The sequence below is a fragment of the Mycobacterium sp. 663a-19 genome, from assembly GCF_035616495.1.
Classification (GTDB): Bacteria; Actinomycetota; Actinomycetes; order Mycobacteriales; family Mycobacteriaceae; genus Mycobacterium.
Genome location: NZ_JAPJAV010000001.1, coordinates 743347 through 800466, shown reverse-complemented (window position 1 = coordinate 800466; position 57120 = coordinate 743347). Strand labels below are relative to the sequence as shown.

The window sequence follows — 57120 nt, the reverse complement described above, 5'->3', positions numbered from 1 at the left end:
CGGGTGGCCGTAGATCGGCTCGTCTTCTTCGAACCACCGCAACGGATCCCATTCGAACCGCACCGTGCCCGCCACCGCGGTCCCGCCGTCCGCGTCGAACACGCGGGCCGCCGATCGGTAGGTTTGGCCGGCGCCGACCAGCGAGTGCAGCCGCGACGGGCCCAGCTGCACCTGCTGCGGATGATCCTCGTCGCGCAGGCAGCCTTCCCGGACATCGGCCAATGGCACGTAATACGCTGGGTAGTAAGGCAATTCCCACACATAGCGCGCCGAGATGGTGTCGAAGACCAGTTCGTTGCCGAGGAAGCCGCGCACCCGGCGAGGGGCCGGCTCAACCCGTCCGCGCGTGGCGGCCATTTGGGGATAGTCGCGGTCACCGAGGTCGCTGGTCATGTCACACCTACTGATCCTTCGAGGCCAGTTTGGCCGGGGCGTGGGCGATCGCTTTTCGGATGGCGTCGGCCAACGCCAGCGCGCTCTCCTCGGTGAGTTCGAGCGCGACCCGCGCCGACGGGCCGAGCCGCGGGTTGATGACGTCGATGTTGACCGTGTGGCCGTAGGGCGCGTGCACGGGATGGTCGACGTAGACCGTCGCGGTGCTGGCGCCGAACCATCCCGTTGCGCCCTTGCCGCTGCCGTCGATCTCGACGTGTTCGGTGAGATATGTGCACATGCGTTCTGGCACCTAGCCTTTCAGGTGGGTCGCGAGGAACTCGTCGATGCGGCGCCAGCCGTCGACCGCCGCCTCCACCCGGTACGCCGGCCGGTCGACGGAGAAGAACGAGTGGCCGGCGCCCTCGTAGGAGTGAAACTCGTGCGGCTTGTCGAATTTGGTCAGCTCGTCGTCCAGCGTGGCCACCCCGGCCGGCGCCGGAAACCGGTCCTCGGCCCCGAACAGGCCCAACAGCGGACAGCTCAGGTTTGCGGCCAGGTGCAGGATCGGTTGCATGGCCTTGGGCATGCCCTCGGGCGGGTCCTCGACGATGAAGGCGCCGTAGCAGTCCACCGCGGCGTCGAACGGCAGCGAGCACGCCGCCAGGAAGGCGTGGCGCCCACCCGAGCAGTGCCCGATGACGCCGAACTTCCCGTTGGCTCCCGGCAGCGAGCGCAGGTGTTCCACCGCCCCGGCGACATCGCCGACCAGTCGCTCGTCGGGGACCCCGCCGGCCGCCCGCGCCGCCGCGGCGGCATCGTCGGGCGCAGCGCCCGGGGCCTCGCGGGAATACAGATTCGGGGCCACCGTGTGATAGCCGTTGACCGCGAGCCGCCGCACGAACTCCTTTGTCTCCCGGTCGTAGCCGGGCATGTGGTGGATCCAGACGACTCCGCCGCGCGACCCCTCGGCGAGCGGCTCACCAATTGGGCAAGCCCGGTAGGCCTCGATCTCGTCGCCGCCGTGGCCGGTGACTGTGATCGTCTCTGCGCGAATGGCATCTGGGCTGGGCGCATTCATCGCGTGCTCCTCGTTGGCGCAAGCGGGGCAGGTGCCCCGCGCCACCAACGTATCGGATTCGCGGCGGGCCGCGTCCGGTCGCGAATCGAGTACTGTCTACCCGTGGCGTTTCGACGGGAAAGCCCCATTCGCGGGCGGCGGTTGCGGCTCGATGAGGCGCTGTTCGAGCGCTTCGCGATGAGCCGCCCCGGCTACCTGTTCGGGTTGCACCTGGCGCCGCGCGTAGACAAGGTGCTCATCCCCCGGACAAACGGCCGCTTGAGCGCGATGGGCGTCGACAGGGTCGGGCTCGTCACCACGACCGGCGCCAAGTCCGGACAGCCCCGCACGCACCCGCTGGCCCTGCTCGACGACGGCGACGGGCTGCTGGCGATCGGGTCCAACTACGGGCGGCCAAGTCATCCCGCCTGGAGCGCCAACCTGCTGGCGCACCCCGAGTGCACCATCGAGTTCAAAGGTCCACCCAAGCGGTATCGGGCCGAGTTGCTCACCGGCGAGGCCCGCGCCGCGGCGTGGGCGAAGGCCGCCGACTTCTACGCCGGCTACGAGAGTTACCGGGCCAGCTGCGCGCCCCGCGAGATCAGGATCTTTCGCCTGCGGCCGCTCAGTTGACGGCGTGCTGCCGTGTTCAGCGCCGCTTGTCGCGCACCTTGTAGGTCGACGGCCACGACTTTCGCGACTCGTCTCCGGTCAGCGGGGTTCCCATGCCCCCGACCTTGACGTTGTAGGCCTCCTTGCCCGGGCCGACTTCGCGGTTGGCGTGTTCCTGGGCCAGGTAGTACAGCTCGTCGATGGTGGCTTCGTCGTAGGCGACGAACGAGGTTTCCCGCGCGACGTCGTCGATGCCGGCGAGCAGCCGGTCGGCCAGGTACCGCGACGCCAGGGCCGCGATGCCCAGCAGGGAGAATGGAATGACCCAGTAGCAGACGAACGACAGCGGGGTTTTGGTGTCGAGGATCGTGGCTTGTTCCCCACCGAGGCGCTGCACGATCGGCGGGATCGCCGACGACACCGTCATGCCGGCGAAGCCCACGATCCAAATCCAGGTCAGGACCGTGACGACCCGGCCGAACAGCTCGGTCTTGACGACGTCGGCGGGCTGCTCGGCCGCGGCGAAGTCACGCACGAACGGCTTGCCCACCAGTAGGCTGATCAGCGCCACCAGGAAGATCCCGGCGTTGCTCAGCGGCTGTATCCAGCCCTGCATGAAGGAGTCGCTCACCGTGAACGTGAGCACGGTCAGCACCAAAAACGTTGCGACAGCACCGATGTCGAGCGTGCGACCCGGCTTCCCGGTGGCGCGCCCGATGACCAACACGGCGACGGCGATCGCCAGCGCGACCAGCACCGCCGCCGCGAACGGGACGTTACCGACAAGCACCCAGTAGACGATCCACGGAGCGAATCCGAACAGCATGCCCACGAGGGGTCAGTGTATGGCCGCCGATTCGGGCCGCGGCGGCCGCCATGTGCCGGCCCCTCATCTCACCGCTGCGACGGCTGCCCATCCGAGAGCCCGAACAGCTCCGCGCACCGCCGGGCGGCGGCCGGGTCTCCCTCGAGGGTGAGGGTGCCGGCCTCGATGGCCGCCGCGGGCGTGATCCGGCCGCTGCCGAGCCCGGCGAAGGTTTGCGTGTCAGTGTGCATCACGACGCCGGGCCTGTCGGCCGGTCCCTGACGGACGTCGACCTTGCCGGCCTTGACCGTCACGGTGATCGCCTCGTCCGCGACGCGGAATTCGTACTCGTCGTCGATGTCGGCCGGGGGCGATTGCGCGTGGACGGCGGCTTGGACGGCGGGAAGCCAGTAGCTGGCCTTGACGGTGTCGTGCGCGCCCGGCGTGCCGATGACATCCAGCCCCCATTCGAAAAGTGCGCGCACCACCTGGCGCAGGCGGTCGCCGCGTTCGGTGAGTTCGTACACCGTCGACGCGGCCGGCGGGGGAAGGCGCCGCTTGCGGATCAAGCCGTTCGCCTCCATCGACTGCAAACGGGCGGCGAGCACGTTGGGACCGATCCCGGGAAGCCCGTCCTGCAGGTCGGTATAGCGCTTGGGCCCGAACAGAAGCTCCCGGACAATCAACAGGGTCCATCGCTCGCCGACCAGGTCCAGCGCCCGGGCCGTTGGGCAGAACTGCTGATAGCTGCGCACACGTTCATGCTAGCAATCAGAAAGCCAAAACTAAATTTCTAGTTGTTTATACTTATCTATTAGTAGTAGGCTCCTGCTATGCGGCACGACGATCTGGGCAAAGACACCGGCTCCGACCACCCGGCATCAGGGGCCGAGACTCCGCGGGTGATCGCACCCCCGCCGCTGATCTATCTCGCCGGCCTGGCGGGTGGATTTGTTCTCGACGCCGTGCTTCCGCCCGTCTCGATCCCGGCCGAATTCGCAGTCCCGGTGGGCTGCGCGCTGCTGGTGGCGGGTGGCGCCCTGGCCGCATCGTTCATTCGCGCTTTCGCGCGCGCCCGCACCACGATCAACCCGTACCAGCGGTCCAGCACGCTGGTGACGACCGGCCCCTACCGGTTCACCCGCAACCCGGGCTATCTGGGCATGGCGCTGGCTTGCGCCGGAATCGTCGTCCTCGCAAGCGCCCCTTGGGCATTCGTCGTCCTTGCCGGCGCCTTGATCGTGGTCGACCGCGGCGTCATCGCACGGGAGGAGCGGTGCCTGGAGGCGACGTTCGGCGAGCCCTATCGGCGCTACAAACGCCGGACCCGCAGATGGCTGTAGGCGTAGGTGCACCCTGCGCAAGCGACTTCCGTTACCGGATGCGACCGCCACTTGCCTGATCACCGGCGCGCCGTCGGAGGTGTCCGCGGCCCTTCTATCTGGGGCACCTGCGGCCGCTTGACCTGCGGTGCCTCAGATCAAGTGACAATCCCGCTGGGAATGTTTGTCATTTGACCTGAGGCAAACCGTGCTGTGGCGGTGGAATGCTTTGGCGGCGTTACCGATCCGGCTTATCGGGGGTTGGATTGAGGTGTTTAGGATTGTTTCCCTCTTAGGGTTTTTGCGTGCATCTGAGCTGATCTGGAACATCGAGTTATTGCGGTGTTCAAGATGATGGAAGCGCTGCGATGGTTGTCTTGTGTCGCCAGTTGGGAGTCGCCAACGGCGAGCAGCTGTTTCGCCGATTCGGTTCTGCTGGTTGGCTAGCATTCGCAGTTCTGGCCGCGCCAGGATTGGATGCCTTCCCAGACTGCGGCCGCAGCGATACCTAAGCCGATGACTGGGTCGAGCCACCAGCCGCCGGGCCAGCTGGCGGTGATCGCCAGGCCGGCCAGCACGGCGGCAGCCTGTGCGGCGCAGAGATAGCTTTGGGTTCCCTCGCCTGCGGTGGCGGCGGACTCCAGTTGCATGGCGAGTCTGTGTTTGGCGCGGCCGAGGATGGGCATGGCCAGGAGTGCGATGGTGGTGAGCGCGATGCCTATCACGCTGGTTTCTGCCTGGTACCCGCCGAGCAGGTGATGGAGAGATTCGGCGGCTATATAGGGGGCCAGTAGCCAAAACGACACGGCGACACCGCGTTGGGCTCGCCGTTCGGCGGTCTTGGAGAGGGTGCGTGCGCCGGTGAACCGCCAAATCACCATGACACTGGCCAGGCCTTCGACAGCGCTGCCCAGCGCCCATCCGGTCAGGGCTATCGAACCGACGTTCAACCCCTGCCAGAGCCCGAGGACACCTTCGGTGAGCATCCAGGCCAAGCTGATCCAGGACAGCCACCGCGCCGAACGGGCGGCGCGGCGCCACTGCGCGTCACGGATGAGCGGCCCCGACAGCGCAGCCCGGCCAGCATCGCAGCACGGGTGGCCGTCGATCATGGCGGGGGCCGCGGGGACGCCGCGGTCGGGGCTGCTCACCGAGGCTCCGCCTTGCTGCTGCCGATGCCATAGTTCGGGCATCGCGACACGGCTTGACCGGTGGCCTCCAACACCGCTTCAGCGGACGTGAGCACATCGATCAGCGCGGGCTGCGTTAGCCGGAACAAGGAGGACCGTCCCACCGGTTCGGAGGCCACCAGACCGCAGTCACGAAGGCAGGCAAGGTGTTTGGACACGGTGGATTGCGCCAACCCGACCGCCTCGACAAGGTCGACCACCCGCGCCGGGCCAGACACCAGGTGGTGCACGATGGCCAACCGCGTCGGGTCACCCAGTGAACGAAACAACGCCGCGGCCGGTGTCAGCCCCATCCGCACCACATCACCAGAGGTATCAATCATCGCCATACAGCGATGTTATCGCCCGCGATCCTAGTCGGTAAACGATGGACCGCCGCGGTGGCTCGACGCCGGGCCCAGAGAGGGTGGGCGTGCCCCTCGAACGGTTCACGCTTGGCGCCGCCGCGCAGTGCGGGCAAGAGTGAAAGTTTTTAGTGCCGTGATGAATTGGGCTGCGAAGGTTCACGCAATTGACGAGGCGGGCGATCTGCGCGACGCGAACGGGAAACTGTGGTGAGCAGTTCAGTGGCCCCGATGTGAAGAAGCCGAGGTGAACCACACCGGCTGTTACTATGGTCGTCCGCGGGGCCCCATCATGCCGCCTGGTCCCATCATTCCGCTCATCATGGTTTGCATCATTGCGGGCATTCCATCGCGTACGAACCCGCTGACTTCGCGGGCATGGTTGCGGATGACGTCGGTGAGGGCGGGATCGTCGGAGGTTTCCTCGGCGATGACGCCGCTGGGTGTGAGCGTGAGCTGGCGGCGGTAGCCGTCGGCGTGGCGGAATAGCGTTGGCAGGCTTTGGCTCATGCACATGACCTCAGAACCCTGGTCGAGGTGGGAGTACATGCTGGACACGTGTGCGTGCAGTTGTGCGGTGAGATCGGCAGCGTTTGATTGGGTGGTGGTACGTACGCCGCCGGGAATGTCCTCGACCGTGCGGGTGATCTCGTTGTGTCGGTTGAACATGTCCATGTAGAGGCTCATGTCGGCCGGACTCGCGCCCATCATGCTGCCGTCGGTGAGGCGGATGCGTAAGCCGGGTGAATCAAGGATTCCGCGCAGCGCGTACCCGATACCCATCACGGCGCTAGCACCGAGCGCAGCCAGTGCTGCTCGCCGAGTGAATCTCGCCATGCGGTGACCTCCAAGGCGCCGTGATCCTGTGTCTGCGGTGAATGAGCTTGGCGTTCAAGGCTGCCTGGGCAGTTACATCAACCGGCGGCCAAAGTCGTCGTCGCTCGCGCTTTCTGCAACGCGAGTTGAGACCGTGGCGTCGGGCCGCGGGTAGGTGGCGTGCGTCGGGACTGGTGGATCGTTTGGCTGCCTGGCGGCAATACGGATAGCCAGGACGATGGCGGTCACGAGGGCGGCCCATAACGCCACCATCATCGGAATGTTGACGAGCATGCTGCACCAGCCCCAGCCGTGTCCGCCGTACCAGGTCATCATTGCACTGCCTCCCATCGTTGGCGAGCGGTTGTTGTGTTATGTATCGGTGTGCACGGTCGCGACACCGAGGGGTGGTCTGCAGCATGGCCGAAGGCTGAAATGGCCTCTGCTGCACGCAAATCCATTGGTCGTTTTCGCTTTCTCCGATTCAGGGACGATTACTGCGCCGGTCCAAGACTATTGAGTCAATGCCGGTGCAGGCGCACGAGGCGGGGCCGGATCGGGTTGCTGTCCGGTGGTGCGGCCGAAGCGGCGTAGCCGCAGCGAGTTGGTCACCACGCTGACCGAGGAGAATCCCATCGCGGCGCCGGCGATGACGGGGTTGAGTAAGCCGAGTGCGGCCAGGGGGATGGCGGCGGTGTTGTAGCCGAAGGCCCAGCCGAGGTTTTGATAGATGGTGCGCAGGGTCTGCCGGGACAGTTCGATGGCCTGCACGACGCCGTCGAGGCGCCCGGACATCAGGGTGATGTCGGAGGCTTCGATGGCCACGTCGGTGCCTGTGCCGATCGCGATGCCCAGGTCGGCTTGCACCAACGCGGGGGCGTCGTTGACGCCATCGCCCACCATGGCGACCACCCGGCCCTCGTCTTGGAGGGCCCGGATCGCGGTGACCTTGTCTTCGGGTAACACCTCGGCCAGCACACGGTCGATGCCGACCTGCGCGGCGATCGCGGCAGCGGTGCGGGCGTTGTCGCCGGTGATCATGGCGACGTGTAGCCCCATGGCGTGTAGCTGGGCGACGACGTCGGCGGCGTCGTCTTTGACTGTGTCGGCCACCGCGAGCACACCCACAACGTGGTCGCCGCGGCCGACGAATACCGCTGTGCGGCCTTGGTTTTCGAGTTCGGCGGCGGCTGCGGCAAGGTGGTTGGGCAGGTCCAGGTTGTGCTCGTCGATGAGCTTGCGCCGCCCGACGAATACGGGGTGGCCGTCGATGTTGGCGCGCACTCCGTGGCCGGCCAGGCTGGCGAACGCGGTGGCGGCCGGGATCTTCAGTCCGTGCTCGTGTGCAGCGGCGACGATGGCCGCACCGATGGGGTGTTCGGAGCCCGACTCGACGGCGGCCGCGAGCCGCAGCACCAGATTAGGTTGGCGGCGCTTGCCGGCGATCACGTCGGTGAGCTGCATTTGGGCGCGGGTGAGGGTGCCGGTCTTGTCGAACACCACGGTGTCGATCTTTTTCGAGGCTTCCAGGACCTCGCCGCCCTTGACCAGGATCCCCATATCGGCACCCCGGCCGGTCCCGACCGTGATGGCCGTTGGGGTGGCCAGGCCCAGCGCGCAGGGGCAGGCGATGATCAGCACCGCGACCGCTGCGGTCATACCGGCGACTGGGTTGGCGGCCAGCAGTGTCCAGCCGGCAAACGTCGCGGCGGCAGCCGCGACGACGGCGGGCACGAAGACTGCGGAGACCCGGTCGGCCAACCGCTGCACCGGGGCCTTGCCGCCCTGGGCTTGCTCGACCAGGCGCACGATGTGGGCCAGTGCGGTGTCGGCGCCGACCGCGGTGGCGCGCACGGTCAGCACTCCGTCGGTGTTGACGGTGGCCCCGGCGACATGGTCCCCGACTGCTTTTTCGACCGGGACGGATTCGCCGGTCAGCATCGACTCATCGACGGCGGCGCGCCCCTCGGTGACCTGACCATCGACCGGGATCTTTTCGCCGGGCCGGACCCGCACCAGGTCTCCGACGTGCACCTGATCAACTGGCACGAGGAGTTCCTGGCCGTCGACGAGCAGGCAGGCTTCCTTGGCGCCCATCTCCAGCAGCTTGCTGATCGCCTCCGACGCCTTGCCCGTGGCCCTGGCCTCGAAATAGCGGCCCAGCACCACGAACGCGATGATCAGCGCTGCGGTGTCGAAAAACAGTGGCCCACCGGCGAATAACTCAAAGGTGGAATAGCCGAATGCGGTCAGCGTGCCCAGCGCGATCAACGTGTCCATATTCGCCGACCCTGCCCGCGCCTGCCGCACCGCCCCGGTGAGGAACGGCCACCCAGCCACGAACTGCACCGGGACCGTCGCCGCAAACGCCAACCACCCCGCCCACGGATAAGCACCGAACAACATGGGCGCAGCCATCGCCAGCAGCCCCAACGGCAGGGCCAGCCACAGCCGCCGCAACCACCTCCGGCGCTGACGCCGATTCATTTCGCGCGCCGAGGGCTGGCCGCAGGTGGCAGAACCCGACCCGCAGCCACCGCCACTGTCGACCTCCGGCGCGCGGGCTTGCACGTCACGGCGCAGGCCAAACAGCGCCAGCCCGATCCCGCTGGCAATTCTTCGCGCGACACCGATCCTGGGGATGTCAGCCGAGTGGGGGGCACGCGCGGGCACCAACTCCGCCGGGATGTGCTGGGCATCGGCGATCGCCGCGACAACGGCAGCGGTGTCGCAGCTTCCGGGTGAATACCAGATCACCACCGAAGCCGTACGCGGGTAGGCAGACACCGCGCGCACGCCGGTCACCGTGGCGACCGTGTCCTCGATCGCCACAGCCCGAACCGCATCGATACGAAACCCGGTGACGTGCACACGCATTCGCCCCGACGCGTCGGAGATGACGTTGACCCCGAGATCGCCGTCGGCGAGGGTGTTAGTGGTCATCGGCGTGGCCTGGGTCGGGAGCCGCTGCCAGTGTGACGTCGTCCCCGAGGCGTTCTTTGGCCTCGGCGATCACGTCGGCCGCGGTCAGGCGAGCCCGCTCAGCGCTCTCGCCGGCCTTGCGCTCGGCCTCACGGCCAACGCGGATGCCCCAGGCGGTCACGGTAACCGTCGCTGCGCGCAACGGTATCTTGGCCACCCCTTTGCGCAGGGCCTCATAGGCCGCCACCCCTACCGCGCCGGTGACCACGGTGGGCACCGCCTTGGCCATCAATCCATGCAACACCAACATTTTCCATGCTCCCTTGTCATCTTGTTCGCCCCGCTACGCGGTGGCGTCGTCAATAGCTACTGGCCGGCATCAAACATCGCGGGTTCGTTACTTGCGGCTGCCCGCAATGGCCGGTTTGTGCCCGTGAGGCTCACCGACCGCAGCACCGCCGATCTGAGCCTGCGGGCCGGTCAGCGCCGGGGTGAACTTGACAGCATCAACCAGCTCGTCGATGGCCGCTTGCCCACGGCCATCGAGCACCGCCGAGGAAAAACATGTCTCCAAGTGGTTGTGCAACATCACCCGGTTGGCCCGCTCCAGCGAGGACTGCACCGCGGAGATCTGCTTCATCACATCCACGCAATACGCGTCGGACTCCAGCATCCGGATGATGCCGTCGAGATGGCCCCGAGCCGTCTTGAGCCGATTCAGCGCCGCGTGCTTTTTCGCCGTCAATTCCTCACCCATAGCTGCCTCATCACTCCCGTCGACACCGGACTCGACCCTAGTCTAACCCACCCCACCCCGGGTGGGTAGTACTCAGGCGATGATCGTATTGTGGGCATCAAACGAAGGGAGACGCGTAAGTGGACGCCAGCCAAGGAAACGGGCGAGTGTGGGCCGATATTTGGTTGCCGGCAGTGCTGCTGGGTGTGGCAGGCCTGGGCTGGTGGTGGTCCGTGGTCAGTGCGGCGGGTATGCGCGGCGACGCGATGCCGATGGACACTTCGTCCACGATGTCGTTGGCCGCGTTCCTCTTGGCGTGGGTCGCCATGATGGCGGCGATGATGCTTCCCGCGGCCCTACCCATGGTGGGCCGGTACGCCCGCGCCGCGGCCGGCAACGCCGCTGCCGCGATCGTCTTCGTGACCGGATACCTGGCCGTGTGGACCGTGGTGGGCCTCCCGGCGTTTGTGGCATCGACTCACCTCAACCCGGTGCTCCACACCTGTCCGTGGGTCGGCCGGGTCGCCGGCGCAGTGGCAGTGGTTGCGGGGCTGCATCAGCTCACACCCCTCAAAGCGACGTGTCTGCGCCACTGCCGCCGGTCCACGTCGTTGTCCGGCGCGCCAGGCAACCACCCCCACAGTCCCGCCCGGGCGTTGCTTGCCGGAGGCCGCTACGGCATCTACTGTTTGGGTTCGTGTTGGATGCTGATGGTAGTCCTGATCGCTTTTGGCACAATGCAATTGGCGTGGATGCTGGCGCTCTCGGTTGTCATCTGGCTGGAAAAAGTCGCGCCGTTCGGCGATCAGCTCAGGCGCCTGACAGCGGCGGCACTCGCCGTCCTCGGCGTTGCGCTACTGGCGCACCCAACGTTTGTCACCCACCTCATCTCCTAAGGCGCCACGGCCCTCGTCAAGCCTGTTTGATTTCGGCTTTGAGCTCGATCCATCATGAAGGGGTGCATGCCCACGATCGGTCTGTCGCCACACCACCATGGGCCGATCCCGGTGGCGTCCAGCCCACTCACAGCCGAATAGCCGAGGAAATTAACGGCTTTCGCGGCCTCCTATGGGCCGCCGGTGCTTACTGCGCTTGGCGCGGGCATGGCTGAGTTCGACGGTGGGGTCGGTATTGAGGTCGCTTTCCAAAATCCAGCAGACCGTGGAATCGTCGTGTTCGGTAGGCGTGGCGTGCGACGCGTGATCTAAAAGGGTCTGCAAGTGGCCTTCGAGGGCGACGAGTTCGGCGATCTGCGCGCGGACTTGGTCCAGACGGGTGTTGAGGACCTGCCGGACGTGCCCGCACGGCGTTTCGCCGCGATCATGGATCGCCAGGATTTGGCGCACCTGGTGCAAGGTCAGCCCGGCCGCTTGGCCTCGATGGATGAACCGCAGCCGGTCAACGACCTCGGGCCCATAGTCGCGATACCCCGACGCGGTGCGTGCGGGTGGCCGTAGCAGCCCGGAGTCCTCGTAGAAGCGGATGGTTTTGGCGCTGGTGTTGGCGAGCTTCGCCAACACGCCGATCTGCATAACACCCTCCTTGACCTTCCAGAGTACTGGAAGGATAACACTGAGTGGGTGTCAGCTGCTGGCGCGGGGCGCGACCAAGATTGGCGGTGAGCGCGGTGAGCACAGCGGTCGCTTCGGTGACCGGGCTCTCCGGTGAGATCCCACGACCGCCATCGAAGGCGCGCTCGGCCCCCTCGACGGCGTCACTTGGATGCTTCAGTGCAAGCCGACTGCGATCGGTCATGTCGATCCTCCTCGCGGCGTGGGTGCTCCTTAGCGTCGCCGGTTGTTGGCTGGTGAGATCCCAGCCCTCTGAACCGACGCCAGCGCACGCCTCAGTTACCTCCCTGAGCCGTGAGTTCGCCATCAGCGCTGAACCTGCGGCCGGTGACTGCGCCATGTCACCGGCATGCCCCCAGTCGCTGGCGATGGCGGTGCTGCCCCCGTCGGCCACGGTTCTCGTTGCGCTCGAGGCGGCCGTGGTTGTGACCGCCATCGGCGGCTCAGTTGCCCACCGTGCCGCGCCGGCGACGCGAGGCCCCCTTTGTAGCGTTGTCGCCCTCACCGGTAAAGACATTTTGACCCGGTTCTGTCTCGCCCGTCGCTGATCGGTCAGCGCCAGGCCGTTGAGCCCTGCCCACCGCGGCCGGTGACCAATGGCCTTGTCAACGGCGCACTTTAACCCAAGAACCCGCTGTCGACGCGGCGATCAACCTGCGCTCGTGGCGGCATGTCTCGTCATCCGATGGGCTTTCGGTCAAGGACTCGAGCCAATCACCACAACGCGCGGTAGACCCCAAGTCGCCAGAGACGCTTTGCCCCCGGGCAGGGGGCCTTACGTCCCCTACCCGGTGTCGGTTTCGGCGTACGACGGCGGGAGCAATCGGACAACACAGTAGGGAAAGAGGCATCTGATGAAAACTAAAGCTAGGAAGGTGATCGCGCTGCTCGGGGGCGCGGCTGGGATTATTTTGGCGGTCGGGTTTGGCGGTAGCAGCGATCAGTTGCCAAGCAGCACAACGACAACGACTTCATTCGTCCTGCCGTCAGCGCCCACACCTGTGGTCCGTCTCGGCGGTGGCGGCCGGGCTAGTCTCCGCAGTTGCATTATCGGCCTCAACTGTGGCCCGATAACACCCAAGCATCCCAAAGGTCCAGGAGTGCCCATACCCCAACCACCCTCGCCCCCGCAGGCACCCGAACTTTGGGACAGTTCGGTAGGACCATCGAGATAATGCCGCGGGCAGAACGCAGCTGGGTGGGTCGCCGCTGTCGTGGTCAGGTGGTGTGGGAATCGAGTCGCCCGTAGAGCAACGCGATCGTCGCTTCCTGTTCGGCGAGCTTGGTTCTGAGCGTGCGGATGTCGGTGTCTTTGGCGTCCAGTTGGGCGCGCAGGGCCGTCACGATGCTGGTCTCACGGGTGGTGGCGACGTTGTCGGTGGCCGTGGGTTGGTGGCGGTAGGCGTCGATGACGGCGACGAGGTCATCGTGTTTGTAGACGGTCTTGCGTTGCACTCCGGCGCGGGCGGCGACGGTGGAGATGTGAACCGCCCTGGAAATCCTGGAGTCTCCGGACATCCCGGGGCGGTTCAGTCCACGGCTGCGAGGCCACCGCCGCCGCGTAGGCAGTGATCCCACCTTCGTTGCGGGGCACAGACTTTCGGACTAGAAGTCACCGACAAAATTGGCCCTCCTGTCCGTTCAGAGGGCTCGACTGGCAATCGCCCATTGGGGGTCTGTGCGTGGGGTTATCGCGCAGGAATTTTTCGATGCAGGCCTGATGGGCAGCGGGATCGATGATGCTCATGCAGGGATCGTCGGCGTGTGCCTGTGCTGGTGGAATGCTAAGGAGTGCCAGTGCTATGGCTGCTGCTGCTGACACGCCCATTATTGCCCGCTTCATCAGCTCTTCCTTTCCTGACCCCCCTAATGGCCGCGTTGCTGTCGCCACCAACGCGGCACCGCTTTTTGGCGCAAACATGCTGGTAGTGGCTGCACTTCTGCGACCACTCTGGCCATGTCCGCCAGCCGGGTATACGAGCCAGTCCGATTGGCGCGCACGACGATTCGCCCGTTCACGTTCAACATTGCGCCAACCACCTAGTCAGAAGGATCTGGCTCGGTTTGGTGCTGCGTTGACGCAGGCCGGACACGCCATCGGGGATCACCTGCAAAACGCTCACAAACTGCTTGTGAAAAGATTCGATGAGGACAATTAAGCGATCAGCGACCCAGGAGCGCCAATGGCGGTAGTGACCGAAGCTCGATCGATCTCGACCAAAGGTGCTGTGGCGCATCGCATCGCATCGTTGCCCTGAGTTGCCCTGCTTAGGGAGCCTGATCAAGCAGAGGGCGTCGACGGATAAGTCTTGATTCATGCGATCGTCGCTTCGATCGAGAGCGCAACAGTAAAGTGCGGCGGTTGACGTGGGCCAGCAGTCACCGACCGTCGTGGCATAGCACCACGGCCTGGCGCTAACGACTCAGCGACGAGCTAGACAGAAGCGCGTCAAAAGGTTTCGACCGGCGAGAGCCGCAGCAGACGGGCGCGGGGGACCCCTTCCGGCGGCCATTACGAGCAGAGCCAACCAATCCCTACCTGGAAGGCCCGCTAGAACAATGCCGAGCACCATTAACGCGGCGTCCGCCGGTTTGGGTGGCGCTGCGAGCGCAAACACTTTGGACGCCTTGCAGCATGGGAGCACTTGGGCAAGTTGTGGCTGGTCAGCTTTGGCGGCGACCACACCATGCAGAGAGATTGATGACGATATTTGTGATGGATGCGGCGGCGGAGAGGCAGTTCGCACCGAGCCGCAGCTGCCAAGAATCGCCATTGGCGCAACCACGGCCGCCACGACGATACTCAATCGTAACGGTGACGATACGGATGGTTCGCTACGTCGCCGACCCGACCCTAAGCGGATGGGCCTCATACCCACCCAGGGTACATCATGGTGGGCCGCCGCCCAACGAACATTCGCTTGGATAACGTGCCGAACATTCGACGACGCAACGCCCGCACTTGGGCATCAAAGCGGTTCTGCCCAAAGGGTCATTCGGTCCGTGCCGGTGCTAAGTGCGGGGCGTGACCGGTGCCGTCGTCGTGGACGGTTGCTGAGGACCCATCTGTCCGCCGGGTCCCATTATCCCGCCAGGTGCCATCATTCCGTCGGGTCCCATCATTGGGCAAGTGCCGTCACGGCCGCCCGAACCCAGGTGCCAGCCGACGTGGCCGTCCGAGGCCCAGCCCAAGACCAACCCCGAAAAGAAGATCACCGCCGCGACCAACACGACACCAGCAATAATGCCGGTCCACGCCAAGGTCTGAGTTAGCCGACTCGGGCGCCCAGACCGATCGTCGTACCGGGGCTGTCTGGTCCCGGTGCTCGGTTCGCCCGGAGATGCTGGTGTTTGCGTCATGTTAGGCATGATGCCATGTATATACCCAACCGGGGTAGGGATTATCGGCCCTAGGAAGTGCAGTGCTTGCGTGGTCAGCATGCTCGTGCCGGCTCGAGAACAACAAGCCCGTTGCAGAACTCTTGCCCAAGATATACCCTGTGGGGGTATCAAGCGAAGTTGACCGCGGGCGCTGGAGGCAACGCAATGACGCTGTGGTATGGCGAGAATGGCTGGGGCTGGTGCAGCACGATCGCCCACATTCCCTGGATGGTGATTTTGTGGGCCGTGGTCGTCACCGCCATGATCCTCGCGGTCGGCTTTGCCAACAGGCAGCGAAACGATCCGCTGGCCCCGACGGGCGCCGGCCCTGTCCGGCCGGAAGGCGAGGCGGTGGCCCGCATCTGTCGAAGCGAAACGGATGACGACGATTTTTACCGCCGACTAATGTAGCTGCGCGGGAAGTATTGAGCTCCAAGTCTATTCGCTGCATCGATATCGCTGAGGCGCTTGGGAGGTCACTAGATGGCTGGATCCACGCGGCGGGCAGCACTTGCTGCTCTTGGTGCTGGCACGGTGATGGCTATTGGGTATGCGCTTCGCGGGGTCCTTGATTCACCCGTCCTGCGCATCCGCCTGACCGACGGTGGCATGATGGGTGCGAGTCCGGCGGACATGAGCCTCTACATGGACATGTTCCACCGACACACCGAGATCACCCGCACCGTCGAGGAGATCCCCGGCGGGGTGCGCACCGCCACGCAATCAAATGCTCCCGATCTCGCCGCAAAACTGCGCGCACACGTGTCCAGCATGTACTCCCACGTCGGCCAGGGTTCCGAGGTCATGTGTATGAGTCAGAGCCTGCCGACGCTGTTCCGCAACGCCAGCGGCTACCGTCGCCAACTGACGCTCACTCCCACAGGCGTCATCGCCGAAGAAACCTCCGATGATCCCGCCCTCACCGACGCGATTCGCGCCCACGCCCGTGAAGTCACCGGGTTCGTACGCGACGGAATGCCCGCCATGATGCGAGGCATGATGGGCGGTCCCGGCGGAATGATGGGACCCGGCGGAATGATGGGCGGTCCCGGCGGAATGATGGGACCCGGCGGACCGCCATAGCCGCCGATGCCCCGGGAACTTGGCACTGTGCCGTACCGGACGCTGTCACCAATGCGCGTGCTCGCGCAGCACGGCCAGCCGGTCGCGATATTCGGTTTCGTTGATCTCGCCGCGCGCGAACCGTGCGGCGAGGATCTGTTCGGGCGAGGCTATCGGAGTTGGGTCCGGAGGGATTGGACGATCTTGGTGATCTCCACTGATGTAGGCGACGAGTGATGTAGGCGACGAGGGCAACGATGCCCGCGACAAGCAGTGCCCAGAACAACACCATGCCGATGTCCACTCCGGCTCATCCCCACCAGCCCATGTTGTGGTCGTACGAGAACATCATGTATTCCCCTCCAATCGGAAAGCCCGAAAGCTTTTCGCTCACCTCTAGTTTGGCTCGTTTCCGACGGGTGGTCAGGGTCCGGTCGGCGGCAGCGTCGGGGACCTTCGATCCTCGATCCTGCGATGGCGGTTGCCGCTGGGCTAGACACTTACTTCCCAGGGATAAGTGACGCAAGTCCCTACCCCTAGGGGGTATAGTGGGATGATGCTGGACCCGATGCGCAGCGGCCTGCGCTGCGGTAGCGGAAGAGGTACGCAGGGTCATGGCGGGGTCCAGGCAGGTTACGAGCGGTTATTGGGCTGCGGTGTTGGTGGGTGTGGTGCTGCTGGTTACCTTTGTAGCGACCACGACGACGGGGGTCGTGCGCGTTTACCGGGCACGCCACAACGAAACGGGGCTCCAGCCCACCGACGGGCTATCGGACCTATTGCCGTCGCGGATGGGTGCGAGCCTGTGGCGGTGCCAGGCACTCATCGCCGAGGCGGTGGTCGTGCGACAGCGACTGTCTGGGGAGATCGATGCCGAGACGTACCAGGTACGCATGAAGGAGCTGGCGCGGCAGGAATTCTCCGAGCGCCGTTCACAGCCCAACGCCTAATCCGTCCTTGTCGAGGAGTTCATGGTGTCCGGTGTTGACATCGCCATCCTGGTGGGCGCAGCCTTGGTGATCGCGGGGTTGGCGTGGTACTTCTTTTCGCCGCGACGCGCGCACGCCGCCACGATCGGCGCCGGGGTCCAGCAGATCGAGGTCACGGTCCGCGGCGGTTATAGCCCCAACATCATCCAAGTGCGTCAAGGTATTCCGGTCGAGATCGAATTTGACCGGCAGGAAAGTGGGGATTGCAGTTCGCGGGTGGTCTTTCCCGATCTCCATCTGACGGCTGCCCTGCCCGCGCACAAGCGCACCACCGTCAGATTCACTCCAGAACGGACAGGGTCGTTCGAATTCGCCTGCGGGATGAACATGATTCACGGCACACTGGTGGTCACCCCCAATGGCATGGCCGCTGAAGCCGAAAGGCCCGATGCCGCCTCCGGTTACACACCATCTGACGGCGCTCGCGAGCCCGCCGCCGCCGAAATTGAAGCCTCCCAGACAGAAGAACGACGCGCCGAGATCGCCGACCTGACTCGCCGGGTCGTGATCGGCGCCGTGCTCACCGGCCCAGTGCTGTATGCGGTGATGGCTCAACCGTTGGGTGCCCATTGGGTACCGGCGTTCTTGCTGAACCACTGGGTGCAGCTGACATTGAGCACCCCGGTGATGCTGTACGTGGGGTGGCCGATCCATCGCACCGGTTGGCTGGCGCTGGCGCACCGCAGCGCTGACATGAACAGCCTCATCACCTTGGGCACCCTGGCGGCCTACGGCTACAGCCTGCTCGTCACGGTCGCCGCCGCTCTCTTGCCGGCCGAAGTGCGCGACGTGTACTTCGAGGCCGTCGGAGTGATCCTGACCCTGATCATGCTGGGCCGGCTGCTGGAAGCCCGCGCCAAGGCCGGCACCGGCGAAGCCATCCGCGCCCTCCTGGGCCTACAAGCCCGCACCGCCCGTGTGCTGCGTGACGGCGCCGAGACCGAAATCTCCGTCGACGAGGTCATCGTCGGCGACGAGATCATCATCCGACCCGGCGAGAAAATTCCGGTCGATGCCACCGTGTTGTCCGGACAGTCCGCGGTCGGTGAATCGATGGTGACCGGCGAACCCATGCCGGCCACCAAACGCGCCGGCGACACCGTGATCGGCGCGACGGTCAACACCACCGGCTCGTTGCGGGTGCGCGCGACCAAAGTCGGCGCGGACACCATGCTGGCCCAAATCATCCGCATGGTGCAGCAGGCCCAGGCATCGCGAGCCCCGATTCAGCGGCTGGCCGACGCGATCTCGGCCTACTTCGTCCCGGTCGTAATCGCCACTGCCATCGCCACTTTCACGATCTGGTTCGTCGTGGGCCCGGCACCCAAGTTGACCCAGGCGTTGGTATCGGCGGTGGCGGTGCTGATCATCGCCTGCCCCTGCGCGCTGGGCCTGGCGACCCCGCTGTCGATCATGGTCGGCACCGGCAAAGGTGCCCGCGCGGGCATTCTGATCCGCTCGGCCGAAGCGCTAGAGACCGCGCACAAGCTCGACACCATTGTGCTGGACAAAACCGGCACCATCACCGCCGGCAAACCTGCCCTGACCGATGTGCGGGTAACCGGGACAGTCGCCGAAAACGAACTGCTTATGCTCGTTGCCGCCGCAGAATCCGACAGCGAACACCCCATCGCCAGCGCAGTGGTCGCCGGCGCCCGCGAACGCGGCATCGACATCCCCGCCCTGTCGGCCTTTGACTCAATTACCGGCAAGGGAGTCCGAGCCACCGTCGCGGGCCTCACCGTGCTCGTAGGAACCGCAACGTTGTTGACCGAAAACGGCATCGACACAGCCGAACTCGAGCACATCAGCGCAAAGCTGGCGGCCGAGGGAAAGACCCCAATTCTCGCTGCCGTCGACAGACACCCGGCCGGGGTAATCGCCGTCGCCGACACCGTCAAAGACGACTCGGTCGCGGCGATCGCCGCTCTACGCGAACTGCGCCTACAGGTCGTGATGATCACCGGGGACAACGCCCGCACGGCCGCCGCGATCGCCCGACAGGTCGGGGTCGAACGGGTGCTGGCCGAAGTCCTACCCGAACACAAAGCCGGCGAGATCCGCCGGCTACAAGCCGAAGGACGCCGGGTGGGCATGGTCGGTGACGGCATCAATGACGCCCCCGCCCTGGCCCAAGCCGACGTCGGCCTGGCGATCGGCACCGGTACCGACGTGGCCATCGAAGCCGCCGACATCACCCTGATTTCGGGGTCGCTGGCCGGGGTGGTTACCGCGATCCGGTTGTCCCGCGCCACCATGCGCAACATCCGGCAGAACCTCTTCTTTGCCCTGATCTACAACGCCATCGGGATCCCGCTGGCGGCCGGCGTCCTGTATCCGCTGCTGGGACTGAGGCTCTCGCCGATGATCGCCGCCGCCGCGATGGCCCTGTCCTCCCTATCAGTCGTCGGCAACGCGAACCGCCTGCGACGCCACCACGTCAAATCGCTGCTGCCCGCCGAGCCACCCACAACTGAACCCAAGGTCGAAATTTGTGCCAACCGGCACCACCCCGTTGCTGGCCAGGCCCGAGGATGACAGAAACGCTCGCCGGCTCCCGGCATCGTAAGGTGCAACCCGAGCAATCCCGCGTACGCGCGAACCGATATGTAGCGAGAATCGACTCCACTGTACCCCCGCAGGGTACAGTGACTATCGAAGATGTCATTGGCGGGTGACCACGTTCGTCGCCATACGGCAACGCCGAGAACGGCCCGATGACGAAACGCTGGGAGGCCAGGTGGAAACCACCTACGGATATGTAGCGAACAAGGACAGCTACGCAAAGCGACTGCGCCGAATCGAGGGCCAGATTCGAGGCATCGCAAAAATGATCGATGACGACAAGTACTGCATCGACATCCTTACCCAAATCAGCGCGGCCAGCAGTGCTTTGCGGTCCGTCGCGTTGAACCTGCTCGACGACCACCTTGACAACTGCGTAAGCCAAGCACTTACTCAGGGAGGAGACGAGGCAGACGTCAAGCTGGCCGAGGCATCCGCGGCCATCGCACGACTCGTTCGATCTTGATCAAGACGCTATAGCCAGGAAACCGCGGGCCGCAGGCACGTACCGACACGCGCACTCACGCGCTTGACATGGGTACCCTACGGGGGTACTGTCTCTCGCATGAACGATATTCACACCTGCCACTGCAAATCCACCGGCTGCGCATGCGGCGACTCGGCCTGCACCCAAGCAGCCGGCTGCACCTGCGGTCACCCCGATTGCACGTGCAACGATTGATCAGCTTCAGCCAAGGCCTCGACACAAGTGTCGAGGCCTTGGCTGATTTCATGGGGGGCTGGCGCCACTGAGTCACCATGTAGAGGAGACATGCCAGAGCATCACAGTTGGAGCGTCGGCAAAGCCGCCCCGCAGCCGAAAGTCGCTGCGGTGTCAGGCTCGCCGGGGAATCAGTCGACGAACCGAAAGGCAGCGTTGTGAAGAACTCACTGCGCCCAACCCGGTGCCGGCTCGTGGCACCCGTGTATGCCGAGCCGATACAAAGAGGCGATCTGCTGGGAGCCGGGCAGCGCGTGGCATCGTCGCAATGCCCTCGAGCCTGATGGGTGACGTCGCGCTGCGATGGACTGTCACCGCGCTATTCGGTGCCGGCGCCGCAACATACGTGTATATCCTTGTCTCCCAACGCGGCCACTGGGCAAGCACCGTCAACCATCTGTTGCACCTCGTGATGTCGGCGGCAATGATCTCGATGGCCTGGGGCATCGGTATGAGCCTGCCAACGCCCGGGCCGATGATCTTCTTCCTGCTGGCCGGCGTCTGGTTTGCAGGTGCGGCCGGCCGAATGTCAACTCCTACCGGTGATCGGCTAACCAACGGCTACTACGCCGTGATGATGGCAGCAATGGCGTGGATGTTCGCGACGATGCACGGTGGACTGCCAAGTCAGTTCGGTCACTCATCCGACCATGCACAGTCAGCCCCGCCTGCCATAGATATGTCCGGGATGGAGATGCCGGCACACGAGATGTCCCCAGCTGAACCTGCCGCCCACTGGATCGCCGCTGTGAACTGGAGCGCCGCCCTCGGTTTCGCGATCGTGACCCTGCTTTGGACGTGCCGTTACTTCGCTAAGCGCCGAACCATCGCGGGGCCGCAAGCCGCGCAGCTGGCGCACCTGGAACCGCTATATCAGGCGTGCACCGCGGCCGGCACAGCCCTGATGTTCGGTGCGCTGCTGTAGCGGCGAAGTCTGCCAGCGCCGTCCGCTTACGGAGTAAGTCTGCCGGCGTCGCTGAGTTGCCAATCCCCGTCCGCCCTTGCGTGTTTTTCGAGACCGGTTCAAGCTTTCGTATCGGTTTGTTTCGCCCGACCTTCAGCGATCAAGGAACCCATCCGCGACACGACTACGTACCGCGGCGGTTGGCCGCGGTACCGCGACGGGATCCGACCGTTGGCGGGCCCGGCGCTGATGCAGGCGGACCGGTGATCCGTTCAATCCGGAACTGCGGGCGCCTAGTCGGAATCACGGTCGCGCTGCTCACCGTCACACTAGTTTTCGCCGGATGTTCGACGGGCGCCGAGTCTCTGCCTTCGGCCGGCGGCAACTCTGAGGTCGGCAGCACCTGTGATATCAACCCTCAAGATCCCGCGACGCTGCAAAACGGCGGCGAATTGCGGCTACCGCTCGTCGAGTTTCCGTCCAACTTCAATACCTTGAATGTCGACGGCAGCGATCCCGAGGCCGCCGCGGTGATGAAACCAACCATGCCCCGAGCGTTCATCATCGGCCCGGACGGCTCGACAACGATCAACACTGATTACTTCAGTAGCATCGAACTCACAGGTACTGCGCCGCAAGTCGTCACCTATACCATCAACCCCAAAGCGGTGTGGTCCGACGACACTCCGATCACCTGGCGCGACATCGCCAGCCAAATCCACGCCCTCAGTGGCGTCGACAAGACCTACGCTATCGCCGGACCCAACGGCGCCGACCGCGTCGCGTCGGTGACTCGCGGTGTCGACGAGCGCCAGGCGATCGTGACGTTCGCCAAGCCGTACGCCGAGTGGCGGGGCATGTTCGCGGGCAACGCCATGCTGCTGCCCGCCAGCATGACCGCCACGCCCGAGGCATTCAACGCGGGCCAACTCGAGCGGCCCGGCCCGTCGGCCGGCCCGTTCATCGTCTCCGGACTCGACCGGGCCAAGCATCGGATTGTCTTGACCCGCAACCCAAAATGGTGGGGCAGGCCCCCGCTCCTCGACGGCATCACATATCTGGTGCTCGATCAGGCCGCACGGGTGCACGCGTTGCAAAACAACGCGATCGACGCGACCATCGTGGGCACTTTGGACGAATTGACTATCGCGCGGCGCGCCAAGGGGATCTCGATTCGGCGCGCCCCTGCGCCGAACTGGTATCACTTCACCTTCAACGGTGCTCCCGGGTCGATCCTGGCGGACCAGGCGCTGCGCTTGGCCGTCGCCAAGGGGATCGATCGACAGACCATCGCGATGGTGACCGAGCATGGCCTGACGAATCACCCGGTCCCGTTGAATAACCACATCTATGTCGCCGGGCAGGAGGGCTACCAGGACGACAGCTCCATCGTGCCCTACAATCCCGCCGAGGCGAGACGAGAGCTCGATGCGCTGGGGTGGAAACTTAACGGCCAGTTCCGGGAAAAGGACGGTCGCCGACTCGTCGTCAGCCATTTGTTCTACGACGAAGAGAGCAGCCGGCAAGCCGCTGTGATCACGCAACACAGCCTCGCCCAGATCGGCGTTAAACTCGAACTCCACATCAAAGCTGGTGCCGACTTCTTCACCAACTACGTCAACGTCGGGAGTTTCGACATAGCCGAATTCGGCTGGGTCGGCGACGCCTTCCCGCTGTCAACGCTCACAACGATTTACGCATCCGACGGGCAGAGCAACTTCGGCAGGATCGGCAGTCGCCAGCTCGACGCTGCGATCGAGCGAACGCTCGAAGAACTCGATCCCGGCAAGGCGCGCGCCTTGGCCAACGAGGTCGACAAGCTCATCTGGGCCGAAGGATTCAGCTTGCCGCTGTCCCAATCCGCCGGCCTTGTCGCGGTCCGCGACACCCTGGCCAACTTCGGCGCAACCGGTATAGCGGACCTGGACTACATCACGATCGGGTTCATGCGAACCTGACTTGCCAAGCGACGACTTCTTCCCTACCCCGCTTTTTGCCGGGGGGCGGGCAATTATCGCGGTCATCTCTTCGAGCGCCGGGGCGATTATGGGCCGGTTTACCCCTGCATAAGGGCCGAAGGTCCCTACCCCATGGGGGTATCTTCCAGCGACGATGTAGTCGCAACATTGCGCAATTAACGAATGGAGAGTTCGATGCCATCTCAAGCCAAGACCAAGGTCGCCCTGGTCGGTGGTGCAGTCATGGTTGCTTTAGCGGCCGGAGTCGACGGTGGCGTGTTGCTCAGCGACACGACTCCACCGAGAACTATTGCGACACCCACGTCCAGCGTGGCGCCAACACCCCCACCCCCAGCGGCTCCCGGAGCACCCGGACCTACTTCGACCACCAGGGACTTCAACGCCCCCGGCGGTGGTGACACCGGTTGCATTCCGCATGCGAACTGCTAGGCGCTAATCGCATACGGACGCGCCAGTGGCTTTCGTCGCCGGCCACAATTTTGTACAGTCTGCGCGGCTCAGCAGACGGGATGTTGACATCAATTACCTTGAATCATGGACTCTCTCTAATGAAACGTCAGCACATGATGTGGTACGCAGCGGCATTGATCGCTATTGCCGTCGCCGCGTTCGCTCTTGGCGCCCCCGCCTTGACAGTTCTTCTGGCCGTAGTCGTACTCGCCTGTCCGGTCATGATGATGTTCATGATGAGCGGAGGCCAGGGCCACAGCACTGGTCATCACGACGGTGACACCGACGAAACCCATAGCCCTTTGTGATGAAATGCCTGATGCTAGGCCGTATTTGGGAATCGTGGTAGGCGTTGACGGATCGCCATCGTCGACGGCTGCTGTCCGGTGGGCCGTCAGGGAGGCGACAATGCGCAACATCCCCCTTACCCTCGTCCATGTGCTTGCGCGGCCAGCAGTCGTCCCATCAATCCTGCAGACCAACCCGGCTCCGCTTTCTGCTGCCTCCTCCGAACAGCTCGAACAACACGCCCGGCACCTGCTTCGCCGCGCCACCAAAGCCGCACAGGACAACGCAACAGAAGGCCGCAGCCCCCAGATCAACACCGACGTGCTTGGCTCCACACCGTCGGCGGCACTTGTCGAGCGATCCAAATCCGCGACGATGGTCGTTGTGGGAAGCCGGGGCCAGAACGCTTGGCGCCGCACCTTGCTGGGATCGGTCAGCACCGCGTTGGTCCATCACGCGCACTGCCCTGTCGCGGTCATCCATGACAACCTCACATCCCGCCAACAACCCACACATACACCGGTCCTCGTCGGCGTTGACGGCTCGCCGGCCTCCGAGTCAGCCATAGCGATCGCATTCGACGAAGCCTCCTGGCGCGGCGGTGCATTACTGGCCCTACACGCCTTCAATGACGCTGACCTCTCGCACGTTCCGCGCATGGAACGATGGTCGGAACAGGCCGTGAAAGCCGCGGCGAACGAAGCACTCGCCGAGCGCCTAGCAGGCTGGCAGGAACGCTACCCCGACGTTACCGTTCATCGTCTGGTCGTTTGGGACCAGCCGGCCCGCCACCTTCTCGACAGCAGTCAATCCGCTCAGCTCGTCGTGGTCGGTAGCCGAGGCCGCGGAGGGTTCACCGGACTGCTGCTCGGATCGGTCAGTACTGCCGTGGTGCACGCAGCCCGCGTACCCGTGATCGTCGCCCGCCGGAGCTAGCCGGAGGCCTCCTGTGACCCCCCACAATTAGGGGCGGGTTCACCCATTGAATATGGGCCTAAAGGCCCTACCCCCCGGGGGTACCTCACGTCATAATGGAGATCTCAAGACAACCAACAACGAATCGAGAGTTTGATGCCATCTCAAGCCAAGACCAGGATCGCGCTGATCGGTGGCGCAGCCATGGTTGCGTTAGCGGCGGGAGTAGGTGGTGTATTGCTTAGCGACGCAACTACGCCCGCACCCGTTGCGACCCCCACGTCCAGCGTGGCGCCAGCGCCCGCACCTCCCACCACAGCCGGAGCTCCCGCACCCTCAACAGACGGTAATGCCCCCAGTGCTCCCGGCGGTTGCATCCCCCATATCAACTGCTAGGCCCGACGACGTCGATGTCTCGGCGGGTCCGGGTGCTTGTTCGAAACTCGTGCAGCCGTTGACCGGTTAGGTCTACTGGAATGTGAGCTCGGGCGGGATCTTGGCCAGCTCGGCGATCCCCGATAAGAATTCGGTGACGTCTTTCCGCTTGGTCGCTCCGCCGGAGGTTTCCACGGTAACTGGCACACGAATCTGGCCGGAGAACGTCTGCGTCATGCGGTACGAGTCAAATTTCTCGAGTTTGACCGCGCTTAGGTCGGCGGTCCCCCACCCGACCGTGCCCTCGACTAGGCCGTGGTGATCCAGACGCACCGGACAACCAGGAGGTGCGAGCAGATTGGACTGTTGGCACTTGAGCATCGCCCCGGCCAGCTCAGCCCTAACCGCGTCGCGTCCCCTTTCCGCAAGCGCGAAATTGGGATGTACCCAGAACGGAGCCGCCATCGTGAGTTGGTCGAGCACAAGCGGTTCGACCGTCACCGTCACGTAGGGGTTGGTGCTGCCGATGTCGACCCACCCCGGAAACACATAAACTGTGGAGTCGCCGATCGGCATGCCAAATAGCGTCACCGTTTTCGCGGCGGCATTGTCCATCGACGCACCCAGACCCGGTGTGAACTTGATCGCCGCCGAAGCTAGCTTCCAGCGGTTGTGGTCCATCCACAAATCCAAAATCGCATCCGAGGTTTGGTCACCAAAGGTGGCGACCACATGCACATGAGCCATGCTCTGCGCCGCGCCCGGTGCTGACGAATTGTCGTGCAGAATCCGGATATTGCGGATTGGCCATTGCGCGACTTGCCTTTTGAGGATCTCACCGGTCAGGAACTCATCGGTTGCCGGCTGATCGACGCCATAAGACAGAGCCGTCGTCGCGTCTCCGCGGGCGAGGGCTTCCAGGTAGCTTTTGACCGCGTCACCGGCCGACCCGCCAGCCTGCCCCCTGTCGCGCTCGGCCACGGTGGCAACCACAACGACCACCAGCGCCACCAGCAATGCGCCCGCAGCTACGAACGCGACAACCAATCGTTTTCGACTCTTGCGAGCCTTGGGCCCAGCCGGCACGCCCGGTGCCGCTTGTTGCGGGCTGCCCGACAGAGGCGGCAGGGAAAGCAACCCCCCAGAAAGCGGTGGCGCTTCCGGCGCCCACTGGCCGCCGATGCCGTCGATGCGATCAGTCGAGCCCGCCTGACACGGCCCCGCATCAGCGTGCCCGTCCGGATCGGACCTATCGCTTGGGTTAACGCCCTCGAAGCGCTCACCGGACCAATCGGTCACACCAACCTCCAATTGGCTTAGTAGAGCATCCTATCGGCGGCGTTCCCAACGTCTGATGCACGCCATCATGCGCGTCGGCGCCGTCACACCTGGTGTCATAAGGCCCTACCCCGTAGGGGTACCATAGTGTAATGATGACGCCCAGACCCTGGACAAAGGAGAGATCCATGAAATCTCGAGCGAGGACGGCCATCGCCATGTTCGGTGGCGCCGCCGTACTTTTCTCGGCGGTGGGGTGCGGCGTCGGCGCTAAGTCGACAGGCAGCACAACCACCACCACCACCACCACCACCACGCCGTCGTCTTCCAGCGTGCCAACAAACTCCCCACCTACGGACAGCCACGAAGGTCCCCCGGGGCCCCCGTCCGGTTGCGTGCCTCATCTCAACTGTTGAGCCGGGCCGCGCCGTTCGTTACGACGGCTGTGTCCCTCGACCTGCGTCACGTCAGAAGGTTGGCGCAAGCCGTAGCGCCATTCGCGGCACGTGCCGCGATGATCCGCAGACGCCCGCATATCGCTGGACGGCGTCGAAGAGGCCGAACGCACCGCTGGCCCAACACCGTTCGCGTACTCGATCGTGCGCTGTGGTGACGCTTTGGGCGAGGCCGCCCGCTTCATGTGCTTGGCGCTAGGGGTGTGGCGTGGCCGGTACCGACGTCGTAGGCGTCTGTTGGGGACCCATCATTCCGCCCGGACCCATCATGCCGCCGGGGCCCATCATTCCGCCGGATCCCATCATCGGGCACGTACCACCGCGGCCGCCGTCGTAACCCCTGTGCCAGCCATAGTGGTCGCCTGAAGACCAGCCCGATAACAACCCGGCGAGGAAGATCGCCCCGGCGACGAACACGATGCCGGCGATGATGACTACCCATGCCGCGACTTGACCCAGACGACTAGGCCCGGTCACGGTGGGTGCTTCAATCTTGGATTCAGGTGTTTCTGCCATGACCTGAAGGATGCCACGTTTATACCCCAGCGGGGTAGGGGCTAATGGCCCTATGAACCGCAATGCCCGCAGTGGCTGCCACGTCTTCGGGGTAGAGCAACGGCGGCGAAGGGGATCCGTGGGCTCACCGGAAACGGCGGCCAATATGTCCAGACTCCACGGCCCGGCCACCACGTCATGCTACGAGCGCAGCGGCGCCACACTCCGTAACACTTGGGCCAAACGGCTCTCACCGCTGCGGGCGGCATACCGCTACCGTGCTGGGCATCCCAGAAGGAAGGCCAGCGATGTGCACCGAACCTCACCACCACCATCCCGGCACCGCAGGCGCCCCGCGGATCCACCCCGAACCCGCCAGCGCACCGGCCGATCCGATCACGCTCACCCCGGTCGACGCCGTCGTGCTCACCACCTTGGTGGGCAACAGCACCGACCTGCTGCTAACCGATCAGGGCCCGGTCCATCGACAGGGCCTGCTGTCCGCCGCCACCGCACCGCGCCTGGCTGCGAGCGTGCTTGACACTGGCGAGGCCTACGACATTCCCTTGGCCGAGCATGGGTTCTCGATGCTGGTCACCGTCACCCGCAACGGCCGCGACCACCACCTGCTGTTCGACGCGGGCATGACCCCCGACGGGCTGTCCAAGAACATGCGCCGACTTGGGTTGTCACCGTTCGACGTTGAGCTGGTCGTGCTCAGCCATGGGCACTCCGACCACGTGACCGGCCTCGACGGATTCGTCCGCACGGTCGGCCCTTCCCACTTGCCGCTGGTGGTGCACCCGGGCGCGTTCACCAAGCGCCGCTTCGCCATACCGGGGCTGTTCGAACTCGAACTTCCCTCACCGTCCCGCACCGCGCTGCAGCAGGCCGGCCTGGACATCGTCGAACGCCGCCAGCCGTCGCTGCTGTTCGACGATTCGGTACTGATCACCGGCGAAGTGGACCGCACCAGCGAATTCGAACACGGCATGCCGTTCCACGAGGCACTCACCGACGGGACCTGGGCACCGGATCCGCTCATCCTCGACGACCAAGCGCTCATCGTCAACGTCGCCGACCACGGCTTGGTCGTGCTGACCGGCTGCGGGCACGCCGGCATCGTCAACATCGTCCGCTATGCGCGTCGGCTCACCGGCATCGACACTGTCGCCGCCGTCGTCGGGGGCTTTCACCTCAGCGGCCCGGCGTTCGAACCGATCATCAAACCCACCGTCGACGCGCTGGTCGGGATCGGGGCCGAGGTCGTCATCCCGGCCCACTGCACCGGATGGCGCGCTGCCCACGCGCTCGCCCAAGCGATGCCCGAGGCCTATATCCCCAACAGCGTGGGCTCGCGTCTGGAACTGCGCGGCGCGCTGTCCGCGTGAGCCGGCGGTTTGGCCTAAGCGACTTGGCCCTTGACCCGCCGCTGTGTCCCACTCGGCATAGATGACGTCGCCATGCAGACCCTTCCAAAAACCGGTTCCGCCTTCGGAACAGGCCGGCGCCTACCCAAGCTTCCTGGACCTGGCGGCAAAGCGAGCTACCTACACCGGGGTTTGACCAGTACTTTACCGGTGCCCCCAGTCGGACTCGAACCGACACTGGGCGGATTTTAAGTCCGCTGCCTCTGCCAATTGGGCTATGGGGGCCCGGCGGCGAATTTAGCGCGCGGGCGCCAGATCCGTGACACCGCGTCGCACTCGAATCTCTGCCGAATTCGCCAGATGCGCAACCAGGGGGCTTCGCGTACGATCCGCGCGCCCGCACGCGACCGCTGGTTTGCCGGCCCTAATCAGATGACGCCGCTATGTCATCCGGCAGGAGCTTGTTAAAACCGCCGACGTTCGCGTTAAGAAGCCGTAAACGGCTGTCACCTTAACCCTTTCGATCGGGAATGTGGAGATCGGGGTGTCTAGCCTTACGCGAATACACAGGGATCCATATGCCAACGGACAGGGTCGGCCCAGCGGACTGGGTCGGCGTGTTGCGAACACAGTAGGAGCAATAAATGCCATTGATCGTTCTCCCTGCAACATTGACCGCCGCAGCCCAGACGCTGGCAACGCTGGGCAGCAACCTGGCGACGGTGTCCGCGGGTGTTGCGGCACCGACCACCGTCATCGCTCCCGCGGGCGCCGACTCGGTATCGATACAGCAGGCGATGATCTTCTCGGCGTTCGGCACCCAACTCCAGGCGATCCTCGCCCAGGCTCAGGATTATCAAACCCAGTTCGAAACCAACCTCGCCGCGGCCAGCGACACGTATACGTTCACCGAGGCCGCCAACGCGAGCCAGGCCGCTTTGAGTTCCACTGGCTCTTCCACTGGCTCGGGCAGTTTCCTCGACTTCATAAGCTCGATTCTCGGTGGCCCCGTCCAAAGTAGTAATCCGGGTGGCCCGCTCAGCCTGTCAGGTAACGCGGCCAACCTCGTCAACATCGGTGGCGGTAACTGGGCCTCCGCCGGGTCCGACCTTCTCGGGCTAGCCGGTGGCGGTCTGCTGGATACGTCTGTGGGTGATGCCGCTGCCGGCGCGGACCTCGCCGGCACAACCGCGCCGGCGGTGGCCCCGGCCGGTGGCATGGCCGGCATCGGGGCGATGCCGATGGTCGCGGGGGTAGGCCAGGCGAGCATGGTCGGCAAGTTGTCGGTGCCGCCCAGCTGGGCGGGCACGGTCACTTCGGGCACCGGCACGGCGCCACTTCAGACCGTTGGCTGGACCTCCACCGCGCCGCAGGGCGGGCCGGGGACGGTCATCCCAGGGATGCCGGGCGTGGGCGCGGCCGCGCGCAGCAGCGCCGGCTTCGGTGCGCCGCGCTACGGCGTCAAACCCATCGTCATGCCCAAACCAGCGGCCGTCTAGGGGATCCGGGAGCCGACGCGGTCACCCACTCAAAAAGCGAAATTCGACCAATCAAAAGAATGGGGTACAGATGAGCTTGCCAGGTATGCCTCCTGAAATCATCTCGGGCGAAATCTACACCGGCGCGGGCTCGGGACCGCTCCATGCCGCCGCGGCGGCATTGAACAGCCTGGCCGCCGAGCTGGGCATTACGGCGGCCGGGTGGGAATCGACGATGGCGACGCTGACCGCCGCCTCGGGCTGGCAGGGTACGGGGGCGGCAGCGGCGGCGGCCGCGGCCCAGACCTACATCTCCTGGCTGTTGACCACGCAGGCCGCGGTCGAGCAGGCGGCCGCGCAGGCCTCGGCGTCGGCGCTGGCTTTTGACGTGGTGCACATGGCGGTCGCGACCCCGGTGGCGATCGCGACCAATAGAGCTAACTATGCGGCAGCACTCGCGGGGCTCCCCGTGACGGCCCCGCTTGTCGCGACATTGGAGGCCGAGTACGAGGCGATGTGGGCCCAAGACGTCGCCGCCATGGGCGTCTACCAGGCCGCTTCGGCGGCCGCCGGGGTCCTTCCGCCGCTGGTGTCGGTGACCGGGACCGTCAACCCCGCCGCGGACGCCGCCGCGGTTGCGGCCGCGCCGGCAGCGCCGGCGGCGTCGGCCCTTACCAGCGGGCTTTCATCCCTGTCATCCAGCAACCTGGTCAGCTCGGTCGACGGCTTCCTCGGCACTCCGGCCGTCTTCAACGGCATCAACGGCGCGGTCAACACCGGGGCCTGGTTCACCATGAACGCGATCCCGACGACCGTATCACTGGGCCACACCCTTGGCACCGTGCAGTCGATCCCTTTCGCCCTCTCCGACGCTGTTGCACCAGCTCCCGGTGGGGGTGCCATAACACCGGGCACCATGGTCGGCTCGGTGACCGGTGCGTCGGCGTCCGCGAGCGTGGGCGAGGCGTCCGCGGTCGGCCGTCTATCCGTGCCGGCCAGCTGGTCGACGGTCGCCAAAGCGGGGACGTTGGCGTCGTCCGCCGCTCCGCTCGAGGGCTCCGGTTGGACCGTCCCCGGCGAAGAGCCCGTTGCAGCAATGCCCGGCATGCCGGGAATGGCCGCGGCCGCCAAGGGCGCAGGCGCCTACGGCGCCGGGCCGCGCTACGGGTTCAAACCGATCGTCATGCCCAAACAGGTCGTCGTCTGATGCGGGAAAAATCTGATGCGGGAAAAAAGGGGGTACATGTCACGCATTTGAGGCCAGCTGTCAACCGCCACGCCGTAATCTATCCGCGATACGGCCACCACCTACCGATACCAACCGCAGAAGCCTCGACAATGTGAAGGCTTGAAAGACAAGGAGATAGGCAAAATGCCAGCACGTTTTATGACCGACCCGCACGCGATGCGGGCCATGGCGGGCCGCTTTGAGATGCACGCTCAGACGGTGGCCGACGAGGCGCGCAAGATGTGGGCGTCCTCGCAGAACATCGCCGGCGCCGGCTGGAGTGGGCAGGCCCAGGCGACCTCCTACGACACCATGGGCCAGATGAATCAGGCGTTCAACAACATCGTGAACATGCTGCACGGGGTCCGCGACGGGCTGATCCGCGACGCCAACAACTACGAGACCCAAGAGCAGGCCTCGCAGCAGATCCTCAGCCACTAGCCGGGCGAAAACACCTGCCGCTTAACACTTTCCACCAGGAGGACATGAACAATGACGATCAATTACCAGTTCGGCGATGTCGACGCCCACGGGGCGCTGATTCGCGCGCAGGCCGCCTCGCTGGAGGCCGAGCACCAGGCCATCGTTCGCGATGTGATTGCTGCCGGTGACTTCTGGGGTGGCGCCGGTTCGGTGGCCTGCCAGGAGTTCATCACCCAGTTGGGCCGTAACTTCCAGGTGATCTACGAGCAGGCCAACACCCACGGGCAGAAGGTGCAGACCGCTGGCAGCAACATGGCCAGCACCGACAGCGCCGTCGGCTCCAGCTGGGCCTGACACCGCTTGGACACCGGGGCCGCACACCGAGTGGTGTGCGGCCCCGTCGTTTGGGGGTAGCGGCTGGGCCGCGGCATTGTCGAACTCGATGAAACCCGTTCGGGTGCTGCATATTTGAATAACCAAGCCGCTCGTCTCGAATTCCTGGCGGAAACCAGGCCCGCGCCAAGATTTGAGCTTTCTATGAACTCCGTGACAATTCGATATGTGTCTTGCCAGAATGTGGGGACATGACCGCAACGTCCGGATACGCAGGCAGCCAGCGGCCGCGCCAGGCCATCCTTGGACAGCTGCCCAGGATTTACCGCGCCGACGGGTCACCGATACGCGTTTTGCTGGTGGACGACGAGCCGGCGCTGACCAACCTGGTCAAGATGGCGCTGCATTACGAAGGCTGGGTCGTCGAAATCGCCCACAACGGGCGCGAAGCCATGGCGAAGTTCGACAGAGTCACCCCCGACGTGCTGGTCCTCGACATCATGCTGCCGGACGTGGACGGGCTGCGAATTCTGCAGCGGATCCGCGAATCCGATGCCTACACCCCCACGCTGTTTCTCACCGCGCGCGATTCCGTCATGGACCGGGTCACCGGGCTCACCGCGGGCGCAGACGATTACATGACCAAGCCGTTCAGCCTCGAGGAGCTGGTCGCCCGCCTCCGCGGGTTGTTGCGCCGCTCCGGCCAGCTGACCCCGCCCGCCCCCGAGGCCCTCAAGGTCGGCGATCTTCGGATCGACACCGCCAGCCGCGAAGTCAGTCGCGACGGGACGCCGATCTCGCTTTCGTCGACGGAGTTCGAATTGCTTCGCTTCCTCATGCGCAATCCGCGCCGCGCCCTGAGCCGCGCCGAGATCCTGGACCGGGTCTGGAACTACGACTTCGCGGGACGCACCAGCATCGTCGACCTGTACATCTCTTACCTGAGAAAGAAGATCGACTCCGGCAAGGAGCCGATGATCCACACCGTGCGCGGTGTCGGATACATGCTGCGGCCACCGGAATGACGCCGGAGCGCAATACGCCCCGGTGGTTCCCCCGGTCGTTACGGCGCCAATTGCTCGTCGGCGTATTAGCCGTTGTCACAGTGGTATTGGTGACGGTCGGCGTCGTCTCGGTGCTGAGCCTGCGCGGCTATGTCACCACGATGAACGACGCCGAGGTCGCCAAGTCCCTGCACGCGTTCGACAATTCCTACACCAGATACCGCAACGCCGACCACACTTGGGTGCACAGGGGCACTCCCCCGGTGTCGCAGGCGTTACTGGAGTTCACCGGGCAAACCCCGGGAAACCTCATCGCCGTGTTGCACGACGGCGTCGTGATCGGCTCGGCGGTCTTCTCCGAAGACGAACCGCGACCCGCGCCGGCCGACGTCGTCCGCGCCATCGAGGGGCAAAGGTGGTATGACGGTCCGCCACATAGCGAAACCCTCGGCAGCCTTGGCTCCTACCGGGTCGACTGCCTCATCGACGGACCCGACATCCTGGTCGTCGGGGTGCCACTGAACCTCGCCAACCGGATCATCGCGCGCAAGAACATCACCACCACAGCGCTTATCACCGCCGCCCTGATCGTCACCGCGGGGCTCACCATGTGGGTGGTCGGCTACACCCTGCGCCCGCTGCGCCGGGTCGCGGCGACCGCCGCCGAAGTCGCCGCGATGCCGCTCACCGACGACGACCACCGGATCAGCGTCCGGGTTCGGCCGGAGGACACCGACCCGGACAACGAGGTCGGCATCGTCGGGCACACGCTGAATCGGTTGCTGGACAACGTGGATAGTGCGCTGGCGCTTCGCGCCGAATCCGATTTGCGCATGCGGCAATTCATCACCGACGCCAGCCACGAGCTGCGAACCCCGCTGGCGGCGATTCAGGGCTACGCCGAGCTGACCCGCCAGGACAGCTCGGCGCTGCCACCGACCACCGAATACGCGCTGGCCCGCATCGAGTCGGAGGCGCGGCGCATGACGTTGCTCGTCGACGAGCTGCTGCTGCTCTCGCGCCTAGGCGAGGGCGAAGACCTGCAGAACGACGACGTCGACCTGGCCGACCTGGTCATCAACGCGGTGAACGACGCGGCGGTCGCGGCGCCGACACACCAGTGGGTCAAAGACCTGCCCGAGGAGCCGGTTTGGGTCCGCGGGGATCCTGACCGGCTGCACCAGCTGGTCAGCAATCTGCTCAGCAACGCGCGGTTGCACACTCCGCCGGGAGTCACGGTCACCACCGCGATCACCTGCCACCGCGCAGGCGCCGAAGGGGCCTATGCGGAACTGACCGTCGCCGACGACGGGCCCGGCATCGACGCGGACCTGCTGCCCCGGCTGTTCGAGCGCTTCGTCCGCGCGGACACGTCGCGGTCCGACGGCTCCGGCATCGGGCTCGGGCTGGCCATCGTGAGCTCGATCGTCAAGGCGCATCACGGCACGGTCACCGCCGAATCCGCCGATGGCCGAACGGTGTTTCGGGTGCGGCTGCCGCTGATCGACAGCCCGACCACGCACAGCGGCTGACCCGCGAGTGGGCGTAAAGAAACCGTAAAGGTGCACCGCGACGCCGTTAGGAAAGTATCAACCAAACGGCCCATCCGGCCGACCCCGCCTAATTTCAAGCTGACATTGCCTCCGGGGACCGCGCTGCAGCGGACTCGACGAGGTCCTTTCGTATGCACGCGATCGGCGCGGAACGGAGACAAGATGGGCGTGTTGGTATACATCGTCCTAACGGTGGCGATATTCGCCGCGCTCGGCCTGGCGCAGAAGCTGGTCGAGCGGCTGTGAACTACGAAAACATCGTCGGCTTGGCGCTTTCCATCCTGCTCGCGGTGTATCTCGCCGGCGCCCTGCTGTTCCCGGAGAGGTTCTAGTGAGTGCAACGGCTGCGGGAATCATCTTCCTCGTCGTTCTCGTCGCGGCACTTGTCGTGGTGCATGTTCCCTTGGGCGACTACATGTATCGCGTGTACACGTCGCAGAAGGACCTGAAGGTCGAGCGGGTGATCTACCGGCTGATCGGTGTCGATCGCCGCTCGGAGCAGACGTGGGGCGCATACGCGCGCAGCGTGTTGGCGTTCTCCTCGATCAGCATCCTCGTTCTGTTCGTGTTGCAGCTCGTGCAGGACAAGTTGCCGTTGCACCTGCACGATCCGGCCACCAAGATGACGCCGGGCCTGGCGTGGAACACCGCGGTCAGCTTCGCCACCAACACCAACTGGCAGGCGTACTCCGGCGAGTCGACGCAGGGCCACCTGGTGCAGATGGCCGGGCTGGCGGTGCAGAACTTCGTCTCGGCCGCCGTCGGCATAGCCGTGGCGATGGCGCTGGTGCGCGGGTTCGTCCGCCGGCGCACCGGAGATCTCGGGAACTTCTGGGTCGACCTGGTGCGCGGGACGCTGCGAATCCTGTTGCCCATGGCGATCATTGGCGCGATCGTGCTGGTTGCGGGTGGGGCGATCCAGAACTTCCATCTGAACGATCAGGCCGTCACCACGCTGGGCGGCGCCCAGCAGACGATCACCGGCGGCCCGGTGGCCAGCCAGGAGGTGATCAAGGAGCTCGGCACCAACGGCGGCGGGTTCTACAACGCGAACTCGGCGCACCCGTTCGAGAACCCGACGACGTGGACCAACTGGGTGGAGATCTTCCTGCTGCTGGTGATCAGCTTCTCGCTACCGCGCACGTTCGGGCGCATGGTGGGCAGCACCAAGCAGGGCTACGCCATCGCTTCGATCATGGCGACGCTGTACGCGATCAGCGTGTCGTTCATGCTGTGGTTCCAGCTGCAGCACCACGGCACGGTACCGACCTCCGTCGGCGCGGCCATGGAGGGAGTCGAACAGCGATTCGGCATCGCCGACTCCGCGGTGTTCGCCGACTCCACGACGCTCACCTCCACCGGGGCCGTCGACTCGTTCCACGACTCCTACACCAGCCTCGGCGGCATGATCACCATGTTCAACATGCAGCTCGGCGAGGTCGCCCCCGGCGGCACCGGCTCGGGCCTCTACGGCATGTTGATCCTGGCGGTGATCACCGTCTTCGTCGCCGGGCTGATGGTCGGGCGGACACCCGAATACCTCGGCAAGAAGATCAATCCCCGCGAAATCAAGCTTGCCACAAGCTATTTCCTGGTCACGCCGCTGATCGTGCTGACCGGCAGCGCGGTGGCGATGGCGCTCCCGGGCGAACGCGCCGGGATGCTGAACACCGGCCCGCACGGGCTGTCGGAGGTCCTGTACGCCTTCACCTCCGCGGCGAACAACAACGGTTCGGCGTTCGCCGGAATCAGCGTCAACACCAACTGGTGGAACACCGCCCTGGGGCTGGCCATGGTCTTCGGTAGGTTCCTGCCAATCGTGCTGGTGCTCGCGCTGGCGGGCTCGCTCGCCAGACAGGGCGTCACCCCGGAATCGGCCGGAACGCTGCCCACTCACCGGCCGCAGTTCGTCGGAATGGTCGCCGGCGTCACGGTGATCCTCGTTGCCCTCACGTTCCTGCCCATGCTCGCGCTTGGGCCTCTCGCCGAAGGAATTCACTGATGACCGCGACTGCCGTCGACTCGTCCGAGCAGACGCAGGCCCCGACAACCACTGGCACGAAACGGGTTCAGGGCGGCCTGCTCGATCCGAAGATGCTGTGGAGGTCGACGCCGGACGCGCTGCGCAAACTCAACCCCCGCACGCTGTGGCGCAACCCGGTGATGTTCATCGTCGAGATCGGCGCCGTGTGGAGCACCGTGTTGGCGATCATCGGCCCGACATGGTTCGCGTGGTTGACCGTGGCCTGGCTCTGGCTGACGGTACTGTTTGCGAACCTCGCCGAAGCGGTGGCCGAAGGGCGTGGCAAGGCCCAGGCCGAAACGCTGCGTCGGGCCAAGAGTCACACCGTGGCGCGACGACTCAAGAACTGGGAACCGGGCGCACCCGCCATCGAGGAGGAAGTCGCGGCGGCGCTGCTGCAGCAGGGCGACGTCGTCGTCGTCGAAGCAGGCCAGGTGATACCGGGCGACGGCGACGTGGTGGAAGGCATTGCTTCCGTTGATGAATCGGCGATCACCGGCGAGTCGGCGCCGGTGATCCGCGAGTCCGGCGGCGACCGCTCGGCGGTCACCGGCGGCACCACCGTGCTGAGCGACCGGATCGTCGTGCGGATCACCCAAAAGCCGGGAGAAAGCTTCATCGACCGGATGATCGCGCTCGTCGAGGGGGCCAACCGGCAGAAAACGCCCAACGAGATCGCGCTGAACATCCTGTTGGCCGCGCTGACGGTCATCTTCGTGTTCGCCGTCGCCACCCTGCAGCCGCTGGCGATCTACTCCAAGATGAACAACCCGGGCGTCGCGGATACCCAGGCGCTCAACGTGAATGGCGTCACCGGAATCGTGATGGTGTCGCTGCTGGTGTGCCTGATCCCGACGACGATCGGCGCGCTGCTGTCGGCAATCGGCATCGCCGGCATGGACCGGCTGGTGCAACGCAACGTGCTCGCCATGTCCGGACGCGCGGTCGAGGCCGCGGGTGACGTCAACACCCTGCTGCTCGACAAGACGGGCACCATCACGCTGGGCAACCGGCAGGCCGCGGCCTTCGTCCCCCTGGACGGAGTCGCCGACGAGCAACTCGCCGACGCCGCACAGTTGTCCAGCCTCGCCGACGAAACACCGGAGGGGCGTTCGGTTGTCGTGTTCGCCAAGCAGCACTTCGGGCTGCGCGCGCGCACCCCGGGCGAGCTCTCGCAAGCCCACTGGGTCGCCTTTTCCGCCGCCACCCGGATGTCGGGCGTCGACCTCGACGGGCACCAGCTGCGCAAGGGCGCGGCCAGCTCCGTCGCGGAATGGGTGCGCGCCCAGGGCGGCAAGGTTCCCCTGCAGCTCGGCGAGATCGTCGACGGCATCTCGGCCGGCGGCGGCACCCCCTTGGTCGTCGGCGAATCCCTCAATGGCGAGGCGGCCGTGCTCGGCGTCATCCACCTCAAGGACGTCGTCAAGCAGGGCATGCGCGACCGCTTCGACGAGATGCGGAAGATGGGCATCCGCACGGTGATGATCACCGGGGATAACCCCTTGACCGCCAAGGCGATTGCCGACGAGGCCGGTGTCGACGACTTCCTCGCGGAGGCCACGCCGGAGGACAAGCTCGCGCTGATCAAACGCGAGCAGGAAGGCGGCAAGCTGGTCGCGATGACCGGCGACGGCACCAACGACGCGCCGGCGCTCGCTCAGGCCGACGTGGGCGTGGCGATGAACACCGGCACCTCGGCGGCCAAAGAGGCCGGCAACATGGTCGACCTCGACTCCGACCCCACCAAGCTCATCGAGATCGTCGAGATCGGCAAGCAGCTGTTGATCACCCGGGGAGCGCTGACCACCTTCTCGATCGCCAACGACATCGCCAAGTACTTCGCGATCATCCCGGCGATGTTCGTCGCGCTGTTCCCCGGGCTGGACCTGCTCAACATCATGCGGTTGCACAGCCCTCAGTCGGCAATCCTGTCGGCGGTGATCTTCAACGCCGTCATCATCGTCGCGCTGATCCCGTTGTCGTTGCGCGGGGTGCGCTACACGCCGAGCAGCGCGTCAAAACTGTTGAGCCGCAACCTCTACATCTATGGTCTGGGCGGCATCGTCGCGCCGTTCATCGGTATCAAGCTGATCGACTTGGTCGTCCAATTCGTTCCGGGGATGTCCTGACATGAAGTTCTCGAATTTCGTCCGCATGCACTGGGCGGCGTTGCGCGCGCTGCTGGTGCTGACGGTGATCACCGGTATCGCCTATCCGCTGTTCGTCTGGCTCGTCGCGCAGCTGCCCGGACTGCACGACAAGGCCGAGGGGTCGATGCTGTCCGCCAACGGCAAGCCGGTCGGCAGCCGGCTGATCGGCCAGCTGTTCACCGACAAGGACGGCAATCCGCGGCCGCAGTACTTCCAGAGCCGCCCCTCGGCGGCCGGCAACGGCTACGACCCGACTTCGTCGGGCGCGAGCAACCTCGGACCGGAAAGCGTGGTCGACGTTCCCGGCGATCCGGCCAAGCCGAGCCTGCTGACGCAGGTGTGTTCGCGCAGCGCCTCGATCGGTCGGCTCGAAGGGGTCGACGGATCGCGCCCGTTCTGCACCGGCGGCGGCGTCGGCGCCGTTTTGTCGGTGATCGGGCCCCGCGACTCACGCGGCTACGTCACCCACCCGACCCGGGTCGTCAGCGTCAACGAGCCGTGCGGCACGACACACCAGCCCTTCCTGGACTTCTACGAGGGCGTCCGTGTCGAGTGCGCCAGGGACGGCGAGGACTACACGATCGGCCGGATCGTGCCCATCCGCGGGACCGCGCCCGCCGACCCGGCCGTGCCTGCCGACGCCGTCACCGCCAGCGGCAGCGGGCTCGACCCGGACATCTCCCCGGCGTACGCCGATATCCAGGTCGCCCGGGTGGCCAGGGCCCGGCACGTCGGTCCGGACCAGATACGTGCGGTGGTGGCGCACTACAGCCGCGGCCGCGACCTCGGGATTTTCGGCGAGCCGGCGGTGAACGTGCTGCAGCTCAACCTCCAACTGGATCAGCAGTATCCGGTCTCGGGCTAGCGCCCGCCCGGCGACGGCGAGCGCCGGAACGGGGCGAGCAAGGAGCCGGGCCATCGAGATTGGGGGATGATGGTTGACGTGAGCGAGACCGACCACCGTCCCAAACGCGGGGAGCTGCGCATCTATCTCGGTGCGGCGCCGGGTGTCGGCAAAACCTACGCGATGCTCGGCGAAGCCCATCGGCGGTTGGAACGCGGCACCGACGTGGTCGCGGCCGTCGTCGAGACCCACGGGCGAGCGAAAACCGCTGAGCTGATTGAAGGCATCGAGGTCGTCCCGCCACGCTACATCGAATATCGCGGTGGCCGCTTCCCGGAACTCTACGTGCCCGCCGTGCTGGCGCGGCATCCGCAGGTGGTGCTGGTCGACGAACTCGCCCACACCAACACGCCGGGCAGCAAGAACGAAAAACGGTGGCAGGATGTCGCGGAACTGCTCGACGCTGGCATCACGGTGATCTCCACGGTCAACATCCAGCACCTGGAAAGCCTCAACGACGTCGTCGCCCAGATCACCGGTATCGAACAGCAGGAAACGATTCCGGATTCGATCGTGCGCCAGGCCTCGCAGGTCGAACTCATCGATATCACCCCGGAGGCGTTGCGCCGCAGGCTATCCCACGGAAACGTCTATGCGCCGGAAAGGATCGACGCGGCGCTGTCGAACTACTTCCGCCGCGGAAACCTAACGGCATTAAGGGAATTGGCGCTGCTGTGGCTGGCCGACCAGGTGGACACCGCGCTGGCCAAGTACCGCGCGGAGAACAAAATCACCGACCTGTGGGAGGCGCGCGAGCGGGTGGTGGTGGCGGTCACCGGTGGCCCGGAGTCGGAGACGTTGGTGCGGCGCGCATCCCGGATCGCGTCCAAGTCCAGCGCCGAGCTGATGGTCGTGCATGTCATCCGCGGTGACGGGCTGGCCGGCGTGTCCGACCGCAAGATGACCAAGATTCGCGAGCTGGCAAGCAGCCTGGACGCCTCCCTGCACACCGTGGTCGGTGACGACGTGCCCACCGCCCTACTCGATTTCGCCCGCGAGAACAACGCCACCCAGCTGGTGATAGGAACGTCGCGCCGGCCCCGCTGGGCCCGCCTCTTCGAGGAGGGGATCGGCGCGACCATTGTGCAGCGGTCCGGCAAGATCGACGTGCACATCGTCACCCATGACGAATCCAACCGCGGCTTCCACATCGGGTCGCTCGCGCCCCACGAGCGACGCGTCGCGTCCTGGCTGGCGGCGTTCGTCATACCCTCGGCCATCTGCGCGGTGACGGTCACCACGCTGGACCGCTACCTGGACACCGGCGGCGAGAGCGCGTTGTTCTTCGTGGGCGTGCTGCTGGTCGGCCTGCTGGGAGGCGTTGCCCCGGCGGCACTTTCGGCGGTGCTGTCCGGGTTGCTGCTGAACTACTTTCTGATAGCCCCGCGGCACAGCTTCACAATCGCCGAACCCAACAGCGCCATCACCGAGTTGGTGCTGCTGCTGATCGCGGTCGCGGTCGCGGTCCTGGTGAACTTCGCCGCCAACCGCGCCCGGGAAGCGCGGCGCGCCTCCCAGGAGGCCGAGCTGCTGACGCTGTTCGCCGGATCGGTGCTGCGCGGCGCCGACCTCGAAACGCTGCTCGAACGCGTGCGGGAGACCTACTCGCAGCGCGCGGTCAGCATGCTGCGGGAGCCGGGCGAGGAAGACCGCGCCGCCGGGAAGAAGAGCTACGTCGTCGCCTGCGTGGGCAAAGATCCTTGTGTGAGCGTCGATTCCGCTGACACCGCGATCGAGGTCGGCGACGACGAGTTCTGGATGCTGATGGCCGGCCGGAAGCTCTCGGCCCGCGACCGCCGGGTGCTCACCGCGGTGGCCAAGCAAGCGGCGGGTCTTATCCGGCAGCGCGAACTGGCCGAGGAGGCCAGCCGGACCGAGGCGATCGTGCGGGCCGACGAGCTGCGCCGCTCGCTGCTCTCGGCGGTCAGCCACGATCTGCGCACGCCGCTGGCCGCGGCCAAGGTCGCGGTGTCCAGCCTGCGCGCCGAGGACGTCGCCTTCTCGGCCGAGGACACCGCCGAGTTGCTGGCCACCATCGAGGAGTCCATCGACCAGCTGACCGCGTTGGTCGGCAACCTGCTCGATTCCTCGCGCCTGGCCGCGGGTGCGGTTCGCCCGGATCTGCACCGGGTCTATCTCGAGGAGACGGTGCAACGCGCGCTGGTCAGCATTGGCAAGGGCGCCACCGGCTTTTACCAACCCGCGATCGACCGCGTCAAGGTCGACGTCGGTGACGCCGTCGTGATGGCCGACGCCGGGCTACTGGAACGGGTCCTTGCCAACCTGATCGACAACGCGCTGCGGTACGCGCCCAACAGCATCGTGCGGGTCAACGCGGGCCGGGTCGGCGATCGCGTCCTGATCAACGTCATCGACGAGGGCCCCGGGATCCCGCACGGGGTCGAGGATCAAGTCTTCGAGGCGTTTCAGCGGCTGGGCGATCACGACAACACCACCGGGGTGGGTCTGGGGATGTCGGTGGCGCGCGGCTTCGTCGAGGCCATGGGCGGCACCATCGCGGCCAGCGACACCCCGGGCGGCGGGCTCACCGTCGTGGTGGAACTGGCCGCCCCGCAACAGGTTGGCGCGCGATGACCCGGGTGCTGGTGATCGACGACGAGCCGCACATCCTGCGGGCGCTGCGAATCAACCTGTCCGTGCGCGGCTACGAGGTCATCACGGCCTCGACCGGCGCCGGTGCGCTGCGTGCCGCCGCCGAGCACAAGCCCGACGTGGTGATCCTCGACCTCGGCCTGCCCGACATCTCGGGCATCGAGGTGCTCGGGGGTCTGCGCGGCTGGCTTTCGGCGCCGGTGATCGTGTTGTCGGCCCGCACCGATTCGTCGGACAAGGTCGAGGCGCTGGACGCCGGCGCCGACGACTACGTCACGAAACCGTTTGGGATGGACGAGTTCCTGGCCCGGCTGCGCGCCGCGGTCCGCCGCAATGCGGCCGCGTCCGAAATGGACCAGCCGGTGATCGAGACCGACGCGTTCACCGTCGACCTGGCCGCCAAGAAGGTCACCAAGGACGGCGTCGAAGTGCACCTGACCCCGACCGAATGGGGCATGCTCGAGGTGCTGGTCCGCAATCGCGGCAAGTTGGTCGGCCGCGAGGAGCTGCTCAAGGAGGTGTGGGGTCCGGCGTACGCCACCGAAACCCATTATCTGCGAGTGTATTTGGCGCAGCTGCGGCGCAAGCTGGAGGACGATCCGTCTCATCCCAAACACTTGCTGACGGAATCGGGTATGGGCTACCGCTTCGAGGCGTGACTCAACCGGCGATCGACAGCACGATGCCGTCCAGGATGTCGTGTTCGCTGACGGTCAGCTCGTCGATGCCGGCCCTGGCGCGCAGCTCGCGCGCCATTTCCTCGACCACGATCGCCCCGCCCCCGATCACGTCGGCGCGGCCCTCGTGCATCGGCGGCAACGCCGCACGCTGGGATCGCGTCATGCCGATCAGCCGCTCGCAGACGGCCAGCAGGTCTTTGCCGTCGACGCGCGAAAGGTGAATCGCCGCAGCATCATACGTCGTCATACCGTGGGCCAGCGCGGACAGCGTCGTCATCGTCCCGGCCAGCCCGACCCAGGTCCGGGCCCCTTCGACGGGCACCGCCCGCAGCGCGACGTCGAGCCGCTCGCGCACCACCTCGCGGGCCGCCGCCACCTCCTCCGGTGTCGGCGGGTCCGAGTGCAGGCAGCGTTCGGTCAGCCGGACACAACCGATGTCGGCCGAGTGGCTTGCGGTCACCGCGTCGCCGCCAACGACGATCTCGGTCGAGCCACCACCCAGGTCTACAACCACGAAAGGCCCTCGCGCGCTGTCCAATTCGCCGACTGCACCGCGGAACGACAGCTCGGCCTCTTCGGCGCCGGTGATCACCTCGGCAACCGCGCCGGGCAGCACCGCGCCCAGCACGTCGGCCGTCATCGCGAAGAAGTCATCACGATTGGCGACGTCGCGGGCGGCCGACGTGGCCACCATCCGGACCCGCTCGACGCCGTGCGTCCTCAGCAGGGCGGTGTAGTCGGCCAGCGCGGCCGCGGTTCGGTCGAGCGCGTCCGGCGCGAACCGGCCGGTCGCGTCGACACCCTGCCCGAGCCGCACGATCCGCGTCTCGCGATGCACGTCGCGCAGCCGGCCCGCGTCGACGTCGGCGATCAGCAACCGAATCGAGTTGGTGCCGCAGTCGATTCCCGCGAGCCTGCTCACCACTGCCCCGCCACCAAGACCGGCGCCATCCCGGGCTCGCCGGCCAGGATCGCCAACGCCTCATCGCCGAGCGGGTTCACCCCCGGGCCCTTGGCCAGCGAATGCGCGATCAGCACGTGCAGGCACTTGACCCGGTCCGGCATGCCCCCGGCGGAAAACGTGGTGCCCAGCGGCTCGATCGCGTCACGCTCGGCCAGATACGACTCGTGCGCCCGCCGATACGCCGCCGCCAGCTCCGGGTCGCGGCGCAACCTCTCGGTCATCTCGCGCATCAGCCCCGTGGTCTCCAGCCTGCTCGCGGCCGCGGTGAGCACCGGGTGGGTTAGGTAGTACAACGTCGGAAACGGGGTGCCGTCAGGCAGTTTCGGCGCCGTCTTCACCACGCCGGGTTCGCCGTTGGGGCAGCGGTAGGCGATCTCCAGCACCCCGCGCGGCTCGCGACCGAGCTGGCGCGCCACCGCTTCCAGGTCCGCACGATCAACCACCGGGAGCCGTGGGGGTGGGCGACGGGGCGTTCGACGGCGGCAGGTGCGGGGCGTCGGCGATCGTATGCCACAGCGCGGTGTACCACGGGTCGCTGCTGGCGGGTTTGGCCGTATCAGACCCGGGCTGCGGGGTCGCAGCCGACGGCGGCAGCTGAACCTGGAACGGGATGTCCCCCGGCTTCACGAAGCCGAGGCGCTCGCGGGCCTGCGCCGCGATGTAGGCCGGGTCACCGAGCTTGACCTTCTTCTGCTCGAGCTCGGCGATCTGGCGCCGCAACGCGGCCTCGCTGGCGGCCAGCTGACTCATCTCGGTGCGCTGCGCGAAGTAGGTGCGCACCGGGCCCGCGATCGTCAGCGTCAGCACGCAGATGACTGCGGCGAGCACCGCCGCCCGCCGTGCGGTGAACCCCAGGCGCTGGTCCGACCGTTGCTCGACGGATTCGGCGAGCTGCCGCTTGATGGGTTCGACGACGTGCTCACGCAGCGTGGCCCTGGAGGTCCCGGTGGAGCGGCGGCGCCGACCCGAATCGCCGGCCTTCCCCGGGCGCGATGCTGGGGAACGCCGCTTCGGATCGGGCTTGGCGGCCAAGCTATTTGGCCTCCAGCGCGAACCGCGGGAAGGCCAGGTCGCCAGCGTAGCGGGCGGCGTCGCCGAGCGCCTCCTCGATGCGCAGCAGCTGATTGTATTTGGCGACGCGCTCGCTTCGGGCCGGCGCGCCCGTCTTGATCTGACCGCTGCCGACCGCCACCGCCAGGTCGGCGATCGAGGTGTCCTCGGTCTCGCCGCTGCGGTGGCTCATCATGGTGCGGTATCCGCTGTGGTGCGCCAGCACGACGGCGTCCAGCGTCTCGGTCAGCGTACCGATTTGGTTCACCTTGACCAGCAACGCGTTTGCCACGCCCTTTTCGATGCCCTCCTCGAGGCGCTCGGGGTTGGTGACGAAGATGTCGTCGCCGACGATCTGCACCCGCTCGCCGATCGACGCCGTTAGGGCCGCCCAGCCGTCCCAATCATCCTCGGAGAGCGGGTCTTCGATGGACACCAGCGGGTAGGAGCCGAGCAGGCCGGCATAGAACTCGGTCATCTGCTCGGCGCTGCGGGTGCTGCCCTCGAAGGCGTAGCCGGTGCCGTCGGTGTAGAACTCGGTGGCCGCAGCGTCGAGGGCCAGGGCCACGTCGACGCCGGGTTTCAGGCCCGCCGAGTCGATGGCCGTGCTGATCAGGTCCAGCGCCGCGGTGGTGCCGGCCACGTCGGGGGCGAAGCCGCCCTCGTCGCCCAGGCCGGTGCTCAGTCCCTGCTTCTTCAGCACCGACTTGAGCGCGTGGTACACCTCCGCACCCCAGCGCAGCGCCTCGCCGAAGCTGGGCGCGCCGATGGGCGCCACCATGAATTCCTGGATGTCGACGGCGGTGTCGGCGTGCGCGCCGCCGTTGAGGATGTTCATCATCGGCACCGGCAAGATGTGCGCATTCGGCCCGCCGAGATAGCGAAAAAGCGGCAGCTCGGCGGAATCGGCGGCCGCCTTGGCGACGGCGAGCGAGACGCCCAGGATCGCGTTGCCGCCGAGCCGGGACTTGTCCGGGGTGCCGTCGAGGTCCACCAGCGCCTGGTCGACCAACCGCTGATCGTCGGCGTTGAGGCCGATCACGGCCGGGCCGATCTCGTCCAGCACGGCCTGCACCGCCTTCTGCACGCCCTTGCCGCCGTAACGCTCGCCGCCGTCGCGCAGCTCGACCGCCTCGTGCTCCCCGGTCGACGCGCCGGACGGCACTGCCGCGCGGGCAAACGTCCCGTCGATCAGAGCTATCTCGACCTCGACCGTCGGGTTACCGCGAGAATCGAGGATCTCGCGGGCCCCGACCTGCTCGATAATCGGCACTGGGTTCTCCTTGTCGTAACTGGCGCCGTCAGCGATACATCCTGCTACAGCGGGTGGCCCGCGGCGTAGGCGGTCGCCCAGTCCCGGACGGCCCGCGCGTAGATGCCGGAGTTGTTGTAGGCGCGCAGCGCGGTGATCCAGCCCCGGGGGGTAGCGAGATCCTTTCCGCGCCAACACAAATAGCCCGCCGCCGAGAGCGCCGCGTCGTCGATGTTGTCGGGACTGAGACGGCCGTCGTTGTGGGCGTCGACCCCGTACAACCGCCACGTCTCCGGGATGAACTGCATCGGCCCCATCGCGCGCACCACCCCGACACCGCGATCCGAACCGTCGGCGACGTCTTCCTCGCTGTCGACGATCCGCAGCGTGCCGCCGCTGCCGTCCAGCCGAACACCCCGAATCGGGGGACTCACATCGCCGTTGGGCGCCAGAGTCGCGCCCCGGTACGTGCCGTGATGGCTCTCGACCTGCCCGATGCCCGCCAGCGTGGTCCACGCGATGTGGCACTTCGGGTTCTCCACCTCGGCGACCCGGGCGGCATACGCATAGGCCTCCAGCGCGATGACCGGAATCTCGAGCCCCGCCGACCGTTGCTGCGCCCACTCCCGCAACTGGTCCGCGGGCCGGCCGCTGGCGTGGGTGTCCACCGGCGGCACCGCATCCCCGGCCGGGGGCGGCACGCCGTCGGGGATGAAAAGGCTGAGCTGCCAGGTACAGCTGGACGCCATGAGCATCGCGGTCGCGCCGATCACAGCGGCCGCGCGCAACCAACGCCTCGGCGACACCACGCTCCCCTTAAGTTCCCTACGTCAACTTCGCCACCACCATCGTCCCATGAGTTTCGGGACTGCCCGGTCGGTTGGGGGCCCCACCGCAGCGACACGCCGCAATACCAGCTGATTGCCGGGCTCAGCGGCGGCCGCGCCGCTTCTTCGAGCCTTTGGGCGCGACGGCGGGCTCGACCGGCTCCGCGTCGACGGCCGAGCCGGCGGCCGGGCCGGCGGAGGGCCAATGCTCGTGCCACTCCTCGTCGGTGATCTCGCCCAGCGGGGCCACGTCGAACTCCTCGGGCACGCCGTCCCCGCGCCGGGTGGCGGCGATCGCCTTCTCCACACCGCGAACGGTGTCCACGAACTCCAAGACCGCCGTCCGCAGCGCGCTTTCCGCGTCGACGTCGGCCGACACGGAGATCGTGGTGATCTCGTCGGGGATCAGGTCGGCCGGCAGCCCGGCCTTCTCGGCGCGTTGAATGACCTTCTGCGCCAGCGCCAATGACGGCTGCCCGGTGTGCACCTCATCCATGACCGAGCGCCGCGGCTTCTCGGCTGCCTTGCGCTCTTCCCACTGAGCCAGCTGGTCCTCAAGCGAAATGGATTGGCCCGCAAGCACTCCCGGAACCCGGTTGCCCAGCTTGCGCATCAGCGCGGCGGCGACGTCGTCGATGGTGAACGGGTGCTGCGGCGCATCCTCGGCGATGCGGGCGTGGAAGAGAACCTGCAGCAACACGTCGCCGAGCTCCTCGCGCAGCTGGTCGGCGTTGCCGCTGCGGACCGCGTCCAGCAGCTCGTAGGTCTCCTCGAGCAGGAACCTGCGCAGCGAGTCGTGCGTTTGCTCGCTTTCCCACGGCCCCGCGGTGCGCAGCTTGTCCATCATCGCGACGGCGTCGACCAGTCGTTCGCCGCGCGGGCTGTCCGGCGCCGAGATCAGCCGGGCCCCGGCGGCCAATCGGGCGACGACGGCGGGGTGGTCGGGGTCGGACGACAGCAACACCGGCGCGTCGTCTCCGGTGTGCACGGGGCGCGCCGCCGGCAGTGACCAGGGCACCGCGACGGGCATCTCCTCGGTGTACTGCACCTCCCCGGTGAGGTGCTCGACGGCTTCGACGGGCACCAGCGACGGGCGGCGGGGGTCGAACAAGACGACGATCGTCATCGCGCTTGCCGCTCCTCACCGGACATCGCCGCAGGTGAACTCGCTGTACCGATATCCTGTTGTGGCTTGCCCTGCAGTGCCGTCACCACGTTGGCCACCATCTGGACCAACTCGACGTCGCGGATGCGTGGCGCGCCGACACCCCCGGCTCGCGGAATCGGAACCTGGACCGTGGCGGTGGTGGCCCGGTAGCGCGCGCCCGGATACATCCTCGCCAGGCGCACCTGAGCCGAATCTAGCAGCGTTATCGGCGACAGCCGCACGGTCGCCGCGGAGGCGGCCGACACCTCGGTGACGCCGGCGGCGCGACACAGCAGCCGCAGCCGCGCCACGGCCACCAACCGGCGGGCGGGTTCGGGCAGCGGCCCGTAGCGGTCGGTGAGCTCCTCGACGACGCCACCGATCGCCGCGTCGTCGGCCGCGGCGGCCAGCCTTCGATAGGCCTCCAGCCGCAGCCGGTCGCTGGCGATGTAATCCGGCGGCAGGTGCGCGTCGACCGGCAGGTCGATCCGCACGTCCTTGGGCTCCTCCCGGGCTGTGACGGTCTCCCCGTCGGCGGCCGCCCGGTAGGCCTCGACGGCCTCGCCCACCAGCCGCACGTACAGGTCGAACCCGACGCCGGCGACGTGGCCGGACTGCTCGACACCCAGCACGTTGCCGGCGCCGCGGATCTCGAGGTCCTTCAGCGCGACCGCCATGCCCGCGCCCAGCTCGTTGTTCTGCGCGATGGTCGCCAGCCGGTCGTAGGCCGTCTCGGTCAGCGGCACGTGCGGCGGATAGAGGAAGTAGGCGTAGCCGCGTTCCCGGCTGCGGCCGACCCGGCCGCGCAGCTGGTGCAGCTGGGCCAGCCCGAAGGTGTCGGCGCGCTCGACGATGAGCGTGTTGGCATTCGAGATGTCCAGCCCGGTCTCGACGATCGTGGTGCAGACAAGGATGTCGTATTCGCGGTTCCAGAATCCCTCGACGGTCCGCTCCAGCAGGTCCTCGGGCATCTGCCCGTGCGCGACGGCGACCCGCGCCTCGGGCACCAGCTCGCGCACCCGGGCGGCGGCCCGGTCGATGGAGCTGACCCGGTTGTGCACATAGAAGGCCTGCCCGTCGCGCAGCAACTCCCGGCGCAGCGCGGCCGCGATCTGCTTATCGTCTTGCGGCCCAACGTAAGTCAGCACCGGGTAGCGCTCTTCGGGCGGCGTCAGGATCGTCGACATCTCGCGAATGCCGGCCAGGCTCATCTCCAGGGTGCGCGGGATCGGGGTCGCGCTCATGGTCAGCACGTCGACGTGGGTGCGCAGCGACTTGATGTGCTCCTTGTGCTCGACGCCGAACCGCTGCTCCTCGTCGACGACGACGAGGCCCAGGTCCTTCCAGCGCACCCCGGTCTGCAGCAGCCGGTGCGTGCCGATCACGATGTCCACCGACCCGTCGGCCAGGCCGTCGATCACGGCGCGGGACTCGGTGGCGTCGGTGAACCGGGACAGCCCCTTGACCACCACCGGGAAGCCGGCCATCCGCTCGCGGAAGGTTTGCAGATGCTGGTCGGCCAGCAGCGTGGTGGGGACCAGCACGGCGACCTGCTTGCCGTCCTGCACCGCCTTGAACGCCGCGCGCACCGCGATCTCGGTCTTGCCGTAGCCGACGTCGCCGCAGATCACCCGGTCCATCGGGATCGGTTTTTCCATGTCGGCCTTGACCTCGGTGATCGCGGTGAGCTGGTCGACGGTCTCGGTGAAACCGAAAGCGTCCTCCATCTCGGCCTGCCACGGGGTGTCCGGCCCGAACGCGTGCCCGGCACTGGCCTGCCGTTTGGCGTACAGCGACACCAGTTCGCCGGCGATCTCCCGGACCGCGCGGCGGGCCTTGGTCTTGGTGTTGGCCCAGTCGCTGCCGCCCAGCCGGCTCAGGGCCGGGGCCTGCCCGCCGACGTAGCGCGACAGCTGGTCCAGCGAGTCCATCGGGACATACAGCCTGTCGGCCTGCTGGCCGCGCTTGCTGGAGGCGTATTCCAGCACCAGGTACTCGCGCCGGGCGCCGCCGACCGTGCGCTCGACCATCTCGACGAACCGCCCGATGCCGTGCTGGTCGTGCACCACCAGGTCGCCCGCCGTCAGCGCCAGCGGGTCGACGGTGTTGCGCCGCTTGGCCGCCAGCCGCTTGCCCTCGACGGCGGTGGCCCGGTTGCCGGTCAGGTCGGTCTCGGTGATCACGACCAGGCTGGCGCCGGGCACCACGACGCCGTCGTGCAGCGGTCCCTTGAGCACCCCGACGATGCCGGGCTTGGGTGCCGCGCCCGATTCCAGCATGGCCGCCGGCGCGTCGGATTCGGCCAGCCGCTCCGCCACCCGGTGGGCCGTTCCGGCGCCGGGCGCGACGACGGCGGCGTACCCGCCCGTCGTCACGTGCGCGCGCAGCATCGCGAAGATGCCGTCGATGTCATGCTGATGCCCGCGGGCCGACGGCGCCGCCCGGATGTCCAGCTCCACGGCCGACTCGTCGGACAGCTGGCTCAAGGTCCACCATGGGTGACCGGACCGGGCCGCCGCGGCCCGCACGTCGTCGAGTTCGGCGAAGCCCGACCCGCCCAGCTGCGCGACGTCGACGGGCGCTTGGCCTTCCGAGCCGCCCAGGGCGGCGACCGACCACGACGCCTCGAGGAATTCGCGGCCGGTCTTGATGAGGTCGGCCGCCCGGCTGCGCACCTTCTCCGGGTCGCACAGCAACACCGGGGTGCCCTCGGCCAGCTGATCGGTCAGCAGGACGTGGGCCCCGTTTTCGGCGGGCCGGAGCACCGGCAGCAGCGCCTCCATGCCGTCGACCGGGATGCCCTCGGCAAGCTTGGCAAGCATGTCGGTGAGGCTGCCGGTGATCGCCCCGTCGCCCGGGGGATGCTGCGCGGCCAGTTCCGCCGCCCGCGCCCGCACGTCGTCGGTGAGCAGCAGCTCGCGGCAGGCGACGGCGACCAGCGTGTCGACGTCGAGCTCGGGAATGGAACGCTGGTCGGCGACCGAGAACATCCGCATCTCGGTGATCTCGTCGCCCCAGAACTCCACGCGCACCGGGTGTTCGGCGGTCGGCGGAAAGAGGTCGAGAATCCCTCCGCGGACGGCGAATTCGCCGCGCCGGCCGACCATGTCGACCCTGGCGTAGGCCAGCTCGACCAGCCGGGCCACCACGCCCTCGAAGTCGACCTCCTCACCGGCCCGCAAGGTCAGCGGTTCCACCAGGCCCAGCCGCGGCGTCATCGGCTGCAGCAGCGACCGAACCGTCGTGACCACGACCCGCAGGGGCGTGCCCAGACTTGTGTCGTCGGGATGGGCCAGCCGGCGCAGCACCATCAATCGGGTGCCGACGGTGTCGACGCCGGGCGAAAGCCGTTCGTGCGGCAGCGTTTCCCAGGACGGGAAGAGCGCCACCGCGTCGCCGAACACGCCTCGCAGCTCGGCGGTCAGGTCGTCGGCTTCGCGACCGGTGGCGGTGACCACCAGCAGCGGGCCGAGCCGCGCCAGCGCGCCGGTGACGAACACCCGGGCGGCGGCCGGGCCGACCAGGCTCAGTTCCGCGGGCCGGGCGGTGGCGCGCTCGATGAGCTGCTGGAAAGTCGGCGCGGTCAGCGCCAATTCGATGAGCCCCGCGATCGGGGTTTCTGGGCGAGCAGGCCCCGGTGCGGTCATGATGACGCCTATTCTAGGGACGCCAAACGCGGTCGACCGGGCGCGGTTAGCGGCTACTCGTCCTGCAGCTTGGGGTCGGCCTCCAGGTGTGTGAGGCCGTTCCACATCAGGTTGACCAGGTGCGCGGCGACCACTTCCTTCTTGGGCTCGCGGGTGTCGAGCCACCACTGGGCCGTCATCGACACCGAGCCCACCAACGCCTGCGCGTAGAGCGGTGCCAAATCCGGGTCCAGGCCGCGGCGGGCGAAGTCGCCGGCCAGGATGGAACTGACCTGGCTGACCGCGTCGTTGAGCAGGCTGGAGTAGGTGCCCGAGCTGATCGCTGCCGGCGAGTCGCGGATCATGATCCGGAAGCCGTCGGTGCGCTCCTCGACGTAGGTGAGCAGCGCCAGCGCGACGCGTTCGACCCGCACCCGGGAACGGTTGTTGGTCAGCGACGAGGTGATGCCGTCCAGCAGCGCCGACATCTCGCGGTCGACGACGACGGCGTACAGGCCCTCCTTGCCGCCGAAATGCTCGTAGACGACCGGCTTGGACACGTTGGCACGCTGCGCGATCTCCTCGATCGAGGCCCCCTCGTAGCCGCGCTCGGCGAACAGCGAGCGCGCGATGCCGATGAGCTGGTGCCGTCGCTCGCTGCCGGTCATCCGGGCGCGCGGCGCCCGCACTTCTTTATCCGGGGCTGCCACGTATCTCAGGGTATCGGTTTGCGCAGGTGAAGATAGTGTCTAGAGTCTTGTTGGCGCGGTCGGCGAACGGGCGCCACCCCGCCGTGGCAGGCCAATCCGTCGTGGTGTAATCGGCAGCACCTCTGATTTTGGTTCAGAAAGTTCAGGTTCGAGTCCTGGCGACGGAGCACAGCTCTTTGCCGCGAGCGTGCATGAAATGACACGATTGACGGCGTGTCGACGTACAGACACACACGCTCGCGCGGAAGGGAGAAGCGTGGCGTTTCGTGGTGACACCGCGGTCCTGGTCTTGGCGGCCGGGCCCGGCACCAGGATGCGATCCGACACCCCCAAGGTGCTGCACGCCATCGCCGGCCGCAGCATGCTGTCCCACACGCTGCATGCGGTCGCCAAGGTGGCGCCCCAGCGGCTGGTCGTGGTCCTCGGCCACGACCACCAGCGCATCGCGCCACTCGTCGCCGAGCTGGCCGAGCGCCTCGGACGCCCGATCGACGTGGCGCTGCAGGAGCGGCCGCTGGGGACCGGCCACGCGGTGCTGTGCGGGCTGTCGGCGCTGCCCGACGACTACGCCGGCATCGTCGTCGTCACCTCGGGGGACACGCCGCTGCTGGACTCCGACACCCTGGCCGACCTGATCGCGACGCACAACGCGGCCTCGGCCGCGGTGACCGTGCTGACCACCACGCTGAGCGAACCCTTCGGCTACGGCCGCATCCTGCGCACCCAGCACGACGAGGTGATGGCGATCGTCGAAGAGGCCGACGCGACGCCCTCGCAGCGGGAGATCCGCGAGGTCAACGCCGGTGTCTACGCGTTCGACGTCGCCGCGTTGCGCTCCGCCCTGGGCCGCCTGCGCTCCGACAACGCCCAACGGGAGCTCTACCTCACCGACGTCGTCGCGATCCTGCGCGGCGACGGCCGGTCGATCCTCGCCCAGCACGTCGACGACAGCGCGCTGGTCGCCGGCGTCAACAACCGCGTGCAGCTCGCCGAGCTCGGCGCCGAGCTGAACCGCCGGATCGTCGCCGCCCACCAGATGGCGGGCGTGACCGTCGTCGACCCGGCGACCACCTGGATCGACGTCGACGTCACGATCGGCCGCGACACCGTCGTCCATCCCGGGACGCAGCTGCTCGGGCGCACCCGGATCGGCGGTCACTGCATCGTCGGCCCGGACACCACGCTGACCGACGTCACCGTGGGCGACGGCGCGTCGGTGGTTCGCACCCACGGCTCCTCGTCGTCGATCGGCGACGGCGCGACGGTCGGCCCGTACACCTACCTGCGGCCGGGCACCGTGCTGGGGGCCGACGGCAAGCTCGGCGCGTTCGTCGAGGCCAAGAACTCCACCATCGGCGCCGGCACCAAGGTTCCGCACCTGACCTACGTCGGCGACGCCGACATCGGCGAACACAGCAACATCGGCGCGTCCAGCGTGTTCGTCAACTACGACGGCACCACCAAGCGGCGCACCACCATTGGCTCGCACGTGCGCACCGGGTCGGACACCATGTTCGTGGCGCCGGTGACCGTCGGCGACGGGGCGTACACCGGCGCCGGCACCGTGGTGCGCGACGACGTCCCGCCGGGTGCGCTTGCGGTTTCGGCGGGCCCGCAACGCAACATCGAGAACTGGGTGCAGCGCAAGCGGCCGGGCAGCGCGGCCGCGCAGGCCGCCGAAAAAGCCGCCGAAAAGGCCGCCCAGCAGCCCCAACCCCCACCCGACCCCGATCCGTCGCCGTGAACCCACGACGTGGCAATCCGGCATCCCATCGAAGCCCTTCGCTTACGATGAGGCGTTCCGTTTCCGATCTCGACCCCGATACGGCGAGGGCAGCACCGTGAGCCACGACTGGACCGACAACCGCAAGAACCTGATGCTCTTCTCCGGCCGCGCCCACCCCGAGCTGGCCGAGCAGGTGGCCAAGGAGCTCGACGTCCACGTCACGGCGCAGACCGCGCGCGAGTTCGCCAACGGGGAGATCTTCGTGCGGTTCCACGAATCGGTGCGCGGCTGCGACGCGTTCGTCCTGCAGTCGCATCCGGCGCCGGTGAACGACTGGCTGATGGAACAGCTGATCATGATCGACGCGCTCAAGCGCGGCAGCGCCAAGCGGATCACCGCCGTCATGCCGTTCTACCCGTACGCCCGCCAGGACAAGAAGCACCGCGGTCGCGAACCGATTTCGGCGCGGCTGGTCGCCGACCTGCTCAAGACGGCGGGAGCCGACCGGATCGTGACCGTCGACCTGCACACCGATCAGATCCAGGGCTTCTTCGACGGGCCCGTCGACCACATGCGCGGCCAGAACCTGCTGACCGGCTACATCCGGGACAACTACCCCGACGGCAACATGGTCGTGGTCTCCCCCGACTCCGGCCGGGTGCGCATCGCGGAGAAATGGGCCGACGCGCTGGGCGGCGTGCCGCTGGCCTTCATTCACAAGACCCGCGACCCTCGGGTGCCCAACCAGGTGGTGTCCAACCGCGTCGTCGGCGAGGTCGAGGACCGCACCTGCGTGCTGATCGACGACATGATCGACACCGGTGGCACCATCGCCGGCGCCGTGCAGCTGTTGCGCGACGACGGTGCCCGCGACGTGATCATCGCCGCGACCCACGGCGTGCTGTCGGACCCGGCCGCCGAGCGGCTCGCCGCCTGCGGCGCCCGCGAGGTGATCGTCACAAACACGCTCCCAATTGGCGAGGAGAAGCGTTTCCCTCAGCTGACGGTTCTGTCCATCGCGCCGCTGCTGGCCAGCACCATTCGCGCGGTCTTCGAAAACGGCTCGGTCACAGGGCTATTCGACGGGGACGCGTAGATGGCCTCCGGTTCACGCGATACCGTCATCTATCACAATCCCAAGTGCAGCACCTCGCGCAAGACGCTGGACCTGTTGCGGGACAATGGTTTTGAGCCCACCATCGTCGAATACCTGAAGACGCCGCCGTCACGCGACGAGCTGGTCAAGATGATCCGCGACGCCGGCATCGATGTGCGCACCGCGGTGCGCAAGCGGGAACCGCTGTACACCGAACTCAACCTCGCCGAGGCGAGCGACGACGAGCTGCTCGACGCCATGGCCGAGCATCCCATCCTGATCGAACGCCCGTTTGTCGTCACACCGAAGGGGACCCGGCTGGCCCGGCCGATCGACGCGGTCCACGAGATTCTGTGACCGCTCGCCGCACGGTCGCGACCGCTTTGGCCGCCTTGGTCGCTTTCGTCGCTCCGATGTCGGTGGCCGGCTGCGCCCCGAAGGCCCCCGACTACTCGTCGGTCTTGGGGACGACTTCGGCTACCACTACCACCACGACGACTCCCAAACCCGTTCCCCTGTCGCAGTATCTGGAGAGCATCGGGGTCACCGGGGAGCCGGTGGCGCCGAGCGGCCTCACGGATTTGACCGTGTCGATACCGACGCCGCCGGGCTGGTCGCCGTACACGGACCAGAAGATGCCGCCGACCACGGTGATGATCTCCAAGCCCAGCAAGGTTCCGAACGCCATGTTGGTGGTGTTCAGGCTGCACGGGGACTTCGACCCGGCGCAGGTCATCAAGCACGGTAACGACGATGCCCAGCTGTTGCCGGGTTTCACTCAACTGGATGCGTCGACGGCCCCCTTCAACGGGTTTCCCTCGTCGATGATCCAGGGCAGCTACGGCGCCAACGAGATCCGGCTGCACAGCTGGAACCGGATCGTCATCGCCACCGGATCGCCGCCCGCGAAGCAGCGGTACCTGGTTCAGCTGACCATCACGAGCCTGGCCGCCCAGGCGGCCGCGCAGTCGGCCGACATCGAGGCGATCATTCGCGGATTCGTCGTCGCCGCAAAGTAGCTTCACCGCGAAACTGCAACTGGCTACGCATTCGTCGAGTAGGGCCGTCGGTAGTTGCACTCTCGCGGCAGTGCTTGGATGGTGACGATGTGAAGCCCCAAGATTCCGATGTCGTCAGACTGCGACGCCCGCTACCCGAGCACAACCTTCCGGCCGGGGCGCAAGGCGCCGTTGTCAACGACATCCAGACCGAGGGCCTACCGCCCGCATACCTCGTGGAGTTCGCGGACGCCGACGGTGTGACTTACGCATTGGTTCATGTGCCGGAAGACAACCTCGAGGTCGTGTGGCGACCGAAGTGATTTAGCGGTCAGCCCTGGCGGCTCGCCTCTTGGAC

General features: G+C 66.6%; 57 protein-coding genes, 2 tRNA genes and 1 pseudogene (2 of these 60 cut by a window edge). 33 read left to right on the top strand and 27 right to left on the bottom strand.

The features are described from left to right. The 3 genes in view from OQ968_RS03940 to OQ968_RS03930 are tightly spaced (at most 12 nt apart) and all read right to left on the bottom strand, a layout consistent with a single transcriptional unit that may run on beyond the window. Positions 1-393, bottom strand: partial view of a DUF427 domain-containing protein gene (locus OQ968_RS03940; protein ID WP_324674805.1) — the 5' portion only. It extends 387 nt beyond the left edge of the window; 393 of the gene's 780 nt are visible here — the first part of the coding sequence; its start codon is at positions 391-393; its stop codon lies off the left edge, out of view. Between the two features lie 7 nt (positions 394-400). Further along, complete coding sequence (locus OQ968_RS03935) at positions 401-673, bottom strand: DUF6295 family protein (protein ID WP_324674804.1); 273 nt, start codon at positions 671-673, stop codon at positions 401-403. A 12-nt stretch (positions 674-685) separates the two neighbouring features. After that, complete coding sequence (locus tag OQ968_RS03930; RefSeq protein ID WP_324674802.1) at positions 686-1453, bottom strand: dienelactone hydrolase family protein; 768 nt, start codon at positions 1451-1453, stop codon at positions 686-688. 102 nt (positions 1454-1555) lie between these two features. Between OQ968_RS03930 and OQ968_RS03925 the strand changes: the two genes are divergently transcribed. After that, positions 1556-2065, top strand: a complete 510-nt coding sequence (locus OQ968_RS03925; RefSeq protein ID WP_324674800.1) for a nitroreductase family deazaflavin-dependent oxidoreductase — start codon at positions 1556-1558, stop codon at positions 2063-2065. Between the two features lie 16 nt (positions 2066-2081). On the opposite strand, the gene OQ968_RS03920 is transcribed toward OQ968_RS03925, so the two are convergent. Both OQ968_RS03920 and OQ968_RS03915 read right to left on the bottom strand, forming a co-directional pair. Further along, positions 2082-2876: a hypothetical protein gene (locus OQ968_RS03920; protein ID WP_324674798.1), complete on the bottom strand. Its 795-nt coding sequence runs from the start codon at positions 2874-2876 to the stop codon at positions 2082-2084. Positions 2877-2938: 62 nt separating this feature from the next. Beyond that, a complete protein-coding gene (locus tag OQ968_RS03915) occupies positions 2939-3604 on the bottom strand; it encodes a winged helix-turn-helix transcriptional regulator (protein ID WP_324674796.1) in 666 nt (221 codons plus the stop codon). A 78-nt stretch (positions 3605-3682) separates the two neighbouring features. Between OQ968_RS03915 and OQ968_RS03910 the strand changes: the two genes are divergently transcribed. Beyond that, positions 3683-4192 (top strand): isoprenylcysteine carboxylmethyltransferase family protein, encoded by a 510-nt coding sequence (locus tag OQ968_RS03910; RefSeq protein ID WP_324674794.1) that lies wholly within the window; start codon positions 3683-3685, stop codon positions 4190-4192. Positions 4193-4614: 422 nt separating this feature from the next. Here OQ968_RS03910 and OQ968_RS03905 read toward each other — a convergent pair whose 3' ends face one another. From OQ968_RS03905 to csoR, 7 genes are all read right to left on the bottom strand, one after another. Beyond that, complete coding sequence (locus tag OQ968_RS03905; protein WP_324675090.1) at positions 4615-5283, bottom strand: hypothetical protein; 669 nt, start codon at positions 5281-5283, stop codon at positions 4615-4617. Positions 5284-5318: 35 nt separating this feature from the next. Next, on the bottom strand, positions 5319-5690 hold the full coding sequence (locus tag OQ968_RS03900) for a metalloregulator ArsR/SmtB family transcription factor (protein WP_324674792.1): 372 nt from the start codon (positions 5688-5690) through the stop codon (positions 5319-5321). A 282-nt stretch (positions 5691-5972) separates the two neighbouring features. Then, positions 5973-6542 (bottom strand): hypothetical protein, encoded by a 570-nt coding sequence (locus OQ968_RS03895; RefSeq protein ID WP_324674791.1) that lies wholly within the window; start codon positions 6540-6542, stop codon positions 5973-5975. A 72-nt stretch (positions 6543-6614) separates the two neighbouring features. Then, positions 6615-6857 (bottom strand): SHOCT domain-containing protein, encoded by a 243-nt coding sequence (locus tag OQ968_RS03890; protein WP_324674789.1) that lies wholly within the window; start codon positions 6855-6857, stop codon positions 6615-6617. Positions 6858-7034: 177 nt separating this feature from the next. Next, a complete protein-coding gene (locus tag OQ968_RS03885; protein ID WP_324675089.1) occupies positions 7035-9398 on the bottom strand; it encodes a copper-translocating P-type ATPase in 2364 nt (787 codons plus the stop codon). A 55-nt stretch (positions 9399-9453) separates the two neighbouring features. Beyond that, positions 9454-9750 carry a DUF1490 family protein gene (locus OQ968_RS03880; RefSeq protein WP_324675087.1) on the bottom strand — a complete coding sequence of 99 codons (297 nt, stop codon included), beginning with the start codon at positions 9748-9750 and terminating at the stop codon, positions 9454-9456. A gap of 90 nt (positions 9751-9840) precedes the next feature. Further along, a complete protein-coding gene (gene csoR / locus OQ968_RS03875; RefSeq protein WP_324674787.1) occupies positions 9841-10200 on the bottom strand; it encodes a copper-sensing transcriptional repressor CsoR in 360 nt (119 codons plus the stop codon). 230 nt (positions 10201-10430) lie between these two features. Between csoR and OQ968_RS03870 the strand changes: the two genes are divergently transcribed. After that, complete coding sequence (locus OQ968_RS03870; protein WP_324674784.1) at positions 10431-11075, top strand: DUF2182 domain-containing protein; 645 nt, start codon at positions 10431-10433, stop codon at positions 11073-11075. 150 nt (positions 11076-11225) lie between these two features. Here the strand turns inward: OQ968_RS03870 and OQ968_RS03865 are convergent, their stop codons facing one another. Both OQ968_RS03865 and OQ968_RS03860 read right to left on the bottom strand, forming a co-directional pair. After that, on the bottom strand, positions 11226-11711 hold the full coding sequence (locus OQ968_RS03865; protein ID WP_324674782.1) for a heavy metal-responsive transcriptional regulator: 486 nt from the start codon (positions 11709-11711) through the stop codon (positions 11226-11228). Between the two features lie 1257 nt (positions 11712-12968). Further along, complete coding sequence (locus OQ968_RS03860; protein ID WP_324674780.1) at positions 12969-13268, bottom strand: hypothetical protein; 300 nt, start codon at positions 13266-13268, stop codon at positions 12969-12971. Positions 13269-14880: 1612 nt separating this feature from the next. On the opposite strand from OQ968_RS03860, the gene OQ968_RS03855 reads away from it, so the two are divergent. The 3 genes from OQ968_RS03855 (at position 14881) to OQ968_RS03845 (ending at position 16214) form a co-directional block, all read left to right on the top strand. Beyond that, positions 14881-15018 carry a hypothetical protein gene (locus tag OQ968_RS03855; protein ID WP_324674778.1) on the top strand — a complete coding sequence of 46 codons (138 nt, stop codon included), beginning with the start codon at positions 14881-14883 and terminating at the stop codon, positions 15016-15018. A gap of 278 nt (positions 15019-15296) precedes the next feature. Further along, positions 15297-15542: a hypothetical protein gene (locus OQ968_RS03850; protein ID WP_324674776.1), complete on the top strand. Its 246-nt coding sequence runs from the start codon at positions 15297-15299 to the stop codon at positions 15540-15542. Positions 15543-15614: 72 nt separating this feature from the next. Further along, entirely contained in the window at positions 15615-16214 is a 600-nt protein-coding gene (locus OQ968_RS03845) for a hypothetical protein (RefSeq protein ID WP_324674774.1), read from the top strand. Between the two features lie 45 nt (positions 16215-16259). Here the strand turns inward: OQ968_RS03845 and OQ968_RS24880 are convergent. Then, a pseudogene (locus tag OQ968_RS24880) lies at positions 16260-16485 on the bottom strand (SHOCT domain-containing protein). A gap of 370 nt (positions 16486-16855) precedes the next feature. Between OQ968_RS24880 and OQ968_RS03835 the strand changes: the two are divergent. The 7 genes from OQ968_RS03835 (at position 16856) to OQ968_RS03805 (ending at position 25025) form a co-directional block, all read left to right on the top strand. Next, positions 16856-17143 (top strand): hypothetical protein, encoded by a 288-nt coding sequence (locus OQ968_RS03835; RefSeq protein ID WP_324674771.1) that lies wholly within the window; start codon positions 16856-16858, stop codon positions 17141-17143. 24 nt (positions 17144-17167) lie between these two features. Further along, entirely contained in the window at positions 17168-19720 is a 2553-nt protein-coding gene (locus tag OQ968_RS03830) for a heavy metal translocating P-type ATPase (RefSeq protein ID WP_324674769.1), read from the top strand. 202 nt (positions 19721-19922) lie between these two features. Then, positions 19923-20213 carry a metal-sensitive transcriptional regulator gene (locus tag OQ968_RS03825; protein ID WP_324675085.1) on the top strand — a complete coding sequence of 97 codons (291 nt, stop codon included), beginning with the start codon at positions 19923-19925 and terminating at the stop codon, positions 20211-20213. 538 nt (positions 20214-20751) lie between these two features. After that, a complete protein-coding gene (locus OQ968_RS03820; protein ID WP_324674767.1) occupies positions 20752-21393 on the top strand; it encodes a DUF5134 domain-containing protein in 642 nt (213 codons plus the stop codon). Positions 21394-21647: 254 nt separating this feature from the next. Beyond that, the gene (locus tag OQ968_RS03815) at positions 21648-23330 is read left to right on the top strand and encodes an ABC transporter family substrate-binding protein (RefSeq protein WP_420715824.1); all 1683 of its coding nucleotides are present in this window, start codon (positions 21648-21650) and stop codon (positions 23328-23330) included. A gap of 530 nt (positions 23331-23860) precedes the next feature. Continuing rightward, positions 23861-24109 (top strand): DUF2933 domain-containing protein, encoded by a 249-nt coding sequence (locus tag OQ968_RS03810; RefSeq protein WP_324674765.1) that lies wholly within the window; start codon positions 23861-23863, stop codon positions 24107-24109. A 4-nt stretch (positions 24110-24113) separates the two neighbouring features. Then, on the top strand, positions 24114-25025 hold the full coding sequence (locus OQ968_RS03805) for a universal stress protein (RefSeq protein WP_324675081.1): 912 nt from the start codon (positions 24114-24116) through the stop codon (positions 25023-25025). 447 nt (positions 25026-25472) lie between these two features. On the opposite strand, the gene OQ968_RS03800 is transcribed toward OQ968_RS03805, so the two are convergent. Then, positions 25473-26678, bottom strand: coding sequence for a hypothetical protein (locus tag OQ968_RS03800; protein WP_324674763.1), 1206 nt, complete (start codon positions 26676-26678; stop codon positions 25473-25475). Between the two features lie 629 nt (positions 26679-27307). Beyond that, complete coding sequence (locus OQ968_RS03795; protein ID WP_324674761.1) at positions 27308-27628, bottom strand: hypothetical protein; 321 nt, start codon at positions 27626-27628, stop codon at positions 27308-27310. Between the two features lie 287 nt (positions 27629-27915). Between OQ968_RS03795 and OQ968_RS03790 the strand changes: the two genes are divergently transcribed. After that, complete coding sequence (locus tag OQ968_RS03790) at positions 27916-28998, top strand: MBL fold metallo-hydrolase (protein WP_324674759.1); 1083 nt, start codon at positions 27916-27918, stop codon at positions 28996-28998. A gap of 190 nt (positions 28999-29188) precedes the next feature. On the opposite strand, the gene OQ968_RS03785 is transcribed toward OQ968_RS03790, so the two are convergent. Next, positions 29189-29262: transfer RNA gene (locus tag OQ968_RS03785), tRNA-Leu, on the bottom strand. A gap of 359 nt (positions 29263-29621) precedes the next feature. Here OQ968_RS03785 and OQ968_RS03780 point away from each other — a divergent pair. The 13 genes from OQ968_RS03780 (at position 29622) to OQ968_RS03720 (ending at position 43345) form a co-directional block, all read left to right on the top strand. Continuing rightward, the gene (locus tag OQ968_RS03780; protein WP_324674757.1) at positions 29622-30476 is read left to right on the top strand and encodes a PPE family protein, SVP subgroup; all 855 of its coding nucleotides are present in this window, start codon (positions 29622-29624) and stop codon (positions 30474-30476) included. 85 nt (positions 30477-30561) lie between these two features. Next, positions 30562-31662, top strand: a complete 1101-nt coding sequence (locus OQ968_RS03775) for a PPE family protein (protein ID WP_324674755.1) — start codon at positions 30562-30564, stop codon at positions 31660-31662. 165 nt (positions 31663-31827) lie between these two features. Beyond that, complete coding sequence (locus OQ968_RS03770) at positions 31828-32124, top strand: WXG100 family type VII secretion target (RefSeq protein WP_324674753.1); 297 nt, start codon at positions 31828-31830, stop codon at positions 32122-32124. A 51-nt stretch (positions 32125-32175) separates the two neighbouring features. Then, positions 32176-32460, top strand: coding sequence for a WXG100 family type VII secretion target (locus OQ968_RS03765; RefSeq protein WP_324674751.1), 285 nt, complete (start codon positions 32176-32178; stop codon positions 32458-32460). Positions 32461-32690: 230 nt separating this feature from the next. Next, entirely contained in the window at positions 32691-33464 is a 774-nt protein-coding gene (locus OQ968_RS03760; protein ID WP_324674749.1) for a response regulator transcription factor, read from the top strand. Next, positions 33461-34975, top strand: a complete 1515-nt coding sequence (locus OQ968_RS03755) for a HAMP domain-containing sensor histidine kinase (RefSeq protein ID WP_324674747.1) — start codon at positions 33461-33463, stop codon at positions 34973-34975. The genes OQ968_RS03760 and OQ968_RS03755 overlap by 4 nt, the downstream gene beginning before the upstream one ends. A gap of 183 nt (positions 34976-35158) precedes the next feature. Beyond that, complete coding sequence (locus OQ968_RS03750) at positions 35159-35242, top strand: potassium ABC transporter ATPase (protein WP_324675080.1); 84 nt, start codon at positions 35159-35161, stop codon at positions 35240-35242. Further along, on the top strand, positions 35239-35328 hold the full coding sequence (gene kdpF / locus OQ968_RS03745; protein ID WP_324674745.1) for a K(+)-transporting ATPase subunit F: 90 nt from the start codon (positions 35239-35241) through the stop codon (positions 35326-35328). Before OQ968_RS03750 ends, kdpF begins: the two co-directional genes overlap by 4 nt. After that, positions 35328-36998: a potassium-transporting ATPase subunit KdpA gene (kdpA, locus tag OQ968_RS03740; RefSeq protein ID WP_324674743.1), complete on the top strand. Its 1671-nt coding sequence runs from the start codon at positions 35328-35330 to the stop codon at positions 36996-36998. The genes kdpF and kdpA overlap by 1 nt, the downstream gene beginning before the upstream one ends. Continuing rightward, a complete protein-coding gene (kdpB, locus tag OQ968_RS03735; protein WP_324674741.1) occupies positions 36998-39148 on the top strand; it encodes a potassium-transporting ATPase subunit KdpB in 2151 nt (716 codons plus the stop codon). Before kdpA ends, kdpB begins: the two co-directional genes overlap by 1 nt. Before the next feature lies 1 nt (position 39149). Further along, a complete protein-coding gene (locus OQ968_RS03730) occupies positions 39150-40034 on the top strand; it encodes a potassium-transporting ATPase subunit C (protein ID WP_324674739.1) in 885 nt (294 codons plus the stop codon). 66 nt (positions 40035-40100) lie between these two features. Continuing rightward, positions 40101-42668: a sensor histidine kinase KdpD gene (locus tag OQ968_RS03725; RefSeq protein WP_324674737.1), complete on the top strand. Its 2568-nt coding sequence runs from the start codon at positions 40101-40103 to the stop codon at positions 42666-42668. Next, positions 42665-43345, top strand: a complete 681-nt coding sequence (locus tag OQ968_RS03720; protein WP_324674735.1) for a response regulator — start codon at positions 42665-42667, stop codon at positions 43343-43345. Before OQ968_RS03725 ends, OQ968_RS03720 begins: the two co-directional genes overlap by 4 nt. 1 nt (position 43346) lies before the next feature. Here OQ968_RS03720 and OQ968_RS03715 read toward each other — a convergent pair whose 3' ends face one another. The 8 genes from OQ968_RS03715 to OQ968_RS03680 form a co-directional block, all read right to left on the bottom strand. Further along, positions 43347-44291 (bottom strand): Ppx/GppA phosphatase family protein, encoded by a 945-nt coding sequence (locus OQ968_RS03715; RefSeq protein WP_324674733.1) that lies wholly within the window; start codon positions 44289-44291, stop codon positions 43347-43349. Next, positions 44285-44773 (bottom strand): DUF501 domain-containing protein, encoded by a 489-nt coding sequence (locus tag OQ968_RS03710; protein ID WP_324674731.1) that lies wholly within the window; start codon positions 44771-44773, stop codon positions 44285-44287. The genes OQ968_RS03715 and OQ968_RS03710 overlap by 7 nt, the downstream gene beginning before the upstream one ends. Beyond that, positions 44766-45362, bottom strand: a complete 597-nt coding sequence (locus OQ968_RS03705) for a septum formation initiator family protein (RefSeq protein ID WP_324674730.1) — start codon at positions 45360-45362, stop codon at positions 44766-44768. The genes OQ968_RS03710 and OQ968_RS03705 overlap by 8 nt, the downstream gene beginning before the upstream one ends. A gap of 1 nt (position 45363) precedes the next feature. Next, positions 45364-46653: a phosphopyruvate hydratase gene (gene eno, locus OQ968_RS03700; protein ID WP_324674728.1), complete on the bottom strand. Its 1290-nt coding sequence runs from the start codon at positions 46651-46653 to the stop codon at positions 45364-45366. Positions 46654-46697: 44 nt separating this feature from the next. Next, complete coding sequence (locus tag OQ968_RS03695; RefSeq protein ID WP_324674726.1) at positions 46698-47438, bottom strand: lytic transglycosylase domain-containing protein; 741 nt, start codon at positions 47436-47438, stop codon at positions 46698-46700. Positions 47439-47562: 124 nt separating this feature from the next. Continuing rightward, positions 47563-48585 carry a nucleoside triphosphate pyrophosphohydrolase gene (locus OQ968_RS03690; protein ID WP_324674724.1) on the bottom strand — a complete coding sequence of 341 codons (1023 nt, stop codon included), beginning with the start codon at positions 48583-48585 and terminating at the stop codon, positions 47563-47565. Continuing rightward, a complete protein-coding gene (gene mfd / locus OQ968_RS03685) occupies positions 48582-52253 on the bottom strand; it encodes a transcription-repair coupling factor (protein WP_324674722.1) in 3672 nt (1223 codons plus the stop codon). The genes OQ968_RS03690 and mfd overlap by 4 nt, the downstream gene beginning before the upstream one ends. Positions 52254-52306: 53 nt before the next feature. Then, entirely contained in the window at positions 52307-52900 is a 594-nt protein-coding gene (locus OQ968_RS03680) for a TetR/AcrR family transcriptional regulator (protein ID WP_324675078.1), read from the bottom strand. Positions 52901-53037: 137 nt separating this feature from the next. Here OQ968_RS03680 and OQ968_RS03675 point away from each other — a divergent pair. The 6 genes from OQ968_RS03675 (at position 53038) to OQ968_RS03650 (ending at position 57085) form a co-directional block, all read left to right on the top strand. Further along, positions 53038-53109, top strand: a tRNA-Gln gene (locus OQ968_RS03675). A gap of 89 nt (positions 53110-53198) precedes the next feature. Continuing rightward, positions 53199-54686, top strand: coding sequence for a bifunctional UDP-N-acetylglucosamine diphosphorylase/glucosamine-1-phosphate N-acetyltransferase GlmU (glmU, locus tag OQ968_RS03670; RefSeq protein WP_324674720.1), 1488 nt, complete (start codon positions 53199-53201; stop codon positions 54684-54686). Between the two features lie 97 nt (positions 54687-54783). Next, the gene (locus OQ968_RS03665; RefSeq protein ID WP_324674718.1) at positions 54784-55764 is read left to right on the top strand and encodes a ribose-phosphate diphosphokinase; all 981 of its coding nucleotides are present in this window, start codon (positions 54784-54786) and stop codon (positions 55762-55764) included. Next, positions 55765-56121 (top strand): arsenate reductase (glutaredoxin), encoded by a 357-nt coding sequence (arsC, locus tag OQ968_RS03660; RefSeq protein WP_324674716.1) that lies wholly within the window; start codon positions 55765-55767, stop codon positions 56119-56121. A gap of 56 nt (positions 56122-56177) precedes the next feature. Further along, complete coding sequence (locus OQ968_RS03655; RefSeq protein ID WP_324675076.1) at positions 56178-56783, top strand: LpqN/LpqT family lipoprotein; 606 nt, start codon at positions 56178-56180, stop codon at positions 56781-56783. Between the two features lie 89 nt (positions 56784-56872). Then, positions 56873-57085, top strand: coding sequence for a DUF4926 domain-containing protein (locus OQ968_RS03650; RefSeq protein ID WP_324674715.1), 213 nt, complete (start codon positions 56873-56875; stop codon positions 57083-57085). An 8-nt stretch (positions 57086-57093) separates the two neighbouring features. On the opposite strand, the gene OQ968_RS03645 is transcribed toward OQ968_RS03650, so the two are convergent. Then, positions 57094-57120: the 3' portion of a LuxR family transcriptional regulator gene (locus OQ968_RS03645; RefSeq protein WP_324674713.1), read on the bottom strand. 3222 nt of this gene lie beyond the right edge of the window; 27 of the gene's 3249 nt are visible here — the last part of the coding sequence; its start codon lies off the right edge, out of view; its stop codon occupies positions 57094-57096.

What these genes read in the sequence shown, in the direction of transcription:
- OQ968_RS03935 (WP_324674804.1), bottom strand. Translation starts at nt 673, where the DNA reads ATGTGCACATATCTCACCGAACACGTCGAGATCGACGGCAGCGGCAAG.
- OQ968_RS03930 (WP_324674802.1), bottom strand. Translation starts at nt 1,453, where the DNA reads ATGAATGCGCCCAGCCCAGATGCCATTCGCGCAGAGACGATCACAGTC.
- OQ968_RS03910 (WP_324674794.1), top strand. Translation starts at nt 3,683, where the DNA reads ATGCGGCACGACGATCTGGGCAAAGACACCGGCTCCGACCACCCGGCA.
- OQ968_RS03905 (WP_324675090.1), bottom strand. Translation starts at nt 5,283, where the DNA reads ATGATCGACGGCCACCCGTGCTGCGATGCTGGCCGGGCTGCGCTGTCG.
- OQ968_RS03900 (WP_324674792.1), bottom strand. Translation starts at nt 5,690, where the DNA reads ATGGCGATGATTGATACCTCTGGTGATGTGGTGCGGATGGGGCTGACA.
- OQ968_RS03895 (WP_324674791.1), bottom strand. Translation starts at nt 6,542, where the DNA reads ATGGCGAGATTCACTCGGCGAGCAGCACTGGCTGCGCTCGGTGCTAGC.
- OQ968_RS03890 (WP_324674789.1), bottom strand. Translation starts at nt 6,857, where the DNA reads ATGATGACCTGGTACGGCGGACACGGCTGGGGCTGGTGCAGCATGCTC.
- OQ968_RS03885 (WP_324675089.1), bottom strand. Translation starts at nt 9,398, where the DNA reads ATGCGTGTGCACGTCACCGGGTTTCGTATCGATGCGGTTCGGGCTGTG.
- csoR (WP_324674787.1), bottom strand. Translation starts at nt 10,200, where the DNA reads ATGGGTGAGGAATTGACGGCGAAAAAGCACGCGGCGCTGAATCGGCTC.
- OQ968_RS03870 (WP_324674784.1), top strand. Translation starts at nt 10,431, where the DNA reads ATGCGCGGCGACGCGATGCCGATGGACACTTCGTCCACGATGTCGTTG.
- OQ968_RS03865 (WP_324674782.1), bottom strand. Translation starts at nt 11,711, where the DNA reads ATGCAGATCGGCGTGTTGGCGAAGCTCGCCAACACCAGCGCCAAAACC.
- OQ968_RS03860 (WP_324674780.1), bottom strand. Translation starts at nt 13,268, where the DNA reads ATGTCCGGAGACTCCAGGATTTCCAGGGCGGTTCACATCTCCACCGTC.
- OQ968_RS03850 (WP_324674776.1), top strand. Translation starts at nt 15,297, where the DNA reads ATGACGCTGTGGTATGGCGAGAATGGCTGGGGCTGGTGCAGCACGATC.
- OQ968_RS03845 (WP_324674774.1), top strand. Translation starts at nt 15,615, where the DNA reads ATGGCTGGATCCACGCGGCGGGCAGCACTTGCTGCTCTTGGTGCTGGC.
- OQ968_RS03820 (WP_324674767.1), top strand. Translation starts at nt 20,752, where the DNA reads ATGGGTGACGTCGCGCTGCGATGGACTGTCACCGCGCTATTCGGTGCC.
- OQ968_RS03810 (WP_324674765.1), top strand. Translation starts at nt 23,861, where the DNA reads ATGTTGACATCAATTACCTTGAATCATGGACTCTCTCTAATGAAACGT.
- OQ968_RS03805 (WP_324675081.1), top strand. Translation starts at nt 24,114, where the DNA reads ATGCCTGATGCTAGGCCGTATTTGGGAATCGTGGTAGGCGTTGACGGA.
- OQ968_RS03795 (WP_324674761.1), bottom strand. Translation starts at nt 27,628, where the DNA reads ATGGCAGAAACACCTGAATCCAAGATTGAAGCACCCACCGTGACCGGG.
- OQ968_RS03790 (WP_324674759.1), top strand. Translation starts at nt 27,916, where the DNA reads ATGTGCACCGAACCTCACCACCACCATCCCGGCACCGCAGGCGCCCCG.
- OQ968_RS03780 (WP_324674757.1), top strand. Translation starts at nt 29,622, where the DNA reads ATGCCATTGATCGTTCTCCCTGCAACATTGACCGCCGCAGCCCAGACG.
- OQ968_RS03775 (WP_324674755.1), top strand. Translation starts at nt 30,562, where the DNA reads ATGCCTCCTGAAATCATCTCGGGCGAAATCTACACCGGCGCGGGCTCG.
- OQ968_RS03770 (WP_324674753.1), top strand. Translation starts at nt 31,828, where the DNA reads ATGCCAGCACGTTTTATGACCGACCCGCACGCGATGCGGGCCATGGCG.
- OQ968_RS03765 (WP_324674751.1), top strand. Translation starts at nt 32,176, where the DNA reads ATGACGATCAATTACCAGTTCGGCGATGTCGACGCCCACGGGGCGCTG.
- OQ968_RS03760 (WP_324674749.1), top strand. Translation starts at nt 32,691, where the DNA reads ATGACCGCAACGTCCGGATACGCAGGCAGCCAGCGGCCGCGCCAGGCC.
- OQ968_RS03755 (WP_324674747.1), top strand. Translation starts at nt 33,461, where the DNA reads ATGACGCCGGAGCGCAATACGCCCCGGTGGTTCCCCCGGTCGTTACGG.
- OQ968_RS03750 (WP_324675080.1), top strand. Translation starts at nt 35,159, where the DNA reads ATGGGCGTGTTGGTATACATCGTCCTAACGGTGGCGATATTCGCCGCG.
- kdpB (WP_324674741.1), top strand. Translation starts at nt 36,998, where the DNA reads ATGACCGCGACTGCCGTCGACTCGTCCGAGCAGACGCAGGCCCCGACA.
- OQ968_RS03730 (WP_324674739.1), top strand. Translation starts at nt 39,150, where the DNA reads ATGAAGTTCTCGAATTTCGTCCGCATGCACTGGGCGGCGTTGCGCGCG.
- OQ968_RS03725 (WP_324674737.1), top strand. Translation starts at nt 40,101, where the DNA reads ATGATGGTTGACGTGAGCGAGACCGACCACCGTCCCAAACGCGGGGAG.
- OQ968_RS03720 (WP_324674735.1), top strand. Translation starts at nt 42,665, where the DNA reads ATGACCCGGGTGCTGGTGATCGACGACGAGCCGCACATCCTGCGGGCG.
- OQ968_RS03690 (WP_324674724.1), bottom strand. Translation starts at nt 48,585, where the DNA reads ATGACGATCGTCGTCTTGTTCGACCCCCGCCGCCCGTCGCTGGTGCCC.
- mfd (WP_324674722.1), bottom strand. Translation starts at nt 52,253, where the DNA reads ATGACCGCACCGGGGCCTGCTCGCCCAGAAACCCCGATCGCGGGGCTC.
- OQ968_RS03680 (WP_324675078.1), bottom strand. Translation starts at nt 52,900, where the DNA reads ATGACCGGCAGCGAGCGACGGCACCAGCTCATCGGCATCGCGCGCTCG.
- arsC (WP_324674716.1), top strand. Translation starts at nt 55,765, where the DNA reads ATGGCCTCCGGTTCACGCGATACCGTCATCTATCACAATCCCAAGTGC.
- OQ968_RS03655 (WP_324675076.1), top strand. Translation starts at nt 56,178, where the DNA reads ATGTCGGTGGCCGGCTGCGCCCCGAAGGCCCCCGACTACTCGTCGGTC.